The organism is Cryobacterium melibiosiphilum (assembly GCF_003602235.1).
GTDB classification, from domain to species: domain Bacteria; phylum Actinomycetota; class Actinomycetes; order Actinomycetales; family Microbacteriaceae; genus Cryobacterium; species Cryobacterium melibiosiphilum.
Genome location: NZ_QZVS01000085.1, coordinates 54,763 through 105,953 on the forward strand (window position 1 = coordinate 54,763; position 51,191 = coordinate 105,953).

At 63.1% G+C, this 51,191-nt stretch carries 82 protein-coding genes and 2 tRNA genes (1 of these 84 running past the window's edge); 74 read left to right on the top strand and 10 right to left on the bottom strand.

From position 1 onward, the window contains the following. The first annotated feature begins 12 nt into the window (after window positions 1–12). From D6T64_RS11830 to D6T64_RS11875, 14 genes are all read left to right on the top strand, one after another. On the top strand, window positions 13–831 hold the full coding sequence (locus tag D6T64_RS11830) for a PD-(D/E)XK nuclease-like domain-containing protein (RefSeq protein WP_158594872.1): 819 nt from the start codon (window positions 13–15) through the stop codon (window positions 829–831). After that, entirely contained in the window at window positions 828–986 is a 159-nt protein-coding gene (locus tag D6T64_RS22635) for a hypothetical protein (protein WP_158594873.1), read from the top strand. The genes D6T64_RS11830 and D6T64_RS22635 overlap by 4 nt, the downstream gene beginning before the upstream one ends. Further along, window positions 983–1,840 carry a hypothetical protein gene (locus D6T64_RS11835; protein ID WP_119974883.1) on the top strand — a complete coding sequence of 286 codons (858 nt, stop codon included), beginning with the start codon at window positions 983–985 and terminating at the stop codon, window positions 1,838–1,840. The genes D6T64_RS22635 and D6T64_RS11835 overlap by 4 nt, the downstream gene beginning before the upstream one ends. Then, window positions 1,837–2,046, top strand: a complete 210-nt coding sequence (locus tag D6T64_RS11840) for a hypothetical protein (RefSeq protein WP_119974884.1) — start codon at window positions 1,837–1,839, stop codon at window positions 2,044–2,046. The genes D6T64_RS11835 and D6T64_RS11840 overlap by 4 nt, the downstream gene beginning before the upstream one ends. Window positions 2,047–2,146: 100 nt before the next feature. Continuing rightward, window positions 2,147–2,662 (top strand): HNH endonuclease, encoded by a 516-nt coding sequence (locus tag D6T64_RS11845; RefSeq protein WP_119974885.1) that lies wholly within the window; start codon window positions 2,147–2,149, stop codon window positions 2,660–2,662. Between the two features lie 45 nt (window positions 2,663–2,707). Next, complete coding sequence (locus D6T64_RS11850; RefSeq protein WP_147364538.1) at window positions 2,708–3,532, top strand: hypothetical protein; 825 nt, start codon at window positions 2,708–2,710, stop codon at window positions 3,530–3,532. A 56-nt stretch (window positions 3,533–3,588) separates the two neighbouring features. Further along, window positions 3,589–3,972: a hypothetical protein gene (locus tag D6T64_RS11855; protein WP_147364539.1), complete on the top strand. Its 384-nt coding sequence runs from the start codon at window positions 3,589–3,591 to the stop codon at window positions 3,970–3,972. Beyond that, on the top strand, window positions 3,969–4,241 hold the full coding sequence (locus tag D6T64_RS11860; RefSeq protein WP_119974888.1) for a hypothetical protein: 273 nt from the start codon (window positions 3,969–3,971) through the stop codon (window positions 4,239–4,241). Before D6T64_RS11855 ends, D6T64_RS11860 begins: the two co-directional genes overlap by 4 nt. Continuing rightward, the gene (locus D6T64_RS22255; protein WP_147364540.1) at window positions 4,222–4,446 is read left to right on the top strand and encodes a hypothetical protein; all 225 of its coding nucleotides are present in this window, start codon (window positions 4,222–4,224) and stop codon (window positions 4,444–4,446) included. Before D6T64_RS11860 ends, D6T64_RS22255 begins: the two co-directional genes overlap by 20 nt. Before the next feature lie 92 nt (window positions 4,447–4,538). Then, window positions 4,539–4,664, top strand: a complete 126-nt coding sequence (locus D6T64_RS23445) for a hypothetical protein (protein ID WP_267900486.1) — start codon at window positions 4,539–4,541, stop codon at window positions 4,662–4,664. Window positions 4,665–4,667: 3 nt separating this feature from the next. Then, window positions 4,668–5,075, top strand: a complete 408-nt coding sequence (locus D6T64_RS11865; RefSeq protein WP_119974889.1) for a hypothetical protein — start codon at window positions 4,668–4,670, stop codon at window positions 5,073–5,075. Between the two features lie 3 nt (window positions 5,076–5,078). Continuing rightward, the gene (locus tag D6T64_RS23660; protein WP_119974890.1) at window positions 5,079–5,318 is read left to right on the top strand and encodes a WhiB family transcriptional regulator; all 240 of its coding nucleotides are present in this window, start codon (window positions 5,079–5,081) and stop codon (window positions 5,316–5,318) included. After that, window positions 5,315–6,166, top strand: coding sequence for a hypothetical protein (locus D6T64_RS22260; protein ID WP_147364541.1), 852 nt, complete (start codon window positions 5,315–5,317; stop codon window positions 6,164–6,166). The genes D6T64_RS23660 and D6T64_RS22260 overlap by 4 nt, the downstream gene beginning before the upstream one ends. Next, a complete protein-coding gene (locus D6T64_RS11875; protein ID WP_119974891.1) occupies window positions 6,163–8,751 on the top strand; it encodes a DNA methyltransferase in 2,589 nt (862 codons plus the stop codon). Before D6T64_RS22260 ends, D6T64_RS11875 begins: the two co-directional genes overlap by 4 nt. Window positions 8,752–8,885: 134 nt before the next feature. Here the strand turns inward: D6T64_RS11875 and D6T64_RS11880 are convergent, their stop codons facing one another. Continuing rightward, window positions 8,886–9,089 (bottom strand): hypothetical protein, encoded by a 204-nt coding sequence (locus D6T64_RS11880; protein WP_119974892.1) that lies wholly within the window; start codon window positions 9,087–9,089, stop codon window positions 8,886–8,888. 168 nt (window positions 9,090–9,257) lie between these two features. On the opposite strand from D6T64_RS11880, the gene D6T64_RS11885 reads away from it, so the two are divergent. From D6T64_RS11885 to D6T64_RS22645, 24 genes are all read left to right on the top strand, one after another. Continuing rightward, window positions 9,258–9,539, top strand: a complete 282-nt coding sequence (locus D6T64_RS11885; protein WP_147364542.1) for a hypothetical protein — start codon at window positions 9,258–9,260, stop codon at window positions 9,537–9,539. Beyond that, complete coding sequence (locus D6T64_RS11890) at window positions 9,536–9,736, top strand: hypothetical protein (protein WP_119974894.1); 201 nt, start codon at window positions 9,536–9,538, stop codon at window positions 9,734–9,736. The genes D6T64_RS11885 and D6T64_RS11890 overlap by 4 nt, the downstream gene beginning before the upstream one ends. After that, the gene (locus D6T64_RS11895; protein ID WP_119974895.1) at window positions 9,733–10,146 is read left to right on the top strand and encodes a DUF4326 domain-containing protein; all 414 of its coding nucleotides are present in this window, start codon (window positions 9,733–9,735) and stop codon (window positions 10,144–10,146) included. The genes D6T64_RS11890 and D6T64_RS11895 overlap by 4 nt, the downstream gene beginning before the upstream one ends. Before the next feature lie 2 nt (window positions 10,147–10,148). After that, window positions 10,149–10,550, top strand: a complete 402-nt coding sequence (locus tag D6T64_RS11900; protein WP_147364543.1) for a hypothetical protein — start codon at window positions 10,149–10,151, stop codon at window positions 10,548–10,550. Beyond that, complete coding sequence (locus D6T64_RS11905; protein ID WP_119974897.1) at window positions 10,540–10,809, top strand: hypothetical protein; 270 nt, start codon at window positions 10,540–10,542, stop codon at window positions 10,807–10,809. The genes D6T64_RS11900 and D6T64_RS11905 overlap by 11 nt, the downstream gene beginning before the upstream one ends. Beyond that, window positions 10,802–11,431, top strand: a complete 630-nt coding sequence (locus D6T64_RS11910) for a hypothetical protein (RefSeq protein ID WP_119974898.1) — start codon at window positions 10,802–10,804, stop codon at window positions 11,429–11,431. The genes D6T64_RS11905 and D6T64_RS11910 overlap by 8 nt, the downstream gene beginning before the upstream one ends. A 563-nt stretch (window positions 11,432–11,994) precedes the next feature. Continuing rightward, window positions 11,995–12,420, top strand: coding sequence for a hypothetical protein (locus D6T64_RS11915; protein ID WP_119974899.1), 426 nt, complete (start codon window positions 11,995–11,997; stop codon window positions 12,418–12,420). Continuing rightward, window positions 12,413–12,799, top strand: a complete 387-nt coding sequence (locus tag D6T64_RS11920) for a hypothetical protein (RefSeq protein WP_119974900.1) — start codon at window positions 12,413–12,415, stop codon at window positions 12,797–12,799. The genes D6T64_RS11915 and D6T64_RS11920 overlap by 8 nt, the downstream gene beginning before the upstream one ends. 45 nt (window positions 12,800–12,844) lie before the next feature. Next, window positions 12,845–13,153, top strand: coding sequence for a hypothetical protein (locus D6T64_RS11925; RefSeq protein ID WP_119974901.1), 309 nt, complete (start codon window positions 12,845–12,847; stop codon window positions 13,151–13,153). Next, window positions 13,150–13,380: a hypothetical protein gene (locus D6T64_RS11930; protein ID WP_119974902.1), complete on the top strand. Its 231-nt coding sequence runs from the start codon at window positions 13,150–13,152 to the stop codon at window positions 13,378–13,380. Before D6T64_RS11925 ends, D6T64_RS11930 begins: the two co-directional genes overlap by 4 nt. After that, window positions 13,373–13,681, top strand: a complete 309-nt coding sequence (locus D6T64_RS23225) for a hypothetical protein (protein WP_119974903.1) — start codon at window positions 13,373–13,375, stop codon at window positions 13,679–13,681. The genes D6T64_RS11930 and D6T64_RS23225 overlap by 8 nt, the downstream gene beginning before the upstream one ends. Then, window positions 13,678–13,968 carry a hypothetical protein gene (locus D6T64_RS11940; protein ID WP_119974904.1) on the top strand — a complete coding sequence of 97 codons (291 nt, stop codon included), beginning with the start codon at window positions 13,678–13,680 and terminating at the stop codon, window positions 13,966–13,968. Before D6T64_RS23225 ends, D6T64_RS11940 begins: the two co-directional genes overlap by 4 nt. Beyond that, a complete protein-coding gene (locus D6T64_RS22640; RefSeq protein WP_158594874.1) occupies window positions 13,965–14,120 on the top strand; it encodes a hypothetical protein in 156 nt (51 codons plus the stop codon). Before D6T64_RS11940 ends, D6T64_RS22640 begins: the two co-directional genes overlap by 4 nt. 63 nt (window positions 14,121–14,183) lie before the next feature. Beyond that, window positions 14,184–14,420, top strand: coding sequence for a hypothetical protein (locus D6T64_RS11945; protein ID WP_119974905.1), 237 nt, complete (start codon window positions 14,184–14,186; stop codon window positions 14,418–14,420). Next, window positions 14,417–15,598, top strand: coding sequence for an RtcB family protein (locus tag D6T64_RS11950; protein WP_119974906.1), 1,182 nt, complete (start codon window positions 14,417–14,419; stop codon window positions 15,596–15,598). The genes D6T64_RS11945 and D6T64_RS11950 overlap by 4 nt, the downstream gene beginning before the upstream one ends. Window positions 15,599–15,600: 2 nt before the next feature. Beyond that, a complete protein-coding gene (locus D6T64_RS11955; RefSeq protein WP_119974907.1) occupies window positions 15,601–15,987 on the top strand; it encodes a hypothetical protein in 387 nt (128 codons plus the stop codon). Next, window positions 15,984–16,214, top strand: a complete 231-nt coding sequence (locus D6T64_RS11960; protein WP_119974908.1) for a hypothetical protein — start codon at window positions 15,984–15,986, stop codon at window positions 16,212–16,214. The genes D6T64_RS11955 and D6T64_RS11960 overlap by 4 nt, the downstream gene beginning before the upstream one ends. Window positions 16,215–16,249: 35 nt before the next feature. Beyond that, window positions 16,250–16,456, top strand: a complete 207-nt coding sequence (locus tag D6T64_RS11965) for a hypothetical protein (RefSeq protein ID WP_147364544.1) — start codon at window positions 16,250–16,252, stop codon at window positions 16,454–16,456. Beyond that, window positions 16,453–17,175 carry a DUF7341 domain-containing protein gene (locus tag D6T64_RS11970; RefSeq protein ID WP_119974910.1) on the top strand — a complete coding sequence of 241 codons (723 nt, stop codon included), beginning with the start codon at window positions 16,453–16,455 and terminating at the stop codon, window positions 17,173–17,175. The genes D6T64_RS11965 and D6T64_RS11970 overlap by 4 nt, the downstream gene beginning before the upstream one ends. A gap of 386 nt (window positions 17,176–17,561) precedes the next feature. Beyond that, window positions 17,562–17,636, top strand: a tRNA-Met gene (locus tag D6T64_RS11975). Between the two features lie 711 nt (window positions 17,637–18,347). Beyond that, window positions 18,348–18,644 carry a RyR domain-containing protein gene (locus tag D6T64_RS22895; RefSeq protein ID WP_199719151.1) on the top strand — a complete coding sequence of 99 codons (297 nt, stop codon included), beginning with the start codon at window positions 18,348–18,350 and terminating at the stop codon, window positions 18,642–18,644. Continuing rightward, window positions 18,641–18,868, top strand: coding sequence for a hypothetical protein (locus D6T64_RS11985; protein ID WP_119974912.1), 228 nt, complete (start codon window positions 18,641–18,643; stop codon window positions 18,866–18,868). Before D6T64_RS22895 ends, D6T64_RS11985 begins: the two co-directional genes overlap by 4 nt. 47 nt (window positions 18,869–18,915) lie before the next feature. Then, on the top strand, window positions 18,916–19,215 hold the full coding sequence (locus D6T64_RS11990; protein ID WP_119974913.1) for a hypothetical protein: 300 nt from the start codon (window positions 18,916–18,918) through the stop codon (window positions 19,213–19,215). Window positions 19,216–19,375: 160 nt separating this feature from the next. Further along, a complete protein-coding gene (locus tag D6T64_RS22645) occupies window positions 19,376–19,546 on the top strand; it encodes a hypothetical protein (protein ID WP_158594875.1) in 171 nt (56 codons plus the stop codon). 453 nt (window positions 19,547–19,999) lie between these two features. Here the strand turns inward: D6T64_RS22645 and D6T64_RS12000 are convergent, their stop codons facing one another. Beyond that, a complete protein-coding gene (locus D6T64_RS12000) occupies window positions 20,000–20,200 on the bottom strand; it encodes a hypothetical protein (RefSeq protein WP_119974915.1) in 201 nt (66 codons plus the stop codon). A gap of 53 nt (window positions 20,201–20,253) precedes the next feature. Between D6T64_RS12000 and D6T64_RS22650 the strand changes: the two genes are divergently transcribed. Genes D6T64_RS22650 through D6T64_RS12025 form a run of 6 tightly spaced genes read left to right on the top strand, consistent with a single transcriptional unit; the run spans window position 20,254 to window position 21,951 of the window. Further along, window positions 20,254–20,430, top strand: a complete 177-nt coding sequence (locus D6T64_RS22650; RefSeq protein ID WP_158594876.1) for a hypothetical protein — start codon at window positions 20,254–20,256, stop codon at window positions 20,428–20,430. Further along, window positions 20,427–20,630 (top strand): hypothetical protein, encoded by a 204-nt coding sequence (locus tag D6T64_RS12005; RefSeq protein WP_119974916.1) that lies wholly within the window; start codon window positions 20,427–20,429, stop codon window positions 20,628–20,630. Before D6T64_RS22650 ends, D6T64_RS12005 begins: the two co-directional genes overlap by 4 nt. Further along, the gene (locus D6T64_RS12010) at window positions 20,614–21,231 is read left to right on the top strand and encodes a hypothetical protein (RefSeq protein WP_119974917.1); all 618 of its coding nucleotides are present in this window, start codon (window positions 20,614–20,616) and stop codon (window positions 21,229–21,231) included. Before D6T64_RS12005 ends, D6T64_RS12010 begins: the two co-directional genes overlap by 17 nt. After that, window positions 21,231–21,542: a hypothetical protein gene (locus D6T64_RS12015; RefSeq protein WP_119974918.1), complete on the top strand. Its 312-nt coding sequence runs from the start codon at window positions 21,231–21,233 to the stop codon at window positions 21,540–21,542. The genes D6T64_RS12010 and D6T64_RS12015 overlap by 1 nt, the downstream gene beginning before the upstream one ends. After that, the gene (locus D6T64_RS12020) at window positions 21,539–21,739 is read left to right on the top strand and encodes a hypothetical protein (protein ID WP_119974919.1); all 201 of its coding nucleotides are present in this window, start codon (window positions 21,539–21,541) and stop codon (window positions 21,737–21,739) included. Before D6T64_RS12015 ends, D6T64_RS12020 begins: the two co-directional genes overlap by 4 nt. Next, on the top strand, window positions 21,736–21,951 hold the full coding sequence (locus D6T64_RS12025) for a hypothetical protein (RefSeq protein ID WP_119974920.1): 216 nt from the start codon (window positions 21,736–21,738) through the stop codon (window positions 21,949–21,951). Before D6T64_RS12020 ends, D6T64_RS12025 begins: the two co-directional genes overlap by 4 nt. A 225-nt stretch (window positions 21,952–22,176) precedes the next feature. On the opposite strand, the gene D6T64_RS12030 is transcribed toward D6T64_RS12025, so the two are convergent. Beyond that, a complete protein-coding gene (locus D6T64_RS12030; protein WP_119974921.1) occupies window positions 22,177–22,776 on the bottom strand; it encodes a PASTA domain-containing protein in 600 nt (199 codons plus the stop codon). A 45-nt stretch (window positions 22,777–22,821) separates the two neighbouring features. On the opposite strand from D6T64_RS12030, the gene D6T64_RS12035 reads away from it, so the two are divergent. The 16 genes from D6T64_RS12035 (at window position 22,822) to D6T64_RS22900 (ending at window position 33,133) form a co-directional block, all read left to right on the top strand. Next, window positions 22,822–23,136, top strand: a complete 315-nt coding sequence (locus D6T64_RS12035; RefSeq protein ID WP_199719152.1) for a hypothetical protein — start codon at window positions 22,822–22,824, stop codon at window positions 23,134–23,136. Window positions 23,137–23,827: 691 nt separating this feature from the next. Further along, window positions 23,828–24,055 (top strand): hypothetical protein, encoded by a 228-nt coding sequence (locus tag D6T64_RS12040; protein ID WP_119974922.1) that lies wholly within the window; start codon window positions 23,828–23,830, stop codon window positions 24,053–24,055. Further along, on the top strand, window positions 24,052–24,321 hold the full coding sequence (locus D6T64_RS12045; RefSeq protein WP_119974923.1) for a hypothetical protein: 270 nt from the start codon (window positions 24,052–24,054) through the stop codon (window positions 24,319–24,321). Before D6T64_RS12040 ends, D6T64_RS12045 begins: the two co-directional genes overlap by 4 nt. Beyond that, entirely contained in the window at window positions 24,318–24,542 is a 225-nt protein-coding gene (locus D6T64_RS12050) for a hypothetical protein (RefSeq protein WP_119974924.1), read from the top strand. Before D6T64_RS12045 ends, D6T64_RS12050 begins: the two co-directional genes overlap by 4 nt. A 110-nt stretch (window positions 24,543–24,652) precedes the next feature. Next, complete coding sequence (locus D6T64_RS12055) at window positions 24,653–25,003, top strand: terminase small subunit (RefSeq protein WP_119974925.1); 351 nt, start codon at window positions 24,653–24,655, stop codon at window positions 25,001–25,003. Beyond that, window positions 24,954–26,573, top strand: a complete 1,620-nt coding sequence (locus D6T64_RS12060; protein ID WP_199719153.1) for a hypothetical protein — start codon at window positions 24,954–24,956, stop codon at window positions 26,571–26,573. The genes D6T64_RS12055 and D6T64_RS12060 overlap by 50 nt, the downstream gene beginning before the upstream one ends. Before the next feature lie 16 nt (window positions 26,574–26,589). Then, window positions 26,590–26,790, top strand: a complete 201-nt coding sequence (locus tag D6T64_RS12065; RefSeq protein ID WP_119974926.1) for a hypothetical protein — start codon at window positions 26,590–26,592, stop codon at window positions 26,788–26,790. Then, window positions 26,790–28,223 (top strand): phage portal protein, encoded by a 1,434-nt coding sequence (locus D6T64_RS12070; protein ID WP_119974927.1) that lies wholly within the window; start codon window positions 26,790–26,792, stop codon window positions 28,221–28,223. The genes D6T64_RS12065 and D6T64_RS12070 overlap by 1 nt, the downstream gene beginning before the upstream one ends. A 66-nt stretch (window positions 28,224–28,289) precedes the next feature. After that, window positions 28,290–29,036 carry an HK97 family phage prohead protease gene (locus tag D6T64_RS12075; protein ID WP_158594877.1) on the top strand — a complete coding sequence of 249 codons (747 nt, stop codon included), beginning with the start codon at window positions 28,290–28,292 and terminating at the stop codon, window positions 29,034–29,036. Continuing rightward, entirely contained in the window at window positions 29,033–30,292 is a 1,260-nt protein-coding gene (locus tag D6T64_RS12080) for a phage major capsid protein (protein ID WP_119974929.1), read from the top strand. The genes D6T64_RS12075 and D6T64_RS12080 overlap by 4 nt, the downstream gene beginning before the upstream one ends. 58 nt (window positions 30,293–30,350) lie before the next feature. After that, window positions 30,351–30,626 (top strand): hypothetical protein, encoded by a 276-nt coding sequence (locus D6T64_RS12085; protein WP_119974930.1) that lies wholly within the window; start codon window positions 30,351–30,353, stop codon window positions 30,624–30,626. A gap of 11 nt (window positions 30,627–30,637) precedes the next feature. Then, window positions 30,638–31,144: a hypothetical protein gene (locus D6T64_RS12090; RefSeq protein WP_147364545.1), complete on the top strand. Its 507-nt coding sequence runs from the start codon at window positions 30,638–30,640 to the stop codon at window positions 31,142–31,144. Next, on the top strand, window positions 31,144–31,494 hold the full coding sequence (locus D6T64_RS12095; protein WP_119974932.1) for a hypothetical protein: 351 nt from the start codon (window positions 31,144–31,146) through the stop codon (window positions 31,492–31,494). Before D6T64_RS12090 ends, D6T64_RS12095 begins: the two co-directional genes overlap by 1 nt. After that, window positions 31,491–31,760: an HK97 gp10 family phage protein gene (locus tag D6T64_RS12100; protein ID WP_233551106.1), complete on the top strand. Its 270-nt coding sequence runs from the start codon at window positions 31,491–31,493 to the stop codon at window positions 31,758–31,760. The genes D6T64_RS12095 and D6T64_RS12100 overlap by 4 nt, the downstream gene beginning before the upstream one ends. Next, window positions 31,753–32,178, top strand: a complete 426-nt coding sequence (locus D6T64_RS12105; RefSeq protein ID WP_147364546.1) for a hypothetical protein — start codon at window positions 31,753–31,755, stop codon at window positions 32,176–32,178. The genes D6T64_RS12100 and D6T64_RS12105 overlap by 8 nt, the downstream gene beginning before the upstream one ends. A 136-nt stretch (window positions 32,179–32,314) precedes the next feature. Beyond that, a complete protein-coding gene (locus D6T64_RS22900) occupies window positions 32,315–33,133 on the top strand; it encodes an IPT/TIG domain-containing protein (protein WP_199719154.1) in 819 nt (272 codons plus the stop codon). A 40-nt stretch (window positions 33,134–33,173) separates the two neighbouring features. Here D6T64_RS22900 and D6T64_RS12115 read toward each other — a convergent pair whose 3' ends face one another. Beyond that, the gene (locus D6T64_RS12115; protein WP_119974934.1) at window positions 33,174–33,722 is read right to left on the bottom strand and encodes an HNH endonuclease; all 549 of its coding nucleotides are present in this window, start codon (window positions 33,720–33,722) and stop codon (window positions 33,174–33,176) included. A gap of 125 nt (window positions 33,723–33,847) precedes the next feature. On the opposite strand from D6T64_RS12115, the gene D6T64_RS12120 reads away from it, so the two are divergent. The 11 genes from D6T64_RS12120 to D6T64_RS12165 all read left to right on the top strand — a co-directional run bounded on the left by D6T64_RS12120 (window position 33,848) and on the right by D6T64_RS12165 (window position 44,249). Further along, window positions 33,848–34,240 (top strand): hypothetical protein, encoded by a 393-nt coding sequence (locus tag D6T64_RS12120; protein WP_119974935.1) that lies wholly within the window; start codon window positions 33,848–33,850, stop codon window positions 34,238–34,240. A 134-nt stretch (window positions 34,241–34,374) separates the two neighbouring features. Continuing rightward, window positions 34,375–34,551, top strand: coding sequence for a hypothetical protein (locus tag D6T64_RS22655; protein ID WP_158594878.1), 177 nt, complete (start codon window positions 34,375–34,377; stop codon window positions 34,549–34,551). Window positions 34,552–34,569: 18 nt separating this feature from the next. After that, entirely contained in the window at window positions 34,570–37,143 is a 2,574-nt protein-coding gene (locus tag D6T64_RS12125) for a tape measure protein (RefSeq protein ID WP_119974936.1), read from the top strand. Further along, window positions 37,140–37,952: a hypothetical protein gene (locus D6T64_RS12130; protein ID WP_147364547.1), complete on the top strand. Its 813-nt coding sequence runs from the start codon at window positions 37,140–37,142 to the stop codon at window positions 37,950–37,952. The genes D6T64_RS12125 and D6T64_RS12130 overlap by 4 nt, the downstream gene beginning before the upstream one ends. Then, window positions 37,952–39,055: a hypothetical protein gene (locus D6T64_RS12135; protein WP_119974938.1), complete on the top strand. Its 1,104-nt coding sequence runs from the start codon at window positions 37,952–37,954 to the stop codon at window positions 39,053–39,055. Before D6T64_RS12130 ends, D6T64_RS12135 begins: the two co-directional genes overlap by 1 nt. Next, window positions 39,048–39,947, top strand: a complete 900-nt coding sequence (locus D6T64_RS12140) for a hypothetical protein (protein WP_119974939.1) — start codon at window positions 39,048–39,050, stop codon at window positions 39,945–39,947. Before D6T64_RS12135 ends, D6T64_RS12140 begins: the two co-directional genes overlap by 8 nt. 39 nt (window positions 39,948–39,986) lie before the next feature. Then, window positions 39,987–40,478: a hypothetical protein gene (locus D6T64_RS12145; protein ID WP_119974940.1), complete on the top strand. Its 492-nt coding sequence runs from the start codon at window positions 39,987–39,989 to the stop codon at window positions 40,476–40,478. Next, entirely contained in the window at window positions 40,478–41,242 is a 765-nt protein-coding gene (locus D6T64_RS12150) for a M23 family metallopeptidase (protein ID WP_119974941.1), read from the top strand. Before D6T64_RS12145 ends, D6T64_RS12150 begins: the two co-directional genes overlap by 1 nt. A gap of 36 nt (window positions 41,243–41,278) precedes the next feature. Beyond that, window positions 41,279–41,749, top strand: a complete 471-nt coding sequence (locus D6T64_RS12155) for a hypothetical protein (protein ID WP_147364548.1) — start codon at window positions 41,279–41,281, stop codon at window positions 41,747–41,749. Between the two features lie 3 nt (window positions 41,750–41,752). Then, a complete protein-coding gene (locus tag D6T64_RS12160) occupies window positions 41,753–41,950 on the top strand; it encodes a hypothetical protein (protein ID WP_119974943.1) in 198 nt (65 codons plus the stop codon). Window positions 41,951–42,011: 61 nt separating this feature from the next. Further along, the gene (locus D6T64_RS12165; protein ID WP_119974944.1) at window positions 42,012–44,249 is read left to right on the top strand and encodes an SGNH/GDSL hydrolase family protein; all 2,238 of its coding nucleotides are present in this window, start codon (window positions 42,012–42,014) and stop codon (window positions 44,247–44,249) included. A gap of 7 nt (window positions 44,250–44,256) precedes the next feature. Here the strand turns inward: D6T64_RS12165 and D6T64_RS12170 are convergent, their stop codons facing one another. After that, entirely contained in the window at window positions 44,257–45,003 is a 747-nt protein-coding gene (locus D6T64_RS12170) for an SGNH/GDSL hydrolase family protein (RefSeq protein WP_119974945.1), read from the bottom strand. Between the two features lie 275 nt (window positions 45,004–45,278). Between D6T64_RS12170 and D6T64_RS12175 the strand changes: the two genes are divergently transcribed. Then, window positions 45,279–45,884, top strand: a complete 606-nt coding sequence (locus D6T64_RS12175; protein WP_199719155.1) for an HNH endonuclease signature motif containing protein — start codon at window positions 45,279–45,281, stop codon at window positions 45,882–45,884. 61 nt (window positions 45,885–45,945) lie between these two features. Here D6T64_RS12175 and D6T64_RS12180 read toward each other — a convergent pair whose 3' ends face one another. The 5 genes from D6T64_RS12180 to D6T64_RS12200 form a co-directional block, all read right to left on the bottom strand. Further along, window positions 45,946–46,203 carry a hypothetical protein gene (locus D6T64_RS12180; RefSeq protein WP_119974946.1) on the bottom strand — a complete coding sequence of 86 codons (258 nt, stop codon included), beginning with the start codon at window positions 46,201–46,203 and terminating at the stop codon, window positions 45,946–45,948. A 180-nt stretch (window positions 46,204–46,383) separates the two neighbouring features. Further along, window positions 46,384–46,456: transfer RNA gene (locus D6T64_RS12185), tRNA-Thr, on the bottom strand. A 40-nt stretch (window positions 46,457–46,496) separates the two neighbouring features. Further along, entirely contained in the window at window positions 46,497–47,135 is a 639-nt protein-coding gene (locus D6T64_RS12190) for a TetR family transcriptional regulator (protein WP_119974947.1), read from the bottom strand. A gap of 77 nt (window positions 47,136–47,212) precedes the next feature. Further along, a complete protein-coding gene (locus D6T64_RS12195; protein ID WP_119974948.1) occupies window positions 47,213–48,751 on the bottom strand; it encodes an alpha/beta hydrolase in 1,539 nt (512 codons plus the stop codon). 40 nt (window positions 48,752–48,791) lie between these two features. Continuing rightward, a complete protein-coding gene (locus D6T64_RS12200) occupies window positions 48,792–50,114 on the bottom strand; it encodes a DNA polymerase III subunit delta' (RefSeq protein ID WP_119974949.1) in 1,323 nt (440 codons plus the stop codon). A gap of 135 nt (window positions 50,115–50,249) precedes the next feature. Between D6T64_RS12200 and D6T64_RS22905 the strand changes: the two genes are divergently transcribed. Together D6T64_RS22905 and D6T64_RS12205 are read left to right on the top strand one after the other, a co-directional pair. After that, window positions 50,250–50,675, top strand: coding sequence for a hypothetical protein (locus D6T64_RS22905; protein ID WP_147364549.1), 426 nt, complete (start codon window positions 50,250–50,252; stop codon window positions 50,673–50,675). Next, window positions 50,656–51,191 carry the start of an aminoglycoside phosphotransferase family protein gene (locus D6T64_RS12205; protein ID WP_119974969.1) on the top strand. Its footprint extends 772 nt past the window's final position, so 536 of the gene's 1,308 nt are visible here — the first part of the coding sequence; its start codon is at window positions 50,656–50,658; its stop codon lies beyond the right edge, outside the window. The genes D6T64_RS22905 and D6T64_RS12205 overlap by 20 nt, the downstream gene beginning before the upstream one ends.

Here is a 51,191-nt window from a genome sequence, read left to right on the forward strand (position 1 = left end):
ATCGTCTACGACATGCCCGAGACGCCGTACCACGCACACCCGGCGCTGTCATCGACTCAGGCGCGACTACTGCTCGACTCGCCCGCCAGATTCCACTACTCGAAGACCCATCCGCAAGGGCACAAGGATGCTTTCGATCTCGGCACGGCGGTGCACACGAAAGTGCTGGGGGTCGGCAGTCAGGCAATCGCCTACCCCGACGAGCATCTGACCCCTTCGGGCATGGTGTCATCGAAGGCCGCAACGATCGAATGGGTCGCCGAGCAGCGCGCGAACGGGCTCATCGTCCTCAGCGCCGACAAGCTCGCCGAGGTGAACGCGATGAGCGAGGCGGTTCTCGCGCATCCCACGGCAAAGATCCTGTTCGAGCAGGACGGCAATTCCGAAGCGTCGATCTTCGCCACGGACCCGGAGACGGGCGTGGAGTTGCGCGCCCGGTTCGACTTCCTGCCGAACCTCGCGAACAACCACCCGATCGCGGTCGACCTCAAGACGACGGGCAAGTCGGCATCCCGTGAAGGGTTCGAGAAGTCGGTCGCATCGTTCGGCTACGACGTGCAGCAGGGTCACTACCTGCCGACGCTCGAGCTTGTGGTCGGACGCGAACTGCCCATGGTGTTCGTCGTCGTGGAGACCGCCGCGCCTCACCTGGTCGCAGTGCACCAACTCGACCAGCTCTGGCACGAGATGGGCATGACGAAGGCCCGCAAGGCTCGCGAAATATTCGCCGAGTGCACCGCGAATAACGAATGGCCCGGATACCCAACGGGCGTTGAACTCATCTCGCCGCCGACGTGGGCGGTCTACCAGCACGAGGAGAAATACGCATGAGAAGTGAGAAGGAAATCCGCGACGCGATCGAGGCACTGGAGGGCGACCGGCAGGCGCTCCTCGACTTGCCGGATGACGCGTTGCATGCACGCCGAATGATCAGCGTGACGAGCCGAATTGATGAACTCAAATGGACACTTGGAGACAAAGAATGAGCGACATCGCCCTACCCAACCAGTCCCGCCCCGCATCCCAGGGAACGGTCATCGAGCAGACACGAGCCGCCGCGGAAGTCGCAGCAGCGGTCAGTGTGGCCCGGAACTTCCCGCGGGCCGCCACTGCTGCCACGGAGCAGATGCGAGAGCTGTGCAGCCGCCTGAGCGTCGCGAATCGTGCTTTCTACGAGGTGCCGAACCGTGGCGCTGGTATGTCGGTGCACATCGCCCGCGAACTCGCCCGAATCTGGGGCAACCTCGACTACGGAGTTCGCGAACTGGGCCGCGACGACGCAAGCGGCATGTCCGAAATGCAGGTGTGGGCGTGGGACGTGGAAGCCAACGTCAGATCCACCCGCTCATTTTTGCAGCCACACGCAAAGTCGCTCAAAGGTGGCAAGCGTCAGGCACTCACCGATCTGAACGACATCTACCTGAACAACCAGAACACCGGCGCTCGCGCGGTCCGGGAGTGCCTGTTCACGGTCCTCCCCGGCTGGTTCATGGCCGACGCCGAAGCGATCCTCCGCAAGACGTTGGAGCACGGCGACGGCAAGCCGATCGAGGAGCGCCGCGCCGACGTGATCAACGCGTTCGTAGGGCTGAATGTCAGCCAGAAGAAACTCGAGACCCGGCTACGCGCCCCGCTCGCGAAATGGTCACCGAGTCACATCGCTGAGCTTGGCCGGGTGTACCAGTCGATCACTCAGGACGGCATCCCCGCCCGCGAATTCTTCCCCGAGGAAGCGGTCGCGGTCATGGCCGCTCCGGCCGTGGCTGAACCATCCGAGTCGCCCGCCGACCCCATGCAGCGCACCCCGGAGGAGCAGGCCGAAGACGCGGTGGCCTCATGAAGCCGCTGAATGAGGTGGTCAGCAACGTCCGTATCAGCTGGAACGGTGGCCGCAACGGCTGGCATTCGTTCTTGATCGGGGCGGCAATCATCCCGCATCGTGACTATTCGGCTGGGAAGCGGCTCGACACGACGCTCCACCTGTACTTGGGCCTGTGGGTGCTCGCTGCAACCGTGAAAACCAAGTACGGCAGGAAAGTCGCATGACCGCCCCCACGATCACAGTCGACCCCGCAACCCTCACCCCGCACGAGGCTGTCAACCTCGCGTCGAAGCTGCTGCAATTCGCGACGCAGGCGAGAGTGACGTGAGGCGCCGAACCATCCTCCCGAAGTCCCCGAAGACCGCCCCGAAGACGTTCACCAATACGGCCCGCGCAAAGCTGCACCGTCGGCAGGGCGCTATGTGCCCGTGGTGCGGTCACGGCCTCGACATCGAAGACATGCACGCCCATCACCGGCTGCTCCGAGGCCAGGGCGGTACCTGGGATCTCGCGAACATCGTCGGGCTTCACGCGGCGTGTCATGACCTGCAGCCGGGGTCGGTGCATCAGGAGCCGGCGAAGGCGTACCGGCTGGGATTCATGATCCGCACGAAGCTGCTCACGCCCGCACAGATACCGATCTACTCGGCGGCAACTGCGGGATGGCTGCTCGCTGACGGCGACCTCTATCAGGACGCGCTGCGGGCCGAAGCTGCCGAACTGATCGCGCTGGCGGGGGTGGCGCCGCGATTGACCGCGCCGCCCTACTCGCCCACATCAAGAAACGCGCGGACGCTCAGGGCTCACTGCCCGCGGCTGCCGTGCTCGACGCGCTCGTGACGGCCATCGTCCGGGGCGACTTCGACAAATCGAAAGGAGGTGAAAGTGGCAAAAACACGGATGCTCAAGCACGACCTGAGAACGTCCGAGAAGGTCGCATCATGGCCGATTGAGATCAGGTTCTTCTGGGTGCTGCTCTGGGGCTACGTAGACGACCACGGCAAGGGAAAGGACAATCCGCTACTCGTCAAGGCCGACTGTTTCCCACTGAACCCCGAGATCACGGCGGAGGTCGTGGACGGGTGGCTGTGGCGACTATCGGCCGAGGATGTCGTGGCGCGATATTCGGCAGGCGGCACGGATTATCTGGCCGTCGTCAACTGGAAAGAGCACCAGAAACCACCGCATCCGACCAAGGATATTCTGCCCGGTCTCAACGATCCAGACTCCACCCGGAGAGAGCTTCATGCACCATGCATGAAGGATGCAGGAAAGGTTCATGCATCACTCACCCATGGGTTGGGTTTAACTGGGTCTGGGTTTGGGTCTGGGTTTGAGCAGGAGTCATCACCTGCGGCGATGGTGAGAGTGAAGCTGAGGCTGTCGGAAATCTTCGATGACGCCTACTCGCACTGGCCGAAGAAGACCGAGCGCAAAGCCGCTTTCGAGAAGTTCGAGACTGCCTCGAAGCGGATGCCACCCGACGAGCTCGCAGCGCACATCATGCGATTCGGTGACGCCTACCTCGCGACCACGGAGAAGAAATACACCCCGGCGCTCGGGGTCTGGATCGGTCATGAGCGATGGACCGACGAACTACCGACGCGCGCCGAGCCTGACCGCAAGCCGACCCGCAGCGACGAGAACCTGGCATACGTCCAGAGCCTCTACCGCGACGACCAACCCGGCCAGATGGAGATCGAACAATGATGACGAAAAAGGAGATCGGCCACCTGCTGCTTCTGGCGAGTGGCCTAGATCGGTTCGTGATCGTCAATGACGTGACCACGGATGCGTGGCTGCGGGCATTGCAGGATGTCGACGTGAACCTCGAGCAGGCCAAACAGGCTTGCGTGAATCACTACACCGGCCCGGATGCTGGTCGCCAGTTCACCGTGGCGCATGTCGTCGCGCTGGTCACGGTCGACAACCGCTCGAACCTGAACGCGATCGAGGCCGACGTGAGATCGGCCAAGGCGCGCGGGCTCATCGAGAAGTCATGGCCGAGCCGCAACCTGCTGCCGCCTGACATCCGTGACGCGCTGTTCACGCTGCGGGAGTTCGAGCGGCGGGCGGCGACTGACCGGCTGGCACTCGATGAGGGCGACGGGGTGCCGGCTGATGTCGGGACCGTGGGGAGGTCGTTGTGACCGACACCCTGGCGAACTTCCTGGACAACGTGACCCGGGCCAGCGCGGAGGCCGAGCGTTTCCCGCCCCTGGATGTCGTCCGCCGTGAGCGGTTCTCGGGCGCCGATCATCGGGCGATGCTCGCGGTCCACGATCTGGAAACTGCGAAGTTCGCGGTGGCTTTGCGCCGGTCGTGGGTGGCTGCGGGCCCAACTTCTGCGGTCATGGCATCCCGTCGGGCTGCCCACGGAATCAACGAGAAAGGAAACCATGACCGCCAGAGTGCTTGAAACCAAGAACGGCCTGAACGAGATCGGCTGCAACGACTGCCCGGAGTTCGCGGATGTCGCGCGGGGCCAGTCGTCAACGATCGACGCATGTCGCCATCACGACCGCTGTTTCCACCCGCAGATCGGCAATGCGAAGGGCGGGCCGAAGACTCGGAGTCTCACGGATGCGGGCTGGCTGGCCTCAGTACGCCCGCCAGCCGCGTAGCAGCACAAAAGCACACGAGTGCCCGCCCTGACAATTTGAGCGCGTCAGTCGGGCGCACAGCGATTCACAACGAACAAGAAACGAGCACCTAAATGGCCGCCGACTACACCCCCAAGCTCGGAACGATCCTGATTCCCGGCACCCCCGAGTACGACGCCGCAGTCGCAAAAATCCAGGCTGCCGCGAACACGATCACCAACAACGAAAAGAGCATCTAGATCATGGCAATCATCAAGATTCAGGGCACCGTCGGCAGCATCTTTCAGGACGGCAAGTGCGTGAAGCTCATCGAGAAATCGACCAGCGGTGACAAGGAATACACGAGCCGGTACACGGCGTGGTTCGACCAGTCGCCGGGGCTGTCCGAGGGCGATCACGTCAACGTCTCCGGCTTCTTTTCTGTCAAGCAGGGCAAGCCGTGGCAGGACCGCGACGGTAACGAACGCCAGTCCATCGACGTGAACGTGAACAAGGCGCGAGTCGACACGGGCAAGGGTGAGGAATCGCAGCAGAACACGCAGCAGAGCACGCAGCAGTCGCCGCCCGCGGATGACCCGTGGCCCGCGACTCAGCCCGCATCGAGCCCCGCGACTGAGCCCGACTGGATCTCCCAGTCCACGCCTTTCTAGCCCATGACCACCGAATGGCGTTCCAAAGCCAACTGTCTCGGCACCGACCCGGAGCTGTTCTTCCCGACCGACAGTCGGGCTGAGAATCGCCTGGAAGTCGCCGACATCTGCGGCAACTGCACCGTTTCGGCCGAGTGTCGGGGATTCGCAGACCAGAGTCAGCCGACCCGCGCTCACGGAATCTGGGGCGGGTTGAGCGTGGAGGAAAGAAAGCGATTGAGAGAGACGAAAGGGACAGCATGACCATCACCAGCTATGACGATTTCCTGAGAGAGAAAGTCAACTTCGATAAGTCGTTCGGGTTCGAGATCGACCGCGACGAGATCGTTCAGGTATCAACTAGCGATTCAGTTAACTGCCTGATCGGCGATAGAATTAGAGCGACCCCAAACCGAGTGCTTCAACACTCGCCGGGGCCTAACCCTGAATCAATTCGACTTGATTGGAGGGCTACCGTGAATGGTACCCGAAACGACATCCCCGCCCCTCGATTAAACAACAGTGGGCGGCAGAAGAACCCTCTCGATTCCGACCGCTACGGGCGGTTGGCCGTTGTGGAATCCGTTGTGGGCGGCTGGCTTTGCAAGTGTGATTGCGGGAGCGCCGTGATCGTCACGGGATGGCGACTCCAGAACGGCAAAGTCGTCTCGTGCGGATGCTTTCATCGCGAGCGTCAGCATGAAACAGCCCGGACCCACGGCATGAAAAACACGCAGGTCTACACCGCCTGGATCAACATGCGCCAGCGGTGCTCGAATCAGAACAGGCCAGATTGGGCCAACTATGGCGGGCGCGGCATTCGAGTATGCACGGCTTGGCAAGATTCGTTCGAAGCCTTCCTGGCCGACATGGGCGAGCCCAAAACGGGTGAGTCAATCGACCGTATCGACGCCAATGGGAACTACGAGCTGGGCAACTGCCGATGGGCAACGGCTACCCAGCAATCCCGAAATAAGCGGTCAAATCGGATGCTCACAATCAACGGTGAGGCACGAACGCTAGTCGAGTGGTGTGAGCTGCGCGACGTTCCATATTTTACGGCACATGCCCGACTAAGGCGCGGCGCGACAGCAGAAGAGGCCATCGCATGAAGTCCATCGACTATGAAGACTTCCTCAGGGAGAAAGTCAATTTTGATCGATCGTTCGGGTTCGAAATCACGGAGTCCGAGATGAACCCGATCCTCTTTCCGCATCAGAAAATGATCGTTCAGTGGGCCGTAAAGGGCGGCCGGCGTGCGATCTTTGCAGCATTCGGCCTGGGCAAGTCGTTCATGCAGATCGAGACGCTGCGGCTGATCACGAAGCACAAGGGCGGCCGGGCCCTGATCGTCGCGCCCCTCGGGATGCGGCACGAGTTCATCGGTGACGGCGCCAAGCTCGGCGTTGACGTGACGTTCATCAAGACGGCGGCGTTCGGACTGCCTGAGACGGGCATGTTTGTCACCAACTACGAGAGCGTGCGTGACGGCAAGATCGACCCGAACCTGTTCACGGCGACCAGCCTGGACGAGGCTAGCGTGCTGCGCGACTACGGGAGCAAGACGTTTCAGACGTTCCTGCAGCTGTTCAAGGACATCGCGTTTCGGTTCGTGGCTACGGCGACCCCGAGCCCAAACCGGTTCAAGGAGCTGTCGCACTACGCGGCCTACCTCGGCATCATGGACTCGGGGCAGATCCTCACCCGGTTCTTCCAACGCGATTCATCTTCGGCCGGCAACCTGACCCTGCACCCGCACAAGGAGCGCGAGTTCTGGCTTTGGCTGAACACCTGGGCGTGCTTCATCCAGAAGCCCAGCGACCTCGGCTACTCGGATGACGGTTACGAGCTGCCCGAGCTCGACGTGCGATTCCACCGTGTCGAGATCAAGGGCGGCGAGGTGCGCATGGACGGCGACGGGCAGGCGGTTCTGTTCGCGAACGGCGCGCTGGGACTATCGGGAGCCGCGACCGAGAAGCGAAACAGTCTCTCGGCGCGGATCGAGAAGCTGGCCGAGCTGGTCGACGAATCGCCGGATGATCATTTCGTGCTCTGGCACACGTTGGAGGATGAGCGCCGCGCGATCAAGAAAGCCGTTCCCGAGGCCGTCGAAGTGTTCGGCGCGCTGGACTTGGACGAGCGTGAAGAGCGGGTCGTGAAGTTCTCGAACGGTGAGTCGCGGATACTCGCGACGAAGCCGAGTCTTTCCGGGTCGGGGTCGAACTTCCAGCGTCATTGCCACCGGGCCATTTACGCCGGGATCGACTTCAAGTTCAACGACTTCATTCAGTCGGTCCACCGCTTGCACCGATTCCTACAGAAGGAGCAGGTGCGCATCGATGTGATCCTGGCCGAGTCCGAAGAGTCTGTGATCGAGATCCTGCTGGCCAAGTGGGAGCAGCACAAAAAGCTGACCTCGAGCATGAGTGACATTCTGCGGGAGTTCGGCCTGGACGCTGGCGCGATCTCGCAGGCGCTCACCCGCTCGATGGGTGTTGAACGTGTTGAGGTCGCCGGCGAGGGCTGGCAGTTCGCGCTGAACGATTGCGTTCTCGAGACTCGGGACCACATGGAGACCGATTCGGTGGACATGATCCTGTCAAGCATCCCGTTCGGCACCCAGTATGAGTACTCGCCCAGCTACAACGACTTCGGTCACACGGATGACAACCTCCATTTCTGGGAACAGATGGACTACCTGACGCCGAATCTGCTGCGGGTGCTCAAGCCGGGCCGAGTCGCCGCCATCCACGTGAAGGACCGCATCCTGTTCGGCAACGTCATGGGCACCGGCAACCCGACCGTAGAGCCGTTCCACGCGGAGACGCTGGCCCACTTCCGCAAGCACGGGTTCGACTACCTGGGCATGCACACCATCGTTACCGACGTGGTGCGCGAGAACAACCAGACCTACCGCCTCGGCTACACGAAGATGCGCGCTGACGCATCAAGTATGGGCATGGGGATGCCGGAATACGTGCTGCTGTTCCGCAAGCCGCAGACGGACCGGTCGAAGGGCTGGGGCGACGTGCGGGTGACGAAGGACATTTACGATCCGACGAAGCCGGTGAGCTGGGAGGATGACGAGCCTGAGGCTGAGACGCCGCCGAACAACCCGGTCGATGGGTACTCGCTGGCACGCTGGCAGATCGACGCGCACGCGTTCTGGCGCTCGTCGGGTGACCGGCACCTCACCCCTGAGGAGCTGTCGCAGCTCAAGCCTGAGGACATGTCGCGGCTGTTCACGGCGCAGACGGCCAATAGCGTCTATGACTACGAGAGCCACGTCAAGACCGGCGAGCTGCTGGCCGGTCGAAAGCGGCTGCCGTCGACGTTCATGTCACTCGCCCCGGCGTCCTGGCATCCCGATGTGTGGCACGACGTCAACCGCATGCTCACCCTGAACGGTGAGCAGTCGCGGCGAAACCTCGTCATGCACACGTGCCCGCTGCAGTTCGACATCGTGGACAGGCTCATCACCGAGAAGAGCAACCCGGGCGATCTGATCTACGACCCGTTCGGCGGGCTGGGAACGGTCCCGCTGCGGGCGCTCAAGCTTGGGCGTCGCGGCCGTGCTGCCGAGCTGAACCCGGTCAGCTACTACGACGGAGTGAAGTACCTCGAAGCCGAATCGGCCGAACAGGACATGCCGACGTTGTTCGACCTGATCGACCTTGCTCAAGATGATGCCGCATGACTATTTCGGGTAGCGACGCAGAAACCGCAGGATGGCGTCTGTCACGGTCTCACCGCGTCTCTCCGCTTCCGCTTGCGCAGCTTTCCAAACGTCATCTGGAACTCGCACGGAGCGGGGCGGGGTGTGCGATGTCTTCATGCGAGCTCCAATTCCGCGAGGCGATCGGAGAACCACATGCTGATGGCGTCGTGCATGTCGGTTCCCCAGTGCTTGTCAATCTGGAATTCGGCGGCGCGCACGAGCTCGGCGCTTTCAGCTCGGTTATAGGCGCGGTTCATGAGGGGATCTTCGCCGAGTGCGCGGGCTATTCGGTTGAGGGTGTTTGTGATTTTCGACATGCCTCAACCCTAGTGCGCGTAAATACACGTGTCAATACACGGGGAACGCTATTTGACCTGATCGACATCGAGGCGGAGTCAGAGACTGTAGCCGTCTAACCCACCCCCGCTATTCACCCTGTAGCGCGCACTACCCAGGCACCTATCGACCGGTAGGGGCCGTTTTTTATGCCCGGCGCCATGAACGAGAGAGACGAAATGACGAATACGAAACACGAAACGACCGACTACGAAACCATCTACAACGATGCCCGCAAGGCTGAGCGAGTCAAGCACACCGCGGACTGGTGGACAGATGAAACTCTGACCGCTGCCGGTCTCGCTGCTGTAGTGACGTCAGCGAAACGGGAGGCGCTGGCCGATCTCCTCGTGCAGTTCCCGTCTCATGGGCTGCTCGGATTCAAGGCGCTTATCGAGAAGCGACTCAGTGAAATCGAGGCCACCCAGTGAGCCGCATCCGCACCACGAAGCAGGCCCGCGAGTGCCGCCGACTCGCCAAGCATGACGCCGTGAAGCGTGAATGGCTCGCCCTGATCGCTGACCAGGTTCCCGATCAGCTGGCTTTCTGGGCGACCAAAGACGAGGGCTTCGAGCCCGCTCAGGCATTCCTCACCAAGCGGGCAGAGATGAAGCGGGGCGAGTCGTGACCCCGAAGCGGGTCCAGCGCCTGCGGTCGAAGGGCTGGCAGAAACCGGCAGGGGCGGTCTACGTCGGCCGCCCTGGCAAGTGGGGCAACCCGTTCGCCGCGAAGATCAAGGCCGACCACCACGGCCCGGGCGGTGAGGCGGGGCAGGCCACGATGACCCGCCAGATGCTCGTGGATGAGTTCCGCGAGTGGCTAATGACGCCCACGACGATCTGGAAGAACCGGCCCGAGTCCGCGTGTGGTGACACCGCTCGCACGTCGCTGATGGGCGTGCCATTCGCCGGCCGTCCGACCATCTCAGAGATTCGGGCCGCACTCGCCGGGAAAGACCTCATGTGCTGGTGCCCGATAGGTCAGCCGTGCCATGCCGATGTCCTACTCGAAATAGCGGCGGGACGGGGCAACTCGTGAGGGTGCATCGCCTGGTAATCGACTCGTGGCCCACCCCGGACGGGAAGCCGTTCAAGGATCAGCCCGAGGAAGTGTGGCAGGCGGCGGTCGAGCACTACTGCGGTGGCGGTGAGGGTGCGTGGCCGTCATGGCTGCCGGAGTCGCTCGACATCACGGAGTGGATGCCAGACGAGGGCGACTACGGAACTCAACTCCCCGAGAAAACGGGTGATCCGATCGGCGAATACAGCGAGCTGGTCATGGTTGTTCCGCGCGCACCCCGCCGAAAGTTCTATTTCGTGGAGTCGGCGGCCCAGAAGGTGCTGGCAGACCTTGCGGAGTGGGGCGTCGTGGGGCACATCGAAACATCCAATCCGGTCGAGTGGCCGACAGACGAGAGAGAGCAGGAACCCAATGAGCACTGAGCAACGAGACAAGGACCTGACCGAGCGTCGTGCCGTGCGTTATCCGAACCGCTGCAACCCGAACACCGAGTTCACGCTCGGGTGGGATGCCGGTCACGCGGCGATCGACAGTACCGACCCGGAACGGTTGCGGGCGGTGCGCATGATCCACCAGAAGGAGCAGTTCGGCGACTGCGTTGAGGATGGCGAGCGGTTCCCGTGCAAGACGATTCAGGTGCTCGATTGGGTGCCCGCAGAGAAGGTGATGGGCGATGAGTGAAGCACTGAACGAAGCGGTCAAGGCGTACGACGACCCGATGCGCGCGAGCGGCACCAACATCGGGTACCGGGCGCTGAAGGTCGAAGGGTTCGAGGCGGGCTGGGATGCGGCGGCAACTCACAAAGATTCCTTGTCGGTTGGCGAGACGCGCATGAATTCCGGCGCGAGCATCAAAGATTCGGTGCAGCGAATCTCGATCGATCTACTGGCGATCGCGGAGGCTCAGGCGGTCAAGGCCGTTGACCTGTTGGCGACTGCGGTGGCCGAGGTCGCCCGCCTGACCAATGAGAGCGACCAGCGGCGGGTGAGGGTGCGGGAGCTGCTGCTGGAACGTGATCATCTCGTGCGGTCGCTGCAAGCGGTCAACGCGGTGGTGGCGGCGAGCGTGCTGGATGGTGTCGTGTCGGTGCTCGCAACCGACCGCGCTGAGGGGTCGACGTTCGAGCGCATCTTTGGCCCTGCCGAAGCTGACCGGGCGTCGCGGCACATTGAGGGCTGGCTGAAAAAGCGGGCCGACGAGTACCGAGCGCAAACCCGTGAATCCGCCGCGCAGTCCCTGGCCCTCAAGGCTCAGAGCGACTTCTACGCCGCGAACCCGATGGACGAGGGGGTGGGCGAGTAATGCCGAGCGTCAAGATCGTTCGCACGCGTACTTCCGGGAGGTGCGATCGGGAGTTTTTTCACCCCAACGTGATCAGCCCCGGCGACCGCATTCGAGTCACCACGTACTTCAAGAGCGACGAGGAGGTGCGCCACTTCGGCGTGGCCCCGTTCACGCGTTCGCGCACCTGTAAATGGTGTCTCGAAGAGGACGAAGCGCGAGAGGCGGCGCGCGCAGCACCGCAGACCGGGCCGCACGCGCCGTGCTGCTCATCGCACGGTGTGGACATGGACTGCGAGACGTACCGGCGCACTCATTTTGTCGAGACGGGCCCGTGCTGCCACGAATCGGCTACCCCTGAGTCGCCCGCAACATCAGGGGGCGAGTCGTGAGCGCGGTAACTGGGCAGTGTCCCGTAACGCACCCGAACATCGACGGCGGCGCGGCATGTCGTTACCTAGCTGGACACGAAGACGTGGGCATTCCGCACACCACCCAGAGCGGGACGTGGTGGCACGAATGGGACCTCGCAAAGCCCCAGTCACCACCTCCCACCCCAACCCCCACGAAGGAGACGAGCACTGATGACGATTCTTGAGAAAGTCGACGGCGTTGATTGGCTCATGGGCCTCGACGACGGCAGCACGATGTACGCGTTCACTGGGGTCGGACACTCGGATGCAGACCTGATCGAGACGGTGCGTGCGCTGGAAGATGACGACGACCTGCACGGCATGTTTTTGGACGTGACCGAGGGCACCTGGGGATGGTCGCCGCGATTCAAGCACTGCTCAAACCACGATGACGGCTGGGGCTGCGACAACGAAGGCGAGTGGCACCGGCACTACAGCGTCAACTACGGCCATGACCCCGTTACCGGTGTCACCGTGCGCAACTTCGAGCCGATGCGCGCAGGAGAGCGACCGGGCGAGCGGGTTATTCCGATCCCGGCACCACCAACCCACACAACGGCCGCAACGGTCGCAAACGAAGGAAGCGGCAATGGCTGAACACGGCATTACGACCAAAGACGAGATGGTGCGCGAGCGTCCCGGCACCGTGGCGACTTGCACGTGCGGGTGGCGCAGTGCGTGGGGTGTCCAAGACGGATCGGCGGAGTCCGACGCGCACGATCACCAGATGCAGCACGACCCGGAGGCCCGCGCCCGGCACGAAAAACGCATGGCGGAGTGGCGAGCCGAGAACGCCGCACGGATCGCAGCGCGGGCGACGGTGATTCAACCCAAGGCGACCGAGCACTATCACGGCTGCTCCTGCCATCTCAGCGCACCGTGCGGAGCCTGCGAGAACTGCAAGCACCCGGCTGGCGACTTCGCCGACGAATGCCCGAACGACTGCCAGGACTGCGACACCGAGCATGACTACTAACCCCACCCACACAACGGCCGTAGAGGCCAGAGACGAGCAGGACGCATGAGCAAGAAGCAAATCTGGTTGAGCGTCGAAACCGAGTTCATCGGCGCGACCGGCTGCAACACCGTCCGCGAAATGGCCGAGCTGGCCCACGCGGACACCGACGTGATGGATGCCCTCGAATTCGAGTACCCGACCCCGACCGTGGACGACGTGGAGAGCCGCCTGTTCGGGATGGGCGTGACCGGGACAATGATCGCGGCGGCCCGGGTACGGCAGGAAAAGTGGGACATGGCGCACACGTGGTCGTGCAACCTGGACGACAAACCCGGGCGCGGCTACTGCAAGGTACTGGGGGTGTCGCTGTGAGCAACACGGAACTGATCGCAAGATTGCGCTCTCACAGTGACTGGGAGGATAACGGCGAGCTGCTCCACGAAGCCGCCGACGCCGTCGAATTCGCCAACAAGGCGCTTGACGAGATCAACGACCGCATCACCGACGAGGCCTACGAAAACCCCAGTTCAGCACTCGAGAGTATCCAGACGACGCTCGAAGAGACTGGCCGCGAGATTCGGACCGGCGACGATGAGTAACCGGGCGGAACTGATCGCAGAGGGTCGCCGCATCGCGGCCCTCTGTCCCAAATCGGATGCTAGCCGGGCGTTCACCGGACTCTGTGACGCCCTCGAAGCCGCTGAGTCGCCGACCACTGTTGAGTGGGGGGTGCGGATCACGACAGTGGGCCACGACACCTTGCATGCATCCAAGGAGTCAGCCGAGGCCGACGTGGAGTTCTGGAAAAACCGGATCGAGCCTGATCCGAATGCGACAAAGTTTCCCAGAGCACTCATCATGAGAATCGCGGCAACCGAATGGGAAGTGGTCGCGTCATGACCACCGCACGGGATGAGCTGCGAGGCGTCGTCGGCAACGTCCTGGTCAACGCGAGCAACTTCCCCGCGAAGGCCGCCCCTCATCTTCTCGGCCGGGACATGGGGCCACTGATCGACAAGACGGCCGACGAGCTGATTCTGGCGGGCTACGTCAAGCCCACCGGCACCACGACCGTATCCCAGCAGTGCGATTTCGGCGGCGTTGCTGGATGGGGACCGTGCCAAAAGGTCGACTGCACGAACCCGCGCCGCACGGTCACGACGACGATCATGACGGAGACACGGTGAGCGCCCGCGACGACCTCGCTGAGATGGTCGACCCGCACGCTTTCGACAAGGACGCGTGGGTCGATAAGGACGAGAACCAGCGGCAGCGGCGGATGGCACGTGCTGGCATCAGGGCTGACGTGATCATCGCGGCGGGCTGGTCTCGTGGGTAGGGCGGTCGGTGCATGGCTGACCATCGCCGTGATCCTGCTCGCTGCGTCCCTGCTGGTGCTCACGTGAAGGCAATCGAGGGCCCGCCGCAGTCGCCACCCCCGCAGATCAAGCTCACCGCCCTAGTAGGTGGCGGGTATGAGATCCGCATTCACGAGGCCGACCTTGCCGAACTGGGCAGGGCCGGTCTTGAAGCTCAAGTCGCCGCGCTGGGATTCAGTCCCGGCGACTTGGGTGCAGGAGAGTATTTCCCGTTTAGGCAGCGCTGGGTGATCCCGGTGCGGAAAAGTGAGACCGAATGACCGTCAACCGCATCAACAAGAAGCTCTACAACTGGGCATCCATCCTCGAAGACAACACCCGCGAGCAGGCCGAGCGCGCATCCACAATGCCGTTCATCTTCCCGCACCTGGCGCTCATGCCGGACGCTCACCTCGGCAAGGGCGCGACCGTCGGCAGCGTGATCCCAACGCTCGGCGCCATCATCCCCGCGGCCGTCGGCGTGGACATCGGATGCGGCATGATCGCCGTGCGCACCCAGTTCACCGCGGACGACATCAAGGCGAGCGCGCTGCCTTTGAGCGACCTGCGCGAGAACGTGGAACGCTCGGTTCCGTTGTCGGCCGGGAAGTACAACGGCAGCGTCACGGATTCAGCGAAGCGGCGCATCTTCGACCTCGAGGTGCTGGCCAACCGTGCCGGGTTCAATCCTGCCGACCGTTCACCAAACTGGCACATGCAGCTCGGCTCGCTCGGATCCGGGAACCACTTCATCGAAGTCTCACTCGATGAGGAAGACCGGGTATGGCTGTTCCTCCACTCCGGGTCTCGTGGGGTCGGCAACAAGATCGCCCAGGCGCACATCAAGGTCGCTCAGGCCTACTGCGCGAAGAACTGGATCGTGCTCCCCGACCCGGATCTCGCCTACCTCGTGGAGGGCACGCCGGAGTTCGACCGCTACATTGCTGAATTGAAATGGGCTCAGGAGTTCGCACTGCTCAACCGTGAGGAGATGATGGACCGCCTGATGGACCAGTTCGAGCGGTGGATCGGCGGCGAAATTGTCGAGTCGGAGCGTGTCAACTGCCACCACAACTACACGACCCGCGAGCGCCACTACGGCAAGGACGTCTATCTGTCCCGCAAGGGCGCGATCGACGCAGGCAAGGGCACGGCAGGACTGGTGCCCGGATCGATGGGCACCCGCAGCTACGTGGTCGAGGGCAAGGGCAACGCGCTCTCGCTGAACTCGTCACCCCATGGAGCCGGCCGCGAGTACTCCCGCTCTGCCGCACGCAAGACGTTCACCCGTGAGCAGTTGGATGCGGCCATGGAGGGCATCGAGTGGCGGCACACTGATGCGTTCCTCGACGAGATCCCCGGTGCCTACAAGGACATCGACGTCGTGATGGAAGACGCCCAAGACCTTGTGGAAATCAAGCACACTCTCCGACAGATCCTGAACGTGAAAGGCGACTGAGAATGAATAGCAAATTTCACACCGTAACGGTGATCACGAAGCTGGACGATGAGGAAACGGAAGACGAACGCCGCGTGGTCGACACGGTGACATTTGCCTGTACTGCACCGGCCGACGCTGAGTGCCGCAGCTACCCCAACTGCGACTGCGAATGGTTCAACTGGAACGATGCAAGAACTCACGATGGAGAAGGCCACGCTCGTGTCAGTGGCCGTGAGTGCTCTCTTCAGGGGTGGTTTGACAACGGAAACGCGGTCTATGAGGGCGACGACTCCGACGACATGCGCGACGACTACGTTCCCGCGATCGATCGAACCGGGCACATCACAACTTCATGGATGGACGAATGGCCGCAATGGGAATGGGCCACTGAGGAGGTCGCAGCATGAGCGCCGTGATCGCTGTCATCGTCGGCAGCTTGGCCATGCTCGGGCTAATTGTCTGGGTCGTGCTGGTGATGTGGGCCGCCACGGACGGGAGTCTCGATGCCAAATTCGGGAATCGCGACAACGACGGATATGTCGGGATTCGCCGTGCGTTCTACGAGATCGGATTCAAGCGTGCCAGTGATCGGGAATCGCTGGTCAAAGAGCGCAACGAACGGCGGCGCGCATGAGTCGCCACAAGGACCAGCCCGAGGACGTAGCATCTGTGACCGTGCAGACCTCAAGGAAACCCCTGGTCGACGTCCTCGACGTGCAGCTGTGGGTTTCGATGCTCGGCGGAATGTACATGGTGATCGGGTTGCAGATGATCGCGCCCATCCCGCCGTTGATGCCGCTCTGCTGGATGGCGATTGCTGTCGGTATTCAGGTCGGGTCGAATCTGATTGCACGGAAACGCAAGGGGAAGAAATGACCGAACCGAAAACCTTCAACGTCCTGATCAGCGAACTGACTCAGGACCACCCGGTGATCCTCGAACGGGACGCCGGCACAGCGGTTGCGACCGTCCCCGGTCTGCTGGAGCAGTTGCGCGCGGCGATCTTCTCCGGTGGCGAGGGTGGCGGTGCGATCGGTGGCGGCCCGAAGTTGCCGATGGATGCTGCGGCCGTCGACCTGCTCGAAGAAATCACGGACCAGGCAACCGCCGTACTCGCTGCCAGAACGAACACGCCGACCCCATACGGCACGGCTGAGCATTACGTGAGGCTGTGGGCCGGGCAGACCGACGACCTGACCGCGTACGTCCTCGAGGTGAAGGCGACGAACCTCGACCGGGTACCTGCCGTGTACCTCGAACGGCGCGAATACTCAGCGGTGCAGCTCGCCGCGGAATGGGTACGCCGTATCGAGGACTTCTTCAACCCGGCCAAGACGCGCGAGATCCCGAACGCCTGCCCTGAGTGTGGCGAGCGGTACGTGCTGCGCGTGGTCGACGGCGAAGAGAAGCGATCCTCGACGCTCAAGATCACCCTGGATCGGGAGACGGGCCGGTCTGTTGGGGCGAAATGTGGGGCGTGCAAGTTCTTGTGGTTGCCCGAGGAGTTCGTGGAACTCGCGGCCCGGTTGGGGTATTCGGCGGCCGACGATGGGGCCGAGGATGTTGGGGTTGAAGTGGAGGCAAAAAGCGGCTAGTCTGAGCGTGCTGGCCAGAACTCTAACAGAGACTCGCTGGCATTTTTCGATTCAGGCCGTCACGTCCCCCCACGTGGCGGCCTTTTTCGTTCCCTTTTCGGTCCACCCCCGACACTCACCAGCCTCATCATGGGCATCTGCGGGCGAGTCGCGGCCGAATCACTCTTGCAGGGCTACATGCCCGTCATGCCGGTTAGCTCACCGTGTGCAGGTAGAACGAGCTGGCGGCGACTGCCGTAGTCGCCGCCTCCAATCACTTGCCACTCAAACCCAACCGGAATGAGCCGTTCACCGCTGCTCGGCGGTGGCAAGGCAGCGAGCATAAACAGTCGACGTAAGGCTGGCTCACACGTACTGGTTGTCCCGCAGACGCATACGGGGCTCATTGTGGAATAGAGAAGTTCGGTCATCTCATGGGTTTCATACGCCTAAGATCGCGGGTTCAAATCCCGCCTCCGCAACGACACCGCAAGGTGCTATCGAGGGAAGCCCATCCCGCATCGCGAACCGGGCCTGCAGCATCTACGGATGCCGCCTTGCCAGTGCCGGGGTGTCCTACGGGATGCCCTGGCAACTGTGCGAAGACATATGGCGTGGATGGTTCAGATAGTGCTGACAATGCATGGTCGGCATGATGATTCAGTGAAGTTCAATTCTTCACGACGCCTCGCAGTTCTTGAGCGGCATAGCTCAAGGTAATGGGTTCCTTATGCCGGGACCAGAGCCGGGACAGATCGGCAAACCTCTCCCCTTGGCCCCGCCGCCAATCATTGTCATTCGAGCGGGGAAACAGGCTGACGAACCACCGTCTGCTCGCGGGCGTGAAAGCCACGGCGAGAGTCCACGGGTACCGAATGGCAGCCAGCGCAGACCACGCTGTTATCGCTGCCCCGTGGTGGACACCCCAAAACTTGCGTGGCCCTCGACGGCACGCGGCTCATCACTGGTGCACTGGTGTTGAGTGTCAACTGGCGCGAAGACCCGGCAGGGTTGCCAGCCACCGCCGTCCACTTTCGATCAATCACCGCGCAACCAATTCGCCCCCTGAATCATTGGGATGCAGGCGACTTGAGCGCAAATCGGAACTTACCAGTCAAGCAAATGAGGGGCACATCATCGACGTTTCAGCCATTGCTCAGGTCTGCCACGAGGCGAACCGTGCCATCCAGACCGTGACCGGCGACCCTGTACCGTCTCCCGCATGGGCTGACGCGCCCGAGTGGCAGCGTGCGTCCGCGATCGAAGGCGTGCAGAAAGCCCTTGATGGCGAGACCGCCGAGCAGCTGCACGAATCCTGGTGCGTGTTCAAGGAGAACGACGGCTGGATCTGGGGCGAGCTCAAGGACGCAGATGCAAAGACGCACCCGTGCCTGATCGAGTACGACAGCCTCCCGCCCGAACAGCGCGCCAAAGACCACGTGTTCGCTGCGATCGTGGCCGCGCTTGACGATGGGGAGCGCAAGGCATGAAGCCGACCATCGGGCGAATTGTTCACTACCAGAGCTACGGCACCCCGGGCGGCGAGTTCCTGCCCCTGCCTCGTGCTGCCATCGTCACGGCCGTCACCTCAGATGGAGAGTTCCCCGCCGCATCGCTGTGCATCCTGAACCCCATCGGAATGTTCTTCAACGAGGACGTGCCGTTCAGCGAAGAGCCCGCGCCCGGCTGCTGGAACTGGCCCCCGCGCGTCTGAGTCGCCCAAGCTTCCCACCCTGCAGTTACCAACACCAAGGAGTAATCATGACCGCTATTACCGTCACCCCAACGCCGAGCATTGGGCGAATCGTCCAGTTCCGCATCACCGAGCAGAACGCCAAGCAGATCAACTCCCAGCGCACGCAGGCGGGACACGCGACCAAGACCGGCAATGTTGCCCGTGAAGGCGATGTCTACCCGCTCCTGATCGTGCGCGTCTGGGGCGGCGACCTCGTGAACGGTCAGCTGTTCCTCGACGGCAACGACAGCCTCTGGATCACCAGCCAGCCCCCGGCGAAGGAACACGGCCAGATCGGCGCGTGGTTCTGGCCTGAGCGCGTCTAAGTCGCCCCCAACTCTTCCCGCCCATCGTGTGAACGCCGCCTCTTTCCTGCTTTCTCACGGCAAAGGGCCCCGCACCTTGGATCCCCTGCACGGATGGGTGGGACCTACTTGAAAGGCCAGGATGCGCGAGTCTTGCAGTTGCGGTGCGTTCATCCAGTCCATGCGCTACTCACGCGTCAAGGAATGGCGCTCAGGACACCGGCACGACCCCGCCAAGACCGACGCTCCCGAGCCTGACAAACAGGGCTCACAGGCGAGCACGGAGCTTTCGTGGCAAGACCCTCGCGGCATCGTTCAGGCCCGCATCGGATTCAGCATGGAGGCGCACTGATGGCAAACCCCCGCGAGTGCCCCGAGTGCGGCAACCGCTACCCGGTGATCACACTTGCCAGGATCTGCTCGCACCGGCCGCAGACTCAGCCGTGAAAGGCTTTCGCGTCACCTACGAATCCGAACGCCTACCGAGCAAGGATCAGCGGCGACTCGCCAAGCGTGACCTCAAGCGAGGCCGCGAACCACAGTCGCAGTACAGGACAGGGCGGTTCTGGAATGACTAACCAATGAGCAAGGGTAACCGGGACCACCGTGGCCGACTGCACTCCACTAAGCGCTGCCCTGACTCACAAGCCGGCGGATGCAGCTACTGCGTCACCGGCGACCAGAAACGGGCTGCACGGCGCAAGGATCGCCACGACGAGCGCCTGAGTCGCCAGTGACCCCCGCTGAGCTTGAGGAAGCGTACGCCGTGCAGGATGACGGCGAACGGGTGGTTGAGGAGTGCTGACTACTTGCCGTCCTTGATCTGGTAGATGCGCATGCGGCTCATGCCGGTCACGTGAGAGAGTTCGCTCGGCGTGGCACCCAGCCGCAGCATGTGGCGAATTAGTTTATTTCGGCTCTTGGCCACATCCGCGAGTTCCGCGTTTAGCTCGGCCGCTTTTTCAGCGAATTCGGCAATCAGCACGGCATGTTTCTCTGAGATCATGTTTTGATTATAACGGACTTGCGCCATTATGAAAATGCCCTTACGCTTGAGACATGACAACGACACAGGCCACCAAGACTCGCCGCCCTCTCCTGATCACCTTCCGCGTCAACAACAAGGGCGCACGCTACGCCACCCACGTCGACATCTACGGCCGCGACGCACGACTCATGACCGACGTCGCAGACGACATGATCGCAGCCGGAACCGCCATCGAGGTCGCCGCATGAGCGCCGAGAGCCAAGAGGCCAAGGTGGCCGCGTACATCAAGCGTGTGGTCGACGCTGCACCGCCGCTCAGTGCCAGCCAAAAGGATCTGATCCGCGGAATATTCGCTGACACTGAGTCGCGGATGCCCGTGCAGGAATCCGAATCCGATGCGAACATGAGCGACTTGTCCGAGGTGATCAGCGATGGCGAAGGCAAGTGATCTGCAAGCGCGGGCGCAGTCGATCGTTACCGCGGCATCCGAGAAGCTGGCACCTCTCCACTTCCTCAAGGTATCGGCCGCGGCCATGAGTCGCGAAGACGTCGACGCCCTCGCAGTCGCCTATCTGTACGGGCAGGTCAAGGGCCGAAAGCGCCGCGAGACACTGAATGTCGAGCGAGACGCAGAGACCCGCACCGTGGAGCCCAACTGGGGAACGAACAGGTGGGGCGTCTGGGCGGCAGTGCCTGAGAATGCTGAGCGTGCCGAGAAGACCCGACAGTATCAATCAGAAGCGCAAGCCACTCGCGACCACTACCGGCGAGAGTCGGATAAGGGGCTGACCGCGATCATCGGCACGTTCATGAGGGAAGTCCGAACACAGTGGACGGCCGAACTCCTGGAATCGAAGTTCGCCCTAGGTGACGGCACCGAGACGCGCTGGGGTGAAGCCACCCGGGAAGATCACGCCTACCGAATCGGGATGCACAAGCGCAATGCAGTCGCCGGGATCGAAGGCGCTGCGCGGCATCAGCAAGCGATCGAGGCAATCGACGCGGCCGGATGCCGAACCCTGAACGAGTCCCTAAAGGTCGCCGCCTAATGTCCACCCTCTCCCAGCGCCGGTCACTCTCCAAGGCAGGGGCACGCGCCATTGACGCCCGTATCGCCGAAGCTAACGCCGCAATCGCCGCGCAGAAAGCCGAAGTCGCCGCCGCTCACCGCGCCAATCAGGCAGCCAAGTATGCGCCGGTTGCGTTCACCGAGGCCGAGTTGCAGGCCGCTCGCCTGATCCGCAAGGGCAGGTCGTGGTTCACCGTCGTCAGGGTCAACGTGAAGAGCGTCACCGTTGAAGACTTCGGCCGCTTCACCATGCTCGTGCCGCGTGACAAGGTGCTGGAGGTGCGCTCGTGACCCGCACCGAACTCGCCGCCCTCTTCGCCGCGTACGTCACAGCCGAGGATCGCCAGCGCGATGCCGCTGCCGCCCGGTTCGGCTCGCTCACTCCGTCATCGTCCACTCGCGCTGAATTCCGCGCGTCGACCCGAGCAGCACTCGCCGCGCATGCCGCCATGAATGACGCGATCCGCGCGCTGGATATTCCCGCATGACCGACGAAGAGCTGGCCGCCAAGGTTGCCGCCGACACGGACAGTCGACGCGCTACGGAATTGATGATGAAGGTCATCGATGAAGCCGCGTCGCCCGTTGCGGTCATGACTGGAATCAAGAATCAGTACGTCAACGCCGGCTGGTCGAACCTGGGCGCCGAAGCGATGGTATTGGAAATGTTCACCCAGTCCGGGCGGCAGGTCAAGAAGTGACCACCACAGTCGCCAAGCATGCACAAGCCAATCTGAGCCTTCAGATCCGCGGGGTACGCCTCACGCTCGTACTCAGCCGGGATGAGCACGGAGCGGCCACCCTGGCGCTGAACATCAGCACTACATAGTCTTGCCCCGGCCAAGTGTCGGGGCATGGCGGTACGGCTCACTGGGAGCGCGCCGGGATAACCGATACGCAGGCGGTTCGAAACCGCAGCCGCCAACTCAGTAGGTGTTGAACGCGTCCACGCCGGGTGCGTCATCAGTGCCCGACACGGTGCATTCCACGGTCACGCTCATTTCGGCGTCGAACTGGTTGGTCACCTTCGCGCTCGCTTTCAGGAAAATCGTGTCGTCAACAACCTGATACGTGCCATCCCATGTCCAAGACCCGTTGAATCCATACGGGAATGAATCATCTCCGGTGGACTCGCACACCGCCTTCGCCGTGCCGGTCGTAAGCCCAGACGCTGTCACGTTGTCCGATGGCTGTACCGGAGCGGCAGGTTCCACGGTCGGCTCAGGCGTCGGCTCGACTTCCTCCACCTCGCGCGGCTCGGCCTCAGGCTTACTCAGTGACACGACCACCTCAGCGCCATCGTCCAGCGATTCGCCCGCGGCCGGCACAGTCGCTCCGGCATCCCAGTTCGACGCGACCAGGACCAGTCCATCCGCATCCCACTCGACAGCGAAGCCCGCCGACTCCAAGGTGTCCCGCGCCTCGGCACCGTTCATGCCCGCAACATCAGGGACCGTCACCGAAGACGAGCACCCCGTGAGCAGCAGGATCGTTGCAGCGGCCAGAGCAAGCGTGATCTTAGACATGGTTCCCCTTAGTAGTTGAGGCCAGCCTAGCGAGGAGGGGATGACGTGAGCCAACACCACAAGTCGACGCGCAACATGCGCGAGCTGAAGCGGGTGTACCGCGAGGAGTGCGAGAACGAGGTCCAGGCAGACGGTTCGATCGGCGCCCGGTGCTGGCTGTGCGGGCAGCCTGTCAACTATGACGAGCATGGCCGTGAGGATTCATTCGAGCTTGACCACTACTACCCGGCGAGCACCCACCCGGAGCACTACGAAGACCCCTCGAATTTTAAACCCTCACACTCATCCTGCAATAGGGAGCGCGGCAACAAAGCACCTCGTCCAGGACTTGGGGTGCTGAGCCGCAATTGGCTAGAATGAAAGCGGCCCGAAACCGAGTGTTGGCACACTCGCCCGGGCCTGACCCTGAATCAATGCGACTTGATTGGAGGGCTGACGTGGAGTCTATCTGCTCAGTCGAAACCTGTACGAATCCGAAGTACCAGAACCGCAACATGTGCGGTTCCCACTACATGAAGTGGTACCGGCATGGCGACCCGCTCTACGTCAATGTGCGGCCCCATAAGGACCTGACAGGGCAACGTTTCGGTTCGCTGGTAATGGTCAGCCGCCGCGACAGTAACAACTGGAATGGTCTGTGCGACTGCGGTGCGGGGAGCGTATCCCAGACCGGAAGCCTCCTGAACGGCTCGACAAACTCATGCGGCAATCGATCCGCTCACTATCGCACGGCGACCAGCTACAACGCCGCTCATGATCGACTCGCCACTGACCGCGGCAAGGCCTCCACTCATACGTGCGCGGACTGCGGCGGTCGTGCCGCGCAGTGGTCATACGATCACACCGATCCTGAAGAGATGTACGCGGAACTCATTACCGGGAATCCGCCGTACAGCATGGACCCAGACCGGTATCAGCCGCGTTGCATCCCCTGCCATAAGCGATTCGACCTCGGGCACCTAGCCCGTTGAACAAGGCACCACGCCCCGGGCTCGGCATCCTCAGCCGTGACTGGCTGGCATAGACCACCAACAGAGAAAGGCCACCCATCATGGCTCGTATCAAGATCCTCGAACTCCCCATGCTCCACGTAGGCGACGCATCCAAGACGCCGTTCTCGATCATCATCGATGAGGTAGAGCAGGAAGACATCACCGGATACGCGAACAACGTGGTTCGGCGCACCTCAGAGCTGACTCAGGAAGAAGCCGACAAGATCGCCCGCGACATGGGCGCCGTGTCTGCGATCCTCGCGGCATGCACTCTGGACATCGCATGACGGCCAACGTTGGCATCGTCGAAGCTGACGGATTGACCGTCGACTCTCTCACGCCTCGGCTACTCGGCAAGAAGATCCGCGTTGCACTGACAGACGGCACCCAAGCATCAGGGACGCTGAGCGAATACCGCATCGTCACTGTCGGCCGCAAGATGGATGTGCCCGGCGGACCCTTGGTTCGATCGTCCACGGTCGTGACGCTCACCATTCACGGGCTCGGAGCCATCGAGGTTGCCGGTAACGCATGGGTCACCGAGACTCCATGACCGCGCTACGCATCGTCGTCATGGCTGCCAATAAGGCAAGCGGATACATGGAGGCGCGCAACCTCGGCATCGAGCCGGTCGCCGTCGTCACGCCGCACAGTCTGCACGCAGCACGCGGCGTCATCGCTGACCGCATCATGGATGCGACGTCACTGACCGTTGAACAGCGGGAAATGCTGCTGCCTCACGTGATTCCCTGCCTCGCCACCACCCGGGGGTAGGGGCGTCAACATTTCAAAAGTCCGAAACGGTGGACTACCTCCCCATTTAGGGCTTCCTCTCTCCCCAACTTTTGGAGGGGGTCACGCACGCACGAGAAGGGTCGGCGCTTATGGACCTGATAGCTGCCACTGAACTGTCTATCGAGGCTGCCGGCCTCAAACCGATCGATGCGGGCGCTGTGGAGGCTTTACGGGCCCTGGCTCGCAAGATTCAGGCGTGGGACGTGATTGTCGACTTCGCCCTGGACGATGCGGCCCAATCCGAAACGCGGCCATCGGTTCCGCAAAACGACAACGTCTCAATCTCCGCATATCTGAAGTACTGCGATCAGCTCGGGTTCACCCCTGCAGGGCGTAAGGCCTTGGAGCCAAAGGGCGGTCCGCTCCCCGCACCGAAGGTTGAGACTGATCTTGAGCGTTTCAAGCGCGAGCAAGCCGAGAAGCGGAAGCAATCCGCGTAACGTCGTCTTCGGTTTCGAGGAGCCGCGCATCTGGACGAAGCCTCTCCGGCCACTGACCCGCGAGACGTCGATGGGGTTCGAGGTCGTCGACTTCGCGCTCATGTTCCTGCGCGTCACTCTTTATCCATGGCAGGTCTGGTTCCTGATACATGCCCTCGAGATCCACGACGACGGCACCTACCGATTCAAGCGAGTGATCGGCCTCGTGGCTCGCCAAAACGGCAAGACGAAGCTGATCACCGTCCTGGCCGCGTGGTGGCTGTTCGTAGACTCCGACCGTTTCCCCGAAGACGTTCACCCGCGAGACTTCAAGGTGCTCGGTACGGCGCAGAACCTCGACATCGCCCGGGACGCATGGGCGGCCGTGGGGCGATTCTGCGACCCGCTCGACGATGAATCGATCCCCGCGCTCAGTGGCTCGACGGAGAAGATAAGCGGCTCTCACGGGTTCGAAGCGCTCATCCTCAAGAACAAGACGGTCTACGAGATCCGCGCGGCGAACCGTGGCGCCGGTCGTGGCAAGTCTGCAGCCCGGGTGATCATGGACGAATTGCGCGAGCAGCGCACGTGGGATGCCTGGGCGGCTATCTCGCAGACGACGAAGGCTGTGTTCAACTCGCAGCTCATCGGCATCTCCAACGCCGGCGACTCGGGTTCCGTGGTTCTGCTCCATCAGCGGAAAGCCGCTCTCGCGTTCATCGAGGCGTGGGAATCGATGGTCGAGTCCGGCGTCCAGGACATCGAAGACTTCGCGAACGGGCACGACACGAGCCTCGGCATCTTCGAGTGGTCTGCACCTGATGCCTGCGCCCCCGATGACGTGCAGGGCATTCTGCAAGCCAATCCGTCAATCGGGCACGGCGTCATTACTCTCGACTCGATCCGGGCCGACCGTGAGGGCATGCCTGACCGTGAGTACCGTACCGAGGTGCTGTGTCAGTGGGTGACGGCCGCGGTTGCCACCTACCTCGACAACGGCGGGTGGATCGACTGCGCGGATGCGCCCGATGAGATCAACGAGGGTTCAACACTCGCTGAGGGATCACAGCTCGTGCTCGGTATCGACACCTCGGGCAACCGGGCGATGTCGTTCCTGTCGGTCGCCGGCTACCGCGACGACGGCCTAATTCACGGCGAGGTGATCGCGCAACGCGCGGGCATGCTGTGGGTTCCGGCCGTGGTGGCGAAGATCTGTGAGAAATTCGGGATCACACACATTGCCATTCAGGCCCGTGGCTGCCCCGCTGCGGAGTTTGTAGAGCCGTTGCGGGAACTGGGCTTCACGATCGTGGAAATCTCCGGCATGGCCCTCGGGTCAAGCGCTGGACGCATCCGAGACCGAGTGCGCGACCGAACAATTCGCCACCGATCACAGGGGCTGCTCGATATCGCCGTCAGTGGTGGCGTGACCAAGCGGCTAGGTGAGGTGCAGGTCTGGGATCGCACGGCGTCGGTCGTGGACATCGCCCCGCTGGTCGCACTGTCCAATGCGCTCTACGGCCTCGAGACTCTTCCCTCTGCCGATTCCACTGCCAGCTACTACGAGGACAACGACCTCATGGTCCTCTGATCTGAAAGGAGCCCGCATGCGCGAGTTCAAGTTGCTGACCGGTCAGCGCGTCATCGTGGTGAGCGATAGCGCATCGCTGCGCGGCGTCGTTGATTCGGCGACCCGCACGTCTTTGACGCTGCGTGATGTCGAGTCGGTCGGTGGGCCGTCACCGTATCCCGTCGACGGCGTTGTCATCGTCCCCGTCTCGAAGATCAACTATGTGCAGGTGACGTGATGGCGACATTCCAGAGCCTGGGCAAGATCGGGCCGTGGTCGGCGACTGCCGACACGCTCGGCTACGAGGTCTTCGATGATCGCAACACTCTGACCATCGGCGACCGAGACTATGGCCCCGCGTGGGAGAACCAGCCGTCAGTTCGCAAGGTCGTCGGGTTCGCTGCCCGCAACCTCGCATCGGTACCGCTGCACGTGTTCGAGCGTCGCAGCGACGATGACCGTGTGCGCGTAACCGAGGGCCCCCTGGCCGACCTGCTTCGCCGCCCGTCACGGGCGCCGGCCATGACGCCGTATCGGTTCTGGGAGAGCCTGCTGATCGATGGCCTGATTCATGACAAGTTCTGCGCCAAGATCATCCAGCATGACGATGGCTACGAGCTCGTGCGCATCCCGGCAACTCGGGTGCGGTTCCTGAATAACGGGTTCGGGCAGATCGAGAAGGTCAAGATCTTCGGATCGAACGGCAAGTTCGGTCTGTACGATCCTGCCGAATACCTCATCGACGTCGGCTACTCAGAGAACGGCGTGAACGGCACATCGCCACTGCGCACGCTGAAGGATCTGCTGGCTGAGCAGACTGAGGCCGTTGCGTATCGGCGATCGATCTGGAAGAACGGCGCGCGTATCCCGGGTGTTCTTGAACGCGAGAAGCCTTGGTCGTCGGACATCGCCCGAGATCGTTTCGCCCGCACGTGGAAGTCATTCACTGGCGGCGGTGGCCAGTCTGGCGGCACTCCGGTTCTCGAAGATGGCATGAAGTACAAGGATGTCAACGCGTTCCGCCCCCGAGACACGAACGACCTCGAAGGCCGCCGACTCTCCGACATCGAAGTCTGTTCGGCCTACTACATCGCCCCCGAGCTGGTCGGCGCCCGCGAGGGCACGTTCTCGAACATCAAGGCGTTCAAGCAGATGCTCTACGGCCCCGCGCTGGGGCCGTACATCGTGGCGTGGGAGCAGATGGTCAACACGGCGCTCGTGCCACTGATCGAGCCCGATTCGAAGATCTATGTCGAGGCCAATATCGAGGCCAAGATGCGCGGATCATTCGAAGAGCAAGCCGACGTCATGTCGACCGCTGTCGGTGGCCCGTGGATGAGTCGCGCTGAGGGCCGCGCCCGACTTAACCTCCCGTTCAAGGAAGGCACGGACGATCTGATCGTTCCGCTGAACGTGCTCGTCGGCGGTCAGGCGTCACCCCAGGATGGCAAGGCGTTCGATGATGTGCTGCTCAAGTTTGCGCAGCGCCAGCGTCAGGCCGTCACGTCTCAGAAATCGGCCGGCGTGCATGACTTCTGGGACCGCGGGCGCTGGGATCGGGAACTGATCGATGACCTGATGGGCGCGGGTATTGCGAAGGGTCAGGCCCGATCCATGGCCCGCGCTGCCAACGACCGCGTAGAAGACACGTGGCTACACGAGCATGACTAGACAATCTCAAACACGACGAAAGGCCATCCATTCGGGTGGCCTTTTTTCATGCCCGGAGGAGGGCTCATGAAGACCAAATCATTCACCGTCGATCTCAAGACTGACGGACTCGCTGAAGGGCAGTTCGAGGGGTACGCCGCCATCTTCGGCAACAAGGACAGCTACGGCGACATCATCGTCGCCGGAGCGTTCGCGGAGTCCCTGGCTGACTACGGCCCCAAGGGGGCGGGCGTCCCGTGCTACTGGGCACACCAGATGAACGACCCGTACATGAACATCGGCGTCACCGTCGAGGCCAAGGAAGATGACCGCGGCCTGTTCGTGCGCGTGCAGCTCGACCTCGAGACCAACAACGCCAAGCAGACCCAGAAGCTGCTGCGCGAGGGCCGCGTCACGATGATGAGTTTCGCCTACGACGTGATCGAAGGCGCTTACGTCGACTCCGAGGAAAAGGGCTTCTACTACGAACTTCGGAAGCTCAAGCTTCACGAGGTCTCCGTGGTCCCCATTGGGGCAAATCAGGAAACTGAAATTCTTTCCGTCAAGTCGGCAACTGAGTTGCTGATTGCGGATATCAAGTCTGGCCGACCCTTGTCGGCACAGAGCGAGGGAGATGTCCGGGCAGCTCATGAGGCGCTCGGGCAAGTTCTCAAAACGGTCACAAGTGACGAGAAGTCATCCGGTGCCCCCGAGGTCAAGGACGAGGAACCCTCACGGGTCAAGTCCGAGGAACTGACCGGCGCGCCCGCACTTCGAGACATGACGGCACAACTCACCATTTACGCCCTCGGGCAGAAGGGGGATCAGAAATGACCCTCAAGGAAAAGCGTGCCGCTGCTCTCAAAGCAGCGGAAGCAATCATCACCGGCGCCAAGGCTGCCGGCCGGTCGGCCACCGACGAGGAGATGACTCAGTTCGACGGGTTCGTCACCGAGGTCAAGGGGTTCGACACCGAGCTCGAGCGCGTCTCGCGTTCCGAGAAGTCGTTTGCCGACCTCAAGGGCCTGTTCCGCGCCGAAGACCCCGCGGCACCCCTCGACGGCGGAGCTGAGGCCGAGGCGAAGTCCCTCAGCGCTCACTTCATCAAGAGCGTTGGCACCGAGACCTTGGCCCGCACCCGCGGCGTCAAGGGTGCCGGCGTCTCCACCAAGACCGAGTACAAGGCCAACACCGACACCCACGTCACCGGTGGCGGCGTATCGGGCCCGCTTGACGCGTTCCTCGTGGAGACCGACCGCACTCTCGTGCGCGGTGCCCAGGACCTCACCCCCGTCTCCAGCATGCTGGGTCAGGGAACGATCACCATCGGAAGTGCGATCCAGTACTTTATCGAGGGCGTCATCGAAGGTGACGTGGACGCCGTGGCCGAGAACGGCACCAAGGCCCAGCTGCACATCGCTGACCCGACGCCGAAGATCGCGTACCTGCGCACTCTTGCGGGCTACACCAAGGTCACCGACGAGTACTTCGAGGACCTCGCCCTGCTTTCCGGCGAGATCGACGGTCGCCTGATCCGCCGCCTCGCCCGAGCCGTCGAGCGCGAGGTCCTGACCGGCAACGGAACCGGCGCCCACCTCACCGGCCTGCTCAACGTGTCGGGCGTGCAGACGCTCACCGCAACCGCCAAGGGCGTCCCCCTTGCCGAGGCAATCCTCGACGCGACCACACTCATCGAAGACAACACGGACGGACTCTCGGCTGACGCCGTGCTGCTCAACCGTGCCGACTTCGTTGCGATGCGCAAGGCCAAGGACAGCAACGGCCAGTACTACGGCGGCGGATTCTTCACCGGCGCGTACGGCAACGGAGCGGTCATCGACGGTTCGTCCCTCTGGGATGGACTGCGGATCGTTGTGTCGCCGTTCGTTCCGTCTGGAACTGCGCTCGTCGGCGCGTTCCTGGACGCCGCCACGCTTTACACCAAGGGTGGCGTTCGCGTCGAGATGACGAACTCCAACCAGGACGACTTCATCAACGATCGCGTGACGCTGCGCGCTCAGCGACGCGCCGCACTCGCGACCCGCGTCCCGGCCGGTCTCGTGAAGATCACGGTCACCCCCGTCGTCTAGCTCTACCCGCGGGAGGGGTTAGCGCCCCTCCCGCCCTAACTCTTGAAAGGAGCCCATCGTGGGTTTGAAGAACTATGAGTACCGCGGTTCGACTTGGCAGTTCGATGAGGGCCAGCAGCCTGAAAGCGCCAAGGCGTGCAAGGGGCCGGCTGCGGCTGAGACCGTGCACGTGAAGGTTAACGAGTCCGCTCTCGCTGCCGCCAAGGTCATCGCTGATGCCGAGGCCGCAGCGGTGGCTCATGCCGAAGCCGAGAAGGTCGCGGCCGCCGAGGCAGCCGAAGCCGAAAAAGCCAAGACGCCCGCCAACAAGTCCGCCACTCTGGCCACGAAATAGGGGTGATCGGCGTGAGCATTCCGAACATCGTGGACGTGCTGAACGTCGATCGCCAGTTCTGGCTGGATGCTGCGAACCAGACGGTGCGCAGCTATTGCGGCTGGCACATCTCGCCCGTCATCGTTCAGGAATTCGAGATGGACGGCGACGGGAGCAAGACCCTAATGCTGCCGACCATGAAGCTCGGCCAGGTCATCGCTTGCACGAGTGACGGCGTGGATGTACTTTCGCTCATTCGCAAGTCGAACAAGGGCATGCTCGAGCTTTCCCGCGGGCGGTGGTCGTGTGAGCTGGGCGGTATCGTGCTGACCGTTTCTCACGGTTACGAGATCGTGCCCGCTGACGTGGCTGGCATCATCGCGGGGCTCGCGTCGCGTGCGGGATCGTCGCCGGCCGGGATCGTCTCCCAGACGGTCGGGCCGGCGTCGGTGCGTTATGGCACGGTCGGTGGTGTGGCGGCGGGCATTCCGCTGTTGCAGTCCGAAAAGGATTCCCTCGATCCCTACCGGGTGCGCTGATGGACTTTCCATTCGGCCAAACAGTAACCCGTGAGCGTCGAAAGCTCATCGACAACCCCTACGACCCCACGAGCCCGACTCAGGGCAGTTGGGACGATCCTGACACGATCACCGTCTATGACGCTTTCGTAGCGTCGTCGTCAAGCGCGGCGGTTCCGAGCGCCACACGGACGCAGGTCGTCACACAGAAGAGTCTCTACTGCCCGCCTGCGACGGACATCGTAGACGGCGACCGGGTGAAATCTGGTTCTCATACGTACACCGTCGACGCAGTTCCCGAGGCGGATGTCAGTCCATTCACGGGCTGGGCGCCACCGATGGAAGTACCGCTTGTGGAGGTGTCCGGGTGAAGTTCAACGACTCGTTCTTCGTCGAGATGGGCAAGTCGGCCGGTGTACGGCGGCTCGTCAAAGATGTTGCTGATGAGGTGGCGATCGTGGCGCGCATGACGGCCCCGGTTGACTCTGGCGACTACCGCGATGGCATCGAAGTGCGGATGCGCGAAACCTCGTACCGCGCCTTCGCCATCGTCGTCGGCACCGACTGGAAAACGATGCTGGTCGAGGCCAAGACAGGCAACCTCGTGAACGCGCTCCGGTATGTGGCTCGTGGCTGACCCGCTGGTCATCCATGCCGACCTGATGCTGTTCCTCACCGGATGGTTTCGGGAGGCTCTGGCGGCTCGTCCTGAATCGTATTGCCAGGGCGTCGTCGTCACGCATCAGGAGCCGTCGGGCGACTTGCCTGAGCGGTGTCTGGTAATCCGTGTCGACGGTGGCCCTGATACGTCGATTCTGACCGCTGAGCGTGATGTCGGGCTGTCGATCCTTGCGGGGACCAAAGAGAACCCGCAGGAGGCGATCCAGCTCGCGCTCATGGTCCATGCGCTGCGTTCGCAGATCCCCGGGCTTGAGCCAGGGAATCCAGTCGCCGCGGTCCTGTCCTCAAACGGTCCGTTCGCCGTCGTGGAAACACAGCCCGTCGCACGGCAGTACATCACACTCGTGCTCGGCGTCGTCGGCACCCTGCTCTAACCGATTCTCACCTCTCAGGCGCACTCCGATTTTCGGTCACCCGGTAACGCGGTAATTCGTTACCGCATTACCCCCGTTACCCCTTTCCCATTCACGGCCTCGCTTCGGCGGGGCCTTTCGCTTTTAGGAGCACATCATGACCGTCGACGCATCCGGCAACGACCTTTCCGCCGTAGGCATCCCGATTACGGGGTTCCTCGGATTCGCCCCCAAGGGAACCGTTTTCCCCACATCCACCGAGGGCGCAGCGAGCACGTTCACGCTCCCCATCGCGTTCGTCAAGGCCGGGCTGCTGACCGAAGACGGTGGGTTCGAGTGGACGCTTGAGCCTGACGGCGACCCGATCAAGTTCTACCAGGACGGCTACCAGATCCCGTCCGGCCTCGCGAACGCGACCCTTGTCGTCAAGCTCGCGCAGTACGACGCCATGGTGCGGGAGCTGTCCTACGGCAAGACCGCGGACGCGAACGGCTACCTGACCATCGACGCCGGCGGCCACGCTGTGGAGTATGTCGCGTTCACCGAAGAGATCTTTAAGTCCGGCGCGATCCGCCGCCGCATCGCTGAGGTCTCCGTGACCGGCGCGAAGGTCGACAAGAGCGAGCGTGGCGCCGTCAACGGCACCGAGCTGACGTGCGCGGCCAAGCGCTCCGCGTCGCTCGGTAACGACCACATCGGCGAGTGGTGGCTTCCAGCATCGTCCGGCACTGCGCCGACCGTGACCGCTGCCAGCCCTTCTGGTGCAGCGACGGCCGCGACGGTAACGATCACCGGTACCGGATTTACTGGGGCCACTGCAGTGAAGTTCGGAGCTGCGAACGCCACAAGCTTCAACGTGGTCAGCTCGACGTCGATCACGGCCGTCATGCCGTCCGGTACCTCGGGTTCGGCTGAGATTACGGTCACGACCGCGTACGGCACTTCCAACTCGTTCGCATACACGCGAGCCGCATGAGCGAGCGGGTGGCTGGGCTTCGGCCTAACCACCCGCACTCCTATTCAACATGGGCCCATGTCTTGCGGTTTACTACGTACCAAGCATTCGGAGTGGAAATCCCGAACTCGCGCGCAAGTTCGGTCTGAGTCTCGCCGTTGGCATAACGCCTGCGAATCTCGCGCACCTTGTCCTCGTTAAGTTTCGAGGATCGGTGAGCTGTTCCTCGCTGGCCGGTCCACGAACCCCAGGCGACGGGCGACGTCCACCGTTCAAGAGTGTCGGTGTTGTTGTCGGCGGTTGTGCCAGAGACGAGATGATCGGGCTTCACGCACGGCCTGTTGTCGCACGTGTGCCGGACAACAACACCACTGGGGAGATAACCCCCATTGGCAGCCGCAAACGCCGCCCTATGGGTGTATAGACGCACGCGTTTTCCAGTCAAACCGCCACCCGTAACGCCGTATCCATTGTTCGCGCGCCCGCCGATCCACACTCTGCATTCGCCTTCATCGACCGACCTCAGGATGAGTCGAGCCATCATCTTCTCCGCGCCAGCAGGTGTGAAGTGGATGGCTGTTGATTTCTCGTCATTTCCCGGGTTATTCATAACTCCAGTGTATGCCCTGCGCGTACATCATCGAACTGCGTAACCAGCTTTGCTGCGGGCAGGGACCGTGATGGGAGCCCCTGCCCGTTTTATCCCATCGCCCCATCCTCACCAGAAAGGCCATCATGGCAACCGTAAAAACCGCTCCGACTCCCGGCCCCAAGCCTGACTACTTCGTTGTCGAGGACCACCTCAAGTGCCAGACCGGCGAGGGCGAGAAGTCGATCGACATGCGCATCCCGCTCGATCGCATCGAACTCTTCATGGACATGGGCGAACTCGACCTTGCCTCACAGAAGCTGCCGCGGTACACCCTGGACAACATCCTCTGGCCTGAGGACCGTGACGAGCTCGTGAAGATGCGCGACGGTGCCAAGGTCATCGAGATCATCACCGAGTTCACCAAGGCGCTCGGTAAGCGCATGGGCGCTGACATGGGGGAATCCGAGCCCTCTATCGCTTCGTCGGAAAGCATAGAGCGGCCCTCCGATACGACTTCCGACACCGATTCGGAGTAAGTCTCTCGGAGATCGGGCGCAGCATCCCCTTCGATGAGGCGTCCGATCTGATCGACGAGCTCAGGCGCGATTTTGGGTCGCACCTGAACGCAAGCATAAATAGCTGGGTCTTCGCGGCCAGCTACGGCGAGGTTATGGGCGGCATCCACGCCGCTTCATTCATGAACGCGAACCGCGATGTAGAAGAGCACCCAGCACCGTTCGACCTGCCTATGCCATGGCCGAAGGTCGCGGCCATCGAAGACGTCACACCCGAAGAGCGCGCCGCCCTGCGCGCATCACTAGAGCGCCGGTCGGCGTTCGCTCGCTAATCCCTGATAGGAGCCGCCATGTCGACCGTTGGAACTGCTGACGTTGCCATTTTCCCGACTTTCAAGGGCTTCCGGGCTGAAGTAACGTCTGAGGTTGACGCGACCGCATCATCCTCGGGTGATCGTTTCAAGACCGTGTTCGGCAACGCAATCAAGGGTGTCGGCGTTGCAGTGGCCGCCGGTGTCGGTGTGGCGATCGCGGGCATCGCGGCTGTCGCCGGCGCCGGGCTTTCCCGGGCACTGAACCTCCAGGACGCCGAAGCTCAACTGACTGGGCTGGGGCACTCGGCCGAGGCTGTAAGCCAGATCATGGACAACGCACTGGTGGCCGTCGAAGGTACGGCTTTCAGGCTTGATGCGGCGGCAGGCACCGCGGCATCCGCTGTCGCAGCTGGCATCAAACCCGGTGAGGCTCTCACGCGCACGCTGCGCCTCACCGCTGACGCCGCGACCATCGGCAAGGCATCGCTGTCCGAAATGGGCGACATGGTCAACAAGGTCGCGACGAACGGCAAGCTGACTACCGAGGTTCTGCAGCAGTTCCAGACTCGCCAGATCCCGCTTCTCCAGCTGGTTGCCGATGAGTACGGCGTAACTACGGAGGCCGCCTCCAAAATGATCACTAAGGGTGAAGTTGACTTCGCCCGGTTCCAGTCCGCGCTTGAGGCCGGCGTCGGTGGTGCTGCTCTATCATCCGGCAACACGGCTCGCGGAGCATGGGCGAACGTCGGCGCAGCATGGTCCAAGCTCGGCGCGCTTTTTGTGGGGTCATCTGTAGAAGGTGCTCCCGTTCTTTTTGTGGCGATCTCCAATGCCATCAAGCGACTTACGGCCGCCGTCGAACCGCTCGCGGCCAAATTCAGCGGAGCGCTCACCCCGGCAATCGCTGGACTCTCCGCGTGGATCTCGACCATCGACTTCGACGCCGTGGCAGCGAATATCGGCACGGCCTTCGCATGGATCGCAAGCGCTTTCGACAAGATCGTGACCGCCTTCAAGTCGGGCGACTTCTCGACTCTTGGGGCAACCCTCGGCGGCATCGGTGATGTGGCGGGGCCACTAATTCCCGTCTTCGTCGAGGTGGCTCGGGCCGTGGGTGGCATCGCGGGCACCATTGGCGAGCTGCTGGCCGCCGGTGTCCCGCTGCTGATTCCCATTCTGCAATCCTTCACCGATATTCTCGGATGGCTCGGCGACAATGCAGAGCTCATTACGCCGATCATCGTCGCCCTCGCCGCCGGCATCCTGATCTACAAGGCTGCGCAGGTCGCGTCAATCGGCACAGCGATAATTTCGCTGCCCCTCACGGCGCTGCAGATCGCTGCTGACCTCGCGCGTACTCACGCGCTGGTCAGGAACACCAATGCGATGATTCTGAATAACACGGCCGAGAAGGCGGGGACGCTGACACGGCTTCCCGCCACGGCATCGATCCTGGCATCCGCTGCGGCTGCTGTCGCTCACCGCATCGCCACAGTTGCTGGAACCGTCGCTCAAAAGGCTGCCGCTGCGGCCCAATGGGCCATGAACGTAGCCATGTCCGCAAACCCGATCGCGATTATCGTGATTGCCATTGCGGCACTGGTCGCCGGCCTGATCTGGTTCTTCACCCAGACCAAGCTCGGGCAGGAAGTGTGGGCCAACTTCACCCGGTTCCTAGGTGAAGCCTGGACGAATATCCAGCTGTTTATCGGCCAAGCAATCGCCAACGTGATCGCGTTCGTGACCGAAAACTGGGGGCTTTTGCTCTCGCTCCTGATCGGGCCCCTGGGACTGGTGATTCAGTGGATCGTTGAAAACTGGTCCGGAATCGTGACGTTTTTCTCTGATTTGTTCATTGGAATCGTCGCGTTTTTCGTCCAGTTCGGCACGGACGTGTGGAACACGGTCGTGGCGCTGTGGGAGACGGTCAAGGCCACTTTCGCGGCGGCGATCGCGTTCCTGCTCGACCTGTTCCTCAAGTTCACCCCGCTCGGCATCCTGATCTCGAACTGGGGCGCGATCACAGCATTCTTCGGCACGGCGATGTCGAATATCGGTACCGCCGTCTCGACTGGAATCGGCACGGTCATTGGATTGTTCACCGCGCTCCCCGGCAAGATCATGGGCGCCCTGGGCAACATGGGCACCTTCCTACTGGACGCCGGCAAGGACCTCATGGGTGGCTTCATTGAGGGCATCGAGGGGATGCTCGGTGGCATCGGTGACGCGGTAGGCAACGCCATGGATTTCGTGGCTGATTTTTTCCCGCACTCGCCGGCCAAGCGCGGTCAGTTCTCCGGATCCGGCTGGCGCAAGGTGCTCGAGGCTGGCACCGCGATCGGCAACCAGCTCGGAGCCGGCTTCGAAGCCGCAGAGCCGACTCTCACGACCCGACTCGATGCGGTACTCAACCGCTCGGCGTTCACCCCTCGGGTAGATGCGGTAAACGCGCAGCTGTCCAATTCATCGGCAAATTCGAGCCGCCCGATCTACGTCCAGAACCCGTTCACCGGGGAGTACTTACTCGCGCAGGTCTCCGACGTCGCAGACGGTCAAATCAGCAAGGCCGACGCCGCCAATTCAGCTACTACGACAGGACGGCGACGATGACACTCATAGTGCGCGCGACACCCGCAGACCGGCCCTCACCGTACATCGACGTGCTCGTGACCGATCCTCTCGGGGAGCGGTTCACGGTCACGCGGATGTGCGGCGGGCGCTCGTTCAAGGTGCGCGGCATGGTCAACGTCTCGTCGGCCGGCGGTGGCACGATCCGCGATCACGAGGCTGGTTTCGATGTCCCATCGACGTATCGGGTGGAGTACTTCACGTCGGGAGCTTCGGTGGGCTTTTCGGAGACGGCCACTGGGACTCTGTACGGCCTCGAGCCGGGGTGGGCATGGTTCTCGGATCCGCTCAATCCCGAGAGCGCGGTGAAGGTGCGGCTCCTGAACGGCGCGGCATCAGCCCTGTCGCGATCGACGCCGGCGGAACTGCTCGAGGTCCCGCGCCGGTCGGTCGGCTTCACCCTGCCAGGCACGCGCGGCGGCCTCAAACAGGTCGTGCTGGACTGCTACACGGAGACGCGGGAAGACGGCGAACGGTTCGACGCTCTCTTCGGTGGCTACGACTCGGATGCGCTCTCAATCGTGTGCGTCCGTGCGTCGCCTGAGACATGGCTGCCCCCGACTCTGTTCGCGTTCGTGGGGTCGCCGGTAGCGCACCCGGTCGGCCAGCGCGGGGATGCTCTCACGTGGTCGCTGAGCGGCGATGAGACATCACCGCCCGCGCCCGCATTCGTCACACCGCTGCTCGAATACGACGACTTCACGGCGTGGTTCGCCACCTACGACGAGTTCGAGGCGAGCTATCCAGATTACTTGACAGCCCAGTCCGACTACAGCGTGAGGGGTGCCTGATGGCGATTGCAGTCTCTGAGCAGATGGTCGAGGCGATCACTGGCGGATCATTCACCTCGGGCTATGTCGCAACCTTGACCGTCGATGGACAGGTCATGCTCACCGACGTGGAGCTGACCGGCGAGCTGGTGAGCGACTCGGGCGCGCTGGTCCTCACTCAGGGCTCGCTCACCCTGAACTACACCGACGACGAGGGCCGTTCGATCGTCCCCACGGAGACGACATCCTGGCTCACCCCGTACGCCTCGTTCCTCGACATCTCCTATCGCGTGTCGAACTCAATCTTCACGGAGACTGTCCTCCGCGGTCGCTTGAAAGTGGTCGGTGTCGGCGATCCTCAAGAGCGCAAGATTCGCTTTCAGGGCCGCATGATCACGGTCGGCTCGAGCGTGTCCGTGAGCGTGGCGGATGCTTTTCACACGACCGAGGAAGAGGTTTTCGAGGGCCCCGTCTCGCCGACCTACATGGATTCGGCATGGGCTGAACTCGCTCACCTGACTCTCCTGCCGGTTAGTCGATCGGTCCCGGATGTCTCCATTCCCCGCTCCGTGCTGTACGACGAAAACCGCCTCGATGCGGTCGGCGCTGTCGGTGATCTGCTCGGCGGCATCCCGTACATGACTCCGGCTGGTGAGGTGTCAGTGGCCCCCCTCGCGTGGGGCGACCCGGTGCTCACAATTCGGATGGGCCCGGGCGGCACGGCGAGCAAGATCGGCACCGACGCGCTGACCGATGCGGGCATCAAGAACAAGGTCATCGTCACGAGCTGGGATGACGACCAGGCGACAATCCTTGCCACCGCAGAGATTGCCTCAGGCCCACTCCGATGGGGCGGCGGTCTCGGGCGGCGCGCGTACAAGCTCTCATCCGAGTTCGTAACCACTCAGGCTCAGGCGCAGGCGTGGGCGGATGAAACACTCCCGCAGGTGTCCAAGCTCAAGGCGATCGCCTACTCAATTCAGTGCGCCCCGGATCCGCGAGTGGAGGCCTGGGACGTGATCGAGTTCGAGAAGGACGGCGCGATTCTGCGCGGCCGGGTCGCGAAGATCACCCTCCCTCACCGCGGCCAGATGACCCTGATCGTGAGCGTCATCAGTGGGTAACGCCGATGTCGTCGCGCGCAAGCTCGAGGCGATCCCGACCATCTCCACGATGACGGCACGCTACGACTCGACCAATGCTGACGGCACGGTGAACGTCGATTTCGGCGCGGGCCTCGTGACGGTCTACTCGGCGGGGTTCTCGACTCCGCTCCCGGGCGCCGGCGTGCGTGTGCTGCGCCTCAACGGCTTCACGCTCATGCTCGGCGTGGTCAAGCCCCAGCCCTCCTATGGCGAGGTCATCGCGACGGGCACGCCGAACATCACGGTGCGCCTTACGAACGGTGTTGAGCTTTCGCTGGCCTACCTGAATTCGTACCTCAATCCGGCGATCGGCGATGTCGTGCTGATCTCGTGGGAGGGGCACGGCATGGTGATTGGCTCGCCGACTGCGATCCCCGAGCCGCCGGTGGAATACGTTCCGCCGAACGATGCGGCGCCATCTCCAGCTTCGTCAGCGCGGGAGTTCGTGGCTGTCGATTCAGGCAACTTCTACACGGGTGGCGGCTGGAATTACACCGATCCATGGAGTAGCGCGAGCAACACCGGCGCGTTCTTCCACAACGACATCGCGGGCAGTATCCCCGACTCGGCGGCGATCTCACTCGTGGAGTTCTACGTCACCGAGACCTACAACCAGCACCCCAACGTGCTGGCGAAGGTCGGCCTCCACTCGCTCACCGGCAAGTCCGGGAATCCGAACATCCGAAACTCCGTGGATATCTCGGCGGGCACCGGCTGGAAGGTGCTCCCAAATTCGTTCGGCGATGCGCTCAAGACCGGTGCGGCTCTCGGGCTCGGGTTCCCCACGGTCCCGGGCGGCGTGAGCTACCACAAATTCCGCGGTCGTGGCAGTGGCCCAGACGGCATGATCCGCATCACTTTCAGCTCATAATTTCGGCCTCCACTGGGGGCCTTTTTCTTTGGAGGCACCATGGCACGCACAGGGAACAACACCCGAATCGCGGCACTCGGCACGTATGGAGGCAGCCCTACGTTTGCGGCTGACCTTACCGAGATTGCAGGGGACGCCGCGAAGATCATCGGCGAAAGCGAATCGACAGTGAGCGCACTCCCCACCTCGGGCAACTGGCCGGGGCGGTGCATCTACGTGACCGCCACCAAGGCGCTCTACATCTCGGACGGCGGCACGGGCTGGCAGAAAATCACCGGCCTCACCCGCGCGGGTACCCACTCCGGCACGACCTCCCAGGGCGGCGACCTCTTCATCACGTTCGACCCGCCATTCACGAGCGTCTGCACTGGCCTCGTGGTGACCGATAGCAATACGGGCGGCGGCATCGGTCCGGTCCCCTTGAAGGTTGTCTCCCGGACCGCGACCACTGGCACGGTTCGCGTCATGAATGGCAGCGCGGCCGTGGTCAGCTTCACGACCAGCTTCAATTACATCGCTTTCGGCGACTGATGATCCGCCTGATCCGCCCGGCGAATAAAGAGCCCGGGCGGCGTTACGGCGACCGGCCTGTCTCGGGTGTGTCCACGATCCGACATCTCGGCAATGACTACGGATGGGGATCCGGCTACCAGATCTACGCGGCGGCCGCGGGGGTGGTGCAGTTCGTGCGGTGGTCGGCCTCCACGCTGACCAACAACCGCAGCGGTGGCTACGGCAACTACATCATCGTCAACCACGGCAGCGGGATCCAGACCCTCTACGCGCATCTACCCACGACGGCGCCACGCGTTCACGTCGGGCAGCAGGTCCACGCCGGCCAACTCATCGCCCTTATGGGCAACACGGGGAACGCGAGCGGCGCACACCTCCATTTCGAGGTGCGCATCAACGGCTCAATCACCGACCCGAACCCGTACATCAGTGGCACCGCATCCACAGTCTCAGTCGAGGCCATTCCGATCACCGTTCAGAAAGTAGAAGACGACATGTTCACCGACGCCGACCGCGCAGCCCTTCACCAGGCCGCTCAGGCCAACAACCTCCCCGTGCTCGTGCGCACCCCCGCCAGCCCGAAGGTGTGGCTCTCGAACCTCGTCACCCGCCGCCTCGTAGACGACGAGGGCCAACTTGCCGCCGTGCAGAGCAGCCTTGCCGGGCGTGGCCTGGATTCCGGCGTGAATACCGTCGCAGCGCTCGATGTCTTCGGCGTCGCTGTGCTCACCGATGCCGAGAAGGCCACGCTCACCGCCGGGCAGATCGCGGGCACCGAGTGATGCGCTGCCGACACGATCCCCAGTCCACGTGCGGCCATGACAGCAACTGCGATTCATGCCAGCACCCGACCACCCCTCGCGATGCCTGATTGGGGCGCGCTGTTCGGCGATACGCCGGCGGCTGAGGTGGCCGTCTGGCTGTTCGCCGCGTTCATCGTCGTGAGCCTGCTCATAAAGGTGTGGCCGTTCCTATCCAAGCTCGTGGCCCTGGGGAATGCGCTGCCCTCGCTGACGGCGCTGCCTGCTTTCATGGCACGCACCGACGAGACGCTCGCCGCTCAGACGAAGACGATGGCTGCGCATGATCTGAAAATCAGCGAGATCCACCACGAGGTCAACTACAACAACGGCTCATCCGTGAAAGACGCCGTGGAGCGGGTCGAGCTCGGCGTCAAGGGGCTTTATGACCGCGTGGACGCCTCGGATGCTGCCGCCGACCTGCTCCACAAGGACATCGAAGATACCCGCCCGCACCCCCCGACAATTCCGTTCGCTCCGAAGGAGTAACCCATGATCAAGAACCCCGCCGCCTACGTCAAGGCCTACGCCGCATGGATCGGTGGCGTCCTGTCCGCCACGATCCTCGCCGCCCCCGCGATTGGCATCGACATCCCGCCGTATCTGGCGCTCGTGTCGATCGTCATCACGGCCATCTCTGTGCAGGCGCTCCCGAATGCCGCGGTCACTACCGGCGATCACGCCGCGTAACCCCTCTAACACCCGATCCACCCGGCCCTTTCATGGGCCTTTTCTGTTTTAAGGAGCATTCGTGGCTACCCTCACCACCCCACCCCTACTCACCGATTCGCTCGGCGTGCCGGCCAATGGCACAATTGCGGTGCGCGCGCTGACCCCGTTCATGTACAACGGCAAGCTGATCACGGGCGTGACTGCTCGTGGAGTTATCGTCAACGGCGAATTCTTTGCCGCTGACGGAGTGACCGCGCTCGACCTGCCCGTCACCCCCACCGGAGTCGCCCTCGACATCTGGGTCACCCTCAAGGGTTGGGTCGACGGCCGCCCGCAGGATGTCGCCCTGACCAAGCGCACCGTCTCGGTTGCCGATCAGGCGACCGTGACGTGGCTTGCAGGCGACGGGCTTGTGGGCGGCATTGTGGATGTCGTGGATGCGTTCACCTACGTCAAGGGCGACTTCATCGTCAGCTCGGACATGGCGATGATCCTCGCGGCCGCCGATGTCGTCTCGGCGTCGATCCTGGCTTCGGCTCAGAGCGCCACCGATGCGGGCACGTCGGCAACTGCGGCAGGCACCTCGGCGACCAACGCGGCAACCTCGGCAACCGCAGCGGGTACGGCCCTCGCCGCGATTCCCGAAACCATCTCCACCGAGATCTCGCAGTACGTCTCGGCGGCGTCGACTTCCGCAACCGACGCGGCAGCCTCCGCAGCCCTCGCGATCGCCCCGACGACCGAGGTTGTCTCGGCCATTTTCGCGGACAAGACCAGCGCTCCGAGTATTGAACTATCTAACACTATTGACGGGGCTCAGGCTTCCAACGCGTTTCCGGCCCGCAAGCTGGCTACCAAGCTCAACACACGCGCCACCCTTGGCACCGTGCAACGCGCCCGCGTCTTGGCTTTCGGTGACAGCATCGGGCTCTTCAAATGGCACATGCTCTACAAGCTGCTCGACAGGTCTTTTGGCGGTCGTGACAGCTGCGGCGCAGTTATCGGTGCTGGCCCGAGTGGCACTGGCTGGTCGGTTCCGGGTGTCGGGCACGTTGCATCCTCTGGGACGATCACCAACCAGACCTCAGCTTTCGACGCTTGGCCCTCTGGACTGGTTGACTCCTACGCCACAGGAGCGACCAAGAGCTACGGCATTCTCGGCAGCAATCCGACATGGGACACAGCCAAGGTCTACTACGTCAAGGAGTCTGGCGCGGGCACGTTCAAAGTTCAGATTGACGGCGTGGATGAGTCTGGATTCACCAGCGTAAGCGCGGCGGGAACTGGCCTAGGAATCATCACGATCACGCGCGGCACCGCGGCATCCCGTGCTGTCAGGATCGTCAACCTGACGGGCACCCACCGGATCGTCGGTACCTCGTTTGAGGACAGCACGCAGGCGGGCGTCCTGTTCGCCAACGTGTCACAGGGCGGCATTGCCCTCGACCAGCAAACCACCCAAGGTTACGCAAACTTCCAAACGTTCCTGGCTGACTTCAACCCGGACCTCATCACGTTCGAGATGAAAGAAAACAGCAGCTACCTCGCGGCCAAAATGGAGCAGCTTCTCACTGTAATCGACGCGGGCGCACCGGTCGCAACGTTCGTCGGTATCGGCTCAACCCCGATTGCCGTGAACGACGCCGATCAGGTCATCCAAAATGCGCAAATCCGCGCCGCATGTCTCGCCCACGGAAAGGTGTATTGGGACGGCTACGCTCCCTTTGGTTCCTACGCTGCGATCAATGCGCTCGGTTGGGCGGGCGATGGTATCCACGTCGCAGAGGCCGCCTCTAGTTTTCTGTCCGGACTCATGGCCCGCGACCTCGGACTGTTCGACCACGCCGGGTCCGAACGACCGTTCAACGTGAACGCACTCAAGGTCACTGTGCAGGAAAAGATCGTGCTCGGGCGGCTCGGCAACCTCACGGTCACCGGCTCAGACGTGGTGCTTGACGCCTCGGGCAACTTTACCGTGTCAGGTACCAACGGGGTCGTTCTGCGCATCCCTGCAGGCGGCGGGACGGCCAACGCGGTCGTGCCCAACACGGCCCAGATTGGACTTGGCAATTCGCGCTGGACAGCCGACACCAACGGCATCTCTTCCAAGAACCCGGCCGGTAGTGGCGATGCAAACGTGAACGGCAAGCAGATCATCGCAATCTCACAGGGCCTCCGCACGCTACCGGTGGCAACTGGTTCAAGACCCTCAGGCGGCGTGGTCGGTGACGGAACAATGCTCGTTGACTCAACCCTGAATAAGCCAATCTGGTGGGTAAATGGAGCGTGGCGCGATGCTACGGGAACAGCCGTCTAGCGATCCGCTAGGTGGTGGCCGCGGTGAGATGGGGCAGCATCAGCGTCGCGATGTAGGTGCGACCCTCATCGCTTGGATGTACCCCGTCCGAACCGATGAGGGACGCGTTCTCGTTGAAGAACCACCCCTCCGCAATCGCGTCAACATACATCCCACCAAAACCATCAACTGACGCACGCAGCTCGTCATTCAGGGTTTCAATGGACGACGGAACATTCTCATCCGTCCACACCGGACCGACAACAACGAGCTTCGCGGATGGAGCGAGCGCCAAAGCTTCGACATAGGCCGCTGTTGCCGCCGCTCCTACGTTGCCTTGTCCGGCGTCGTTTCGGCTTCCGAAAAACACAACGACGTCGGTCTTGTCACTAACCATGTCCACGACATGCTCACCGAACACCGAGTCGGAGAGACCGCGGGTGACATATCCGGACCCACCTAACGAGCTGATACTGGCGGTTGCTGCCACAGGCATCTGACCCGTGACGGCAGAAACCCAGTCACTCGATTCGCTGGCAGCAAGGTATGAGTCACCAATGAATGCCAACGCTGTTACTTCGACAACAGCTGCGGGCGGCTCCTCTGCAGCTGCCGGTGGGCGCACATACGTTGACTCAGGCGCACGGTTCGCGCTGACTGCCAGGAACGCTAGAGCAATGGCAACAACGCCGCCGACTCCTACCGCTCCGAGAACCCATTTCGGTGTTCCAACTGTTCGATTGCGCCGATTGCTGCGTTTCTTCCCCCGTGACATGCCACTGAGCCTATCGCCACGACGGTTACGGGATGGTAACGGAACCCGTCACCCTCGCCCAGAAAGCCGAACAATGATCAGGGACAGCCGACGCGCTCGACCCTGATCCGACGTGCAAAAAAGCCCCCGATCTCGCCATGAGATTGGGGGCTTTTTCGCGTCTCAGACCAGAGGGATTAGAACACGCTTCTGGTAGAATTGAGGCAGCACTACGAGGACTTAGGAATCCCCGTAGCGCCTGACCCACGAATCGCTTCTACCGATTGGAGGGCTCCTTGCAGCCTACCCTTTTTGACCCGTTCACCCCGCGCCAGATCAACCGCCAGGCGTACGTACTAAAGCGCATCAAGCGCATTCAGGCAGTCGAGGGATTTACCCCCTGCTGGGTCTGGCAGTTGAAGCCAGACAAGCACGGCTACGGCTACGGCACAGACACCAAGGCCACGGGTGGCTCGGCCCGTGCGGCGTACCGAATCAGCTACCAAGCGTTCGTCGGTCCAATCCCGGACGGCTTGCACGTCGACCATCTCTGCAACAACCGAATCTGCGTAAACCCGAGTCACCTCGAACCGGTCGCCCAGCGAGAGAATTGCCTGCGTGCAGTGGAGCGCGATTACGTCAATGGAACCGGCCACTGGGACCAGCTTGAAGTCTGTCGCCGCGGCCTCCACCCCATGAGCGGGACGAACCTCCTGACCGACTTCCACGGCGGGCGCTGGCATCGCGGGTGCCGGGCGTGCCAATCTGCGCAAGCCGCGATCTACCGGGCCGAACACCCCGAGGCCGAGTTGCGAGGTCGACGCGCCAGACAAGCAAGAGACCGCGCCAAGACCGCAGAGCGCAAGGCGGCGCGAAAGCTCGCCAAGCTCAATGCCGCGTAGCCTGAAACACGAATGCCCCGTCGACCTTCACTGGTCGGCGGGGCGTTTTTTCGTGCGCCTGCTACTGCCCGAACCGCTCGTGCGCCGACTGCCGGGTCACCCCGAGCGCGTCGCCGATCTCCTGCCAGGTGCGACCTTCTGCGCGGGCCTGAGAGATGATGGCGCGGCGTGCGTTGGTGGCGTGGAGTTCGACCATTATTGCGGCCCGGATCATGTCGAGGGTGTCGGTGCGGGTGGAGACGAATTCGGCGGCGTTGATCAGGTTGTCTAGGGCGGCGGATCGGGCGAGGGTGAATGTGTTGAGGTCGGGGGTTGTCATGACCTCATATTGTCAGGGTGAACCTGACAGAACTAGGCCCCTGTTTGGGGAGCTTTTGGGTAAGCACGGCTCACGGGAAAACTTTGAATCATTTCCCAATTTTCTCTTGATGGCTACCATCATGGCTACCATCACCAGATTCCTTAGCTCCAGATGCCCCCGCATCCCAGTGATTCATTGAGCCGCCTGTCAGAATCGAACTGACGACCTTCTCATTACGAGTGAGATGCTCTACCAACTGAGCTAAGGCGGCGCGCCCCCGGAACAATGTCCCGGAGACAACCTCGTCAAGCCTAGTCGGTCTGGCGGGTGATGGTGTACACCTCCGCGAAGGATGCCGCCACGCGCGCCGACAGCGACGTCGTGCCGTCCCCCTCGGCCCAGCATCGCCACGCGTGTCGGATGGCGGCCACAGCGATGAGCGTGAACAGCAGCGACTGCTGCTGAAGGGCGGTGGGGTCATCCGCTCGGTCCGGACGATCGACCACGAATCGCCGGGCGATCACCTCCTGCAGCTGGTCCTCATACCCCCGCAGTGTGGCCATCCGCATCCCGAACAGGTAGACGTTGTCCTTCATGACCGCCTTGCGCAGCTGATGGATCTCCCGGTCGGATTCCGTGCGGGTGAGGCTCGCCGCGAGCAGCGTCGATACCTGCCCGAGGATGTCGCCGCCGGGGCCGGCGTGCACGAAGCGCTCGATGTCCTCGGCGGAGGCGAGGCTCGGGGCATCCCCGACCAGCGCCGCGTCTTTGGACGGGAAATAGTTGAAGAAGGTGCGCGGGGACACGTTGGCGACCCGGCTGATGTCTTCGATCGTGACTTTGTCGATGCCGCGTTCGCGAGTCAGGGTGAGCACGGCATACTGAATGGCCCGCCGGGTGGCGAGGCGTTTACGCTCGCGCAGCCCCGGTTCTTCTGGTGGCAACGACATGCTTCAATCCTGCCACCTCCCCCTCCACATCAGCACAGCGGTTGATCAACACAGCGGTTGATCAACACAGCGGTTGATCAACACAGCGGGTCGGTGGCGGGCACGATCCCGTCGAGCAGGTAGTCGTCGACGGCATCGTTCACGCACTGGTTGCTCTTGTTGTAGGCCGTGTGGCCCTCACCGTCGTAGGTGACCAGTTGGCCGCTGTCGAGCTGCTCGGCCAGGCTCTCGGCCCACACGTACGGGGTCGCGGGGTCGTTGGTCGTGCCGATCACCAGGATCGGGGCGGCGCCGGCGGCGTGGATCGGCTCGCGCTCCCCCTCGAAGGCGTAAGGCCAGTTGGCACAGCCGATGTCGCCGAAGCTGAGGTACGTGCCGATGATCGGCGCGGCGGCGGTGATCTCCGCGGCCTGGGCGCGCATCGCGGCCGGGTCATCGTTGTAGGCGTAGTCGATGCAGTTGATCGACAGGAACGCTTCGGTCGAGTTGTCGCCGTACGTGCCGTTCGCGGTGCGCCCGTTGTACTGGTCGGCGAGCGAAAAGGCTTCGTCGGCGCTGCCGAACATCACGGCGTCGAACATCTGGCTCAGCACGGGCCAGGATGCCTGCGAGTAGAGCGGGTAGATGATCGCGGTCAGCAGGGTGCCGGAGCCGAGCTCACGACCATCCGCTGCGGCGATCGGGCTGGCGTCAACGGAGGCGAGCAGCGCGGCGACGGTTGTCATGGCGTCGTCGACGGTGCCGGTGAAGGGGCACTCGGCCTCGGCGAGGCAGCCGTCGAGGTAGGCGCGCAGTGCGTTCTCAAAGCCGACGGCTTGGGTCTTGGTGACGTCGAAGTTGCTCGTGGACGGGTCGAGCGCGCCGTCCAGTACGAGGCGGCCGACCTTGTCGGGGTAGAGCTCGGCGTAGGTTGCCCCGAGGAAGGTGCCATAGGAGTAGCCGAGGTAGTTGAGCGCGTCATCGCCGAGGGTCGCCCGCAGCAGGTCGAGGTCGCGCGCCGCGTTCTCGGTGTCGACGTATTCGAGCAGCGCACCGGTGCTCTCGGAGCAGGCGGCTCCGAAGGCGGCCGAGGCGGTCTCGAGCTCGGCGATCCATTCGTCGGTGCCGCGCGGGGCCTCGGCGAGGTCGTACAGGTACGCGTCCATGTCGGCATCGTCGTAGCAGCTGACGGGGGTGGAGCGGCCCACGCCGCGCGGATCGAACCCGACGACGTCGAATCCCTCCTGCACCTTCTCATCGGTGGCGAAGTCGACGGAGTTCGCGACCATGTCGTAGCCGGATGCGCCGGGGCCGCCCGGGTTGACGAGCAGCGATCCGATGCGGTCACCCGTCGCGACCTGGCGAATGAGCGCGAGCTCGATCTCGCCCTGGTCGGGGTCATCCCAGTTGAGGGGCGCGGTGGCGGTGGTGCACTGCATGCCGTTGGCGCAGTTCTCCCACTCCAGCACCTGGCTGTAGAAGGGTTCGAGGTCGCCCGCAACGCTTTCCCCGGTGGGGGTCGAGGTCTGGGGTGCGGCCTGCTGAAACAAGCCGGAGCATCCGCTCAGTGCCAGTGTGACGGCGACGGCGGCCGCGATCGCCGCAATCAGCGGGGTACGGCGGCGTTTGCGGGTCATCACCTAATGAATCCTCACTGTGTTGTGTAAAAGGGCTGAGTTAAAGGGCCGAGTTGAATGCTGATTGGGCAGATGCTGTGCTGCGGGATGCTGTGCTGCGGGATGCCGTACTGGGGGATGCCGAGCTGGGCTCCCGACGGATGGCCGACACGAGCATTGCTTCCAAAGCCAGCGCGGGTGACACGTTCGATTCGATGCGACCGCGCGCGAGCGCGATGGCGTCCATTGTGGCGACGGTAGCTGCGGGTGAGCTGGATTCGGCGGCGATCCGCAGTTCGGCGCCGAGCTCCTGGTTGATCACGGTGTGTTCTCGGCCGAGTTGCACCATCATCACGTCGCGATACAACGAGGCGAGATCGACAAGGATGCGGTCGATGCCGTCGCGCAGGCTGCGGGTCGCGCGCCGTTTCTGGTCGTCCTCGAGGGTTTTGATCTGCCCGCGAAGTCCGTTGGGCACAGCGGCGCCGGCCTCGACGCCGAGGGAACGCAGCACTCCGGCGCGCTCTTCGGCGTCGCGTTGCAGCGTGATGGCCTTCGCGTCGTCGCCGGCGATGGCCAACAGCCGGGCGGCGGAATTCACGGCCGTCGAGACCGAGCGGATGCCGAGGGCCGTTCGCAGGGTCTCCTCGCGCCGGGCGCGGGCCTCGGGATTCGTCGCCAGCCGGCGGGCCATGCCGATGTGGCTCTGCGCGAGCCGGGCGCTCAGTTCGGCCACGCCCGGATCGACGCCGCTCTGCCGCACGAGCAGGTCGGCGACGGCTTCGATGCTCGGCACCCGCAGCCGCACCGTGCGCACCCGGGAGCGGATGGTCGGCAGCAGGTCGGCCTCGCTCGGCGCGCAAAGAATCCACACCGTGCGTTCCGGTGGTTCTTCGAGGGCTTTGAGCAGCACGTTGGAGGTGCGCTCCTGCATGCGGTCGGCGTCTTCGACGACGACGACCCGGTAGCGGCCGATCGACGGCGAATACTGCGAGCGGGCGACCGCCTCTTTGACGGACTCCATCTTGATGATGACGCCCTCGGTGGTGAGCACGGTGAGGTCGGGGTGGGTGCGGGCTGTTACCTGGCGGAGCGCCGCGAGGTCGCCGTCGGGCGTGCCGGGGCTGAGCAGGGCCGCAGCGAAGGCGAAGGCGAGGTTGGAGCGGCCGGAGCCGGGCGGGCCGGTGATCAGCCAGGCATGGGTCATCGACGACGACTCGACGGATGCCCCGGCGCCCGTCGAGGTACCGCTCGTCGAGGTACCGCTCGTCGAGGTACCGCTCGTCGAGGTACCGCTCGTCGCGGGCATGGCACGTCGCTGCGATGCCGCTCGAAAGATCTCTATGGCGGAATCTTGCCCCGTCAGGTTTTCCCACACTGCCATGGATCAAGGGTACCGGAGGCCACCGACAGTCCCGGCGGCTCATCATGCCGTTCCGGAGGCCCGGCCGGGTCTCACATGAGAGCTCTCTCATCTCCAGTTCCCCCAATTCGCAGGTCCGGCCCCCAGACTGGACGGATGCAGATGATCTGGAAAGCCGCCCTCGGCACCGTGGTGGTCGCCCTGCTCGGTGTCGGCTCGGTGGGTGCCGTGGCCGTAGCCTCGTCCCTCAGCATCGAGAATGAGCCGGGACGCGTGCAGACCACCGCGCCGGTGTCCGTGAGCACACCGGATGCCGCAGCCACCGATCCAGACGCCAGCGCCGACCCGGCCACACCAAACGCCACGGACGCGCCCACCGCTGCCGATACCCCCGTTCCGACCGATCCCACCTCGCCGGTCGCCGTGCCGCCGGCCGGCTCGCAGGCCATCGACGATAACGACGACGACAACAGCGGGTCCGGCAGCGACGACGACAGTTCTGACGACGACAACTCTGACGACAACAACTCTGACAACAACTCTGACGACAACTCCGGCAGCGATGACGTCGACGACGACTGATCCCGTCGCCGAGCCGGGGCCCGCGGCCCCGGAGCCGCAGGCGGCGGGCGAGCCGGTGCATCCGCTCGCTGATGCCCCTGACGTGCTCGACGCGGTGGCCGAATCGGTCGGAATGACCGTCGTTCAGGCGCGGCGGTTCAGCATCGAGACCACCGCGCGCGGTTTCGCGGCCGGGTACGAACTCGAGCTGGATGCCGGCGACGGATCCCATGAGAACCACACCGTCTACCTCGAGTCGAACCCGACCACCCGGGAACGCGACGGCGTGCTGAGCTTTCGTGACGACGAGTCGGGCGAGCGGATCGCCGCCTGGCTGTACCCGAACGACCCGGAACTTCCGGCCCTGGCCGCCGCCGTATACCCCGAGGCTGCCCGCCTGCTGCTCGGCCGGCTCGGTCTCACCCCCACGGCGCTCACCGTGACGATCGCTGCCTACCGCCCTGGAAAGCGGGCGGTCGTGCGCTACGTGTCCCCCGAGTTCACGGTGTATCTCAAAGTCGTGCGGCCGGGCACCGC

What these genes read in the sequence shown, in the direction of transcription:
- D6T64_RS12050 (WP_119974924.1), top strand. Translation starts at nt 24,318, where the DNA reads ATGACCGCGCTACGCATCGTCGTCATGGCTGCCAATAAGGCAAGCGGA.
- D6T64_RS12070 (WP_119974927.1), top strand. Translation starts at nt 26,790, where the DNA reads ATGGCGACATTCCAGAGCCTGGGCAAGATCGGGCCGTGGTCGGCGACT.
- D6T64_RS22645 (WP_158594875.1), top strand. Translation starts at nt 19,376, where the DNA reads ATGCGCTACTCACGCGTCAAGGAATGGCGCTCAGGACACCGGCACGAC.
- D6T64_RS12030 (WP_119974921.1), bottom strand. Translation starts at nt 22,776, where the DNA reads ATGTCTAAGATCACGCTTGCTCTGGCCGCTGCAACGATCCTGCTGCTC.
- D6T64_RS23225 (WP_119974903.1), top strand. Translation starts at nt 13,373, where the DNA reads ATGAGTAACCGGGCGGAACTGATCGCAGAGGGTCGCCGCATCGCGGCC.
- D6T64_RS11885 (WP_147364542.1), top strand. Translation starts at nt 9,258, where the DNA reads ATGCCCGGCGCCATGAACGAGAGAGACGAAATGACGAATACGAAACAC.
- D6T64_RS12025 (WP_119974920.1), top strand. Translation starts at nt 21,736, where the DNA reads ATGACCGACGAAGAGCTGGCCGCCAAGGTTGCCGCCGACACGGACAGT.
- D6T64_RS12115 (WP_119974934.1), bottom strand. Translation starts at nt 33,722, where the DNA reads ATGAATAACCCGGGAAATGACGAGAAATCAACAGCCATCCACTTCACA.
- D6T64_RS12200 (WP_119974949.1), bottom strand. Translation starts at nt 50,114, where the DNA reads ATGGCAGTGTGGGAAAACCTGACGGGGCAAGATTCCGCCATAGAGATC.
- D6T64_RS11970 (WP_119974910.1), top strand. Translation starts at nt 16,453, where the DNA reads ATGACCGAACCGAAAACCTTCAACGTCCTGATCAGCGAACTGACTCAG.
- D6T64_RS12065 (WP_119974926.1), top strand. Translation starts at nt 26,590, where the DNA reads ATGCGCGAGTTCAAGTTGCTGACCGGTCAGCGCGTCATCGTGGTGAGC.
- D6T64_RS12095 (WP_119974932.1), top strand. Translation starts at nt 31,144, where the DNA reads ATGGACTTTCCATTCGGCCAAACAGTAACCCGTGAGCGTCGAAAGCTC.
- D6T64_RS12155 (WP_147364548.1), top strand. Translation starts at nt 41,279, where the DNA reads ATGACAGCAACTGCGATTCATGCCAGCACCCGACCACCCCTCGCGATG.
- D6T64_RS12130 (WP_147364547.1), top strand. Translation starts at nt 37,140, where the DNA reads ATGACACTCATAGTGCGCGCGACACCCGCAGACCGGCCCTCACCGTAC.
- D6T64_RS12125 (WP_119974936.1), top strand. Translation starts at nt 34,570, where the DNA reads ATGTCGACCGTTGGAACTGCTGACGTTGCCATTTTCCCGACTTTCAAG.
- D6T64_RS22905 (WP_147364549.1), top strand. Translation starts at nt 50,250, where the DNA reads ATGCAGATGATCTGGAAAGCCGCCCTCGGCACCGTGGTGGTCGCCCTG.
- D6T64_RS11835 (WP_119974883.1), top strand. Translation starts at nt 983, where the DNA reads ATGAGCGACATCGCCCTACCCAACCAGTCCCGCCCCGCATCCCAGGGA.
- D6T64_RS12080 (WP_119974929.1), top strand. Translation starts at nt 29,033, where the DNA reads ATGACCCTCAAGGAAAAGCGTGCCGCTGCTCTCAAAGCAGCGGAAGCA.
- D6T64_RS12040 (WP_119974922.1), top strand. Translation starts at nt 23,828, where the DNA reads ATGGCTCGTATCAAGATCCTCGAACTCCCCATGCTCCACGTAGGCGAC.
- D6T64_RS11880 (WP_119974892.1), bottom strand. Translation starts at nt 9,089, where the DNA reads ATGTCGAAAATCACAAACACCCTCAACCGAATAGCCCGCGCACTCGGC.
- D6T64_RS11950 (WP_119974906.1), top strand. Translation starts at nt 14,417, where the DNA reads ATGACCGTCAACCGCATCAACAAGAAGCTCTACAACTGGGCATCCATC.
- D6T64_RS23660 (WP_119974890.1), top strand. Translation starts at nt 5,079, where the DNA reads ATGACCACCGAATGGCGTTCCAAAGCCAACTGTCTCGGCACCGACCCG.
- D6T64_RS12055 (WP_119974925.1), top strand. Translation starts at nt 24,653, where the DNA reads ATGGACCTGATAGCTGCCACTGAACTGTCTATCGAGGCTGCCGGCCTC.
- D6T64_RS11905 (WP_119974897.1), top strand. Translation starts at nt 10,540, where the DNA reads ATGAGCACTGAGCAACGAGACAAGGACCTGACCGAGCGTCGTGCCGTG.
- D6T64_RS12015 (WP_119974918.1), top strand. Translation starts at nt 21,231, where the DNA reads ATGTCCACCCTCTCCCAGCGCCGGTCACTCTCCAAGGCAGGGGCACGC.
- D6T64_RS11955 (WP_119974907.1), top strand. Translation starts at nt 15,601, where the DNA reads ATGAATAGCAAATTTCACACCGTAACGGTGATCACGAAGCTGGACGAT.
- D6T64_RS12135 (WP_119974938.1), top strand. Translation starts at nt 37,952, where the DNA reads ATGGCGATTGCAGTCTCTGAGCAGATGGTCGAGGCGATCACTGGCGGA.
- D6T64_RS11910 (WP_119974898.1), top strand. Translation starts at nt 10,802, where the DNA reads ATGAGTGAAGCACTGAACGAAGCGGTCAAGGCGTACGACGACCCGATG.
- D6T64_RS11990 (WP_119974913.1), top strand. Translation starts at nt 18,916, where the DNA reads ATGACCGCTATTACCGTCACCCCAACGCCGAGCATTGGGCGAATCGTC.
- D6T64_RS11830 (WP_158594872.1), top strand. Translation starts at nt 13, where the DNA reads ATGCCCGAGACGCCGTACCACGCACACCCGGCGCTGTCATCGACTCAG.
- D6T64_RS11985 (WP_119974912.1), top strand. Translation starts at nt 18,641, where the DNA reads ATGAAGCCGACCATCGGGCGAATTGTTCACTACCAGAGCTACGGCACC.
- D6T64_RS22260 (WP_147364541.1), top strand. Translation starts at nt 5,315, where the DNA reads ATGACCATCACCAGCTATGACGATTTCCTGAGAGAGAAAGTCAACTTC.
- D6T64_RS11840 (WP_119974884.1), top strand. Translation starts at nt 1,837, where the DNA reads ATGAAGCCGCTGAATGAGGTGGTCAGCAACGTCCGTATCAGCTGGAAC.
- D6T64_RS22255 (WP_147364540.1), top strand. Translation starts at nt 4,222, where the DNA reads ATGACCGCCAGAGTGCTTGAAACCAAGAACGGCCTGAACGAGATCGGC.
- D6T64_RS12120 (WP_119974935.1), top strand. Translation starts at nt 33,848, where the DNA reads ATGGCAACCGTAAAAACCGCTCCGACTCCCGGCCCCAAGCCTGACTAC.
- D6T64_RS12190 (WP_119974947.1), bottom strand. Translation starts at nt 47,135, where the DNA reads ATGTCGTTGCCACCAGAAGAACCGGGGCTGCGCGAGCGTAAACGCCTC.
- D6T64_RS22650 (WP_158594876.1), top strand. Translation starts at nt 20,254, where the DNA reads ATGACAACGACACAGGCCACCAAGACTCGCCGCCCTCTCCTGATCACC.
- D6T64_RS12180 (WP_119974946.1), bottom strand. Translation starts at nt 46,203, where the DNA reads ATGACAACCCCCGACCTCAACACATTCACCCTCGCCCGATCCGCCGCC.
- D6T64_RS11960 (WP_119974908.1), top strand. Translation starts at nt 15,984, where the DNA reads ATGAGCGCCGTGATCGCTGTCATCGTCGGCAGCTTGGCCATGCTCGGG.
- D6T64_RS11915 (WP_119974899.1), top strand. Translation starts at nt 11,995, where the DNA reads ATGACGATTCTTGAGAAAGTCGACGGCGTTGATTGGCTCATGGGCCTC.
- D6T64_RS11920 (WP_119974900.1), top strand. Translation starts at nt 12,413, where the DNA reads ATGGCTGAACACGGCATTACGACCAAAGACGAGATGGTGCGCGAGCGT.
- D6T64_RS11940 (WP_119974904.1), top strand. Translation starts at nt 13,678, where the DNA reads ATGACCACCGCACGGGATGAGCTGCGAGGCGTCGTCGGCAACGTCCTG.
- D6T64_RS12150 (WP_119974941.1), top strand. Translation starts at nt 40,478, where the DNA reads ATGATCCGCCTGATCCGCCCGGCGAATAAAGAGCCCGGGCGGCGTTAC.
- D6T64_RS11925 (WP_119974901.1), top strand. Translation starts at nt 12,845, where the DNA reads ATGAGCAAGAAGCAAATCTGGTTGAGCGTCGAAACCGAGTTCATCGGC.
- D6T64_RS22655 (WP_158594878.1), top strand. Translation starts at nt 34,375, where the DNA reads ATGGGCGGCATCCACGCCGCTTCATTCATGAACGCGAACCGCGATGTA.
- D6T64_RS11865 (WP_119974889.1), top strand. Translation starts at nt 4,668, where the DNA reads ATGGCAATCATCAAGATTCAGGGCACCGTCGGCAGCATCTTTCAGGAC.
- D6T64_RS12010 (WP_119974917.1), top strand. Translation starts at nt 20,614, where the DNA reads ATGGCGAAGGCAAGTGATCTGCAAGCGCGGGCGCAGTCGATCGTTACC.
- D6T64_RS23445 (WP_267900486.1), top strand. Translation starts at nt 4,539, where the DNA reads ATGGCCGCCGACTACACCCCCAAGCTCGGAACGATCCTGATTCCCGGC.
- D6T64_RS12160 (WP_119974943.1), top strand. Translation starts at nt 41,753, where the DNA reads ATGATCAAGAACCCCGCCGCCTACGTCAAGGCCTACGCCGCATGGATC.
- D6T64_RS22635 (WP_158594873.1), top strand. Translation starts at nt 828, where the DNA reads ATGAGAAGTGAGAAGGAAATCCGCGACGCGATCGAGGCACTGGAGGGC.
- D6T64_RS12170 (WP_119974945.1), bottom strand. Translation starts at nt 45,003, where the DNA reads ATGTCACGGGGGAAGAAACGCAGCAATCGGCGCAATCGAACAGTTGGA.
- D6T64_RS12145 (WP_119974940.1), top strand. Translation starts at nt 39,987, where the DNA reads ATGGCACGCACAGGGAACAACACCCGAATCGCGGCACTCGGCACGTAT.
- D6T64_RS12005 (WP_119974916.1), top strand. Translation starts at nt 20,427, where the DNA reads ATGAGCGCCGAGAGCCAAGAGGCCAAGGTGGCCGCGTACATCAAGCGT.
- D6T64_RS12000 (WP_119974915.1), bottom strand. Translation starts at nt 20,200, where the DNA reads ATGATCTCAGAGAAACATGCCGTGCTGATTGCCGAATTCGCTGAAAAA.
- D6T64_RS22900 (WP_199719154.1), top strand. Translation starts at nt 32,315, where the DNA reads ATGACCGTCGACGCATCCGGCAACGACCTTTCCGCCGTAGGCATCCCG.
- D6T64_RS12045 (WP_119974923.1), top strand. Translation starts at nt 24,052, where the DNA reads ATGACGGCCAACGTTGGCATCGTCGAAGCTGACGGATTGACCGTCGAC.
- D6T64_RS11875 (WP_119974891.1), top strand. Translation starts at nt 6,163, where the DNA reads ATGAAGTCCATCGACTATGAAGACTTCCTCAGGGAGAAAGTCAATTTT.
- D6T64_RS12075 (WP_158594877.1), top strand. Translation starts at nt 28,290, where the DNA reads ATGAAGACCAAATCATTCACCGTCGATCTCAAGACTGACGGACTCGCT.
- D6T64_RS12195 (WP_119974948.1), bottom strand. Translation starts at nt 48,751, where the DNA reads ATGACCCGCAAACGCCGCCGTACCCCGCTGATTGCGGCGATCGCGGCC.